Source organism: Flavonifractor sp. DFI.6.63, from assembly GCF_024462255.1.
Taxonomy (GTDB): domain Bacteria; phylum Bacillota; class Clostridia; order Oscillospirales; family Oscillospiraceae; genus Lawsonibacter_A; species Lawsonibacter_A hominis.
In genome coordinates this window covers 1-57671 of the sequence record NZ_JANGBE010000009.1, presented here as the reverse complement: position 1 = coordinate 57671, position 57671 = coordinate 1, and the positions used below count along the sequence as shown (strand labels likewise).

Here is a 57671-nt window from a genome sequence, read left to right as displayed (position 1 = left end):
GGGGATCGTGGATTTTCTCAGCGCCTACCGGGATCAATTCAAGCCCGGCACGCTGGTATGGGACGTATGCGGCGTCAAAAGCGCAGTCATGCAGGCGGCCCAGGTCCTGCCGGCGTCGGTGGACTTCATCGGATGCCATCCCATGGCGGGCACCGAGTTTTCCGGGATCGAGCATGCCTTTGCGGAGATGTTCCGGGACTCCCACTTCATCCTGTGCCGCCGCCCGGACAGCACCCCGGAACACGTGGCCCTGCTGGAACGCATGGCCGCCCATATGGGCTTTCGGGACGTATACCAGACCACGCCGGAGGCCCACGACGCTCTGATCGCCTACACCAGCCAGGTGATGCACATCATCGCCGTCTCGGTCTGCGACGACCCGATGCTCTTTGACTGTAAGGGCTTTGAGGGCAGCTCCTTCCGGGGCTGCACCCGGGTGGCCGCGCTGGACGTGGGACTGTGGACCCAGCTTTTCTCCCTCAACGCCCCCGCCCTGCTGGAGGTGCTGGACCGGCTGCTGGCCAACCTTCGGTCCTACCGGGATACCCTGGCCTGCGGAGATCAGGGCCGGCTGTCGGAGAAGCTGGCCTTCTCCGCCGCCCGCAAGCGGCAGATGAGCCTGCCCGGCCCCGACCTGCTGGGTCCGCTGTAGCATGGATACGGCATCCCGTTCCGCACGGGGCGGCCGTTGGCGGCCGTTCGCCTTGCCCGCCCGCCCCGGAAAAATGCCCGGCTTAGCGCCAGGCATTTTTTCGGGACAGCACCGCAGCCTTTGCCAAGAGCGAGCCGCAAAGAACCTGTGCGGCGGCGCCCGGTGGTACCGTCACATTCTCGCCCGTGCGATAAGCGTCTTTGCTTCTTCCTTTCGGAGCACCCTGCCACAGGACACTACTTTTCCATCGACCACCAGCGCCGGGGTCGTCATGACGCCATAGGACGCGATCTGCACGAAGTCCGTCACATGCTCGACGGCGGTTTCCATGCCCAGTTCTGCCAAGGCGGCCCGAACCGCCTGCTCCAGCGCGTTGCATTTCGCGCAGCCGGAGCCCAATACCTTCACCCCCGTGACGGCTTCCGGCGCCCCGGTCCGCTCCGCGCCGCCGGTCCCTGCGCAGCAGCCGGGCCGCAGCTTCTCTTTTTTGGTTCCAAACAGTCCCATAACAATACCTCCATTAAATCAGTAAGCCCTGAACCGCATTGAACAAATATCCTACAATCGTGATCCCAACGACACAAATACCGATGAACAGTCCCAGCAGCTTCGGCTTCACCGCCTTGCGGAGCAGAATGACGGACGGCAGGCTCAATGTGGTAACCGCCATCATAAAGGCCAGGATGGTGCCAAGCTGCGCACCTTTGTAGAGCAATGCCTCCGCAACGGGGATCGTACCGAAAATATCCGCGTACATGGGAGCGCCGGCCAGTACCGCAAGAAGCACGCCGAACGGGTTGCCGCCGCCTAAAACAGCTTCGATCCAGCGTTCCGGAATCCAGTTATGGACGACCGCGCCGATCCCCACTCCAATCAGGATATAGGGGAACACCTTTCGGAAGGTGGACGCGGTCTGCTCGTTCGCGTACTGCAAACGCTCCCGTTTTGTCAGTGCGGGGCAATCCGCCTCCACGCTTCCCGCCTTGCGGATGAAGTCCACCACATAGGCCTCCATGTGCAGTTTTTCAATCATTGTTCCGCCGGCCACTGCAATCACCAGCCCTATGATGACATAGACAACGGCAACCTTCGCGCCGAAAACGCTCATAAGCAGCATAAGGCTCCCCAGGTCCACCATCGGAGAGGAGATCAAAAACGAGAACGTTACCCCAAGCGGCAGTCCCGCGCCGGTAAAACCGATAAAGAGCGGGATGGAGGAGCATGCGCAAAAGGGCGTCACAGTCCCCAGCAGGGCGGATACGACATTCGCCCCCACGCCATGAAAACGGCCTAAGATCTTCTTGCTGCGCTCAGGCGGAAAATAGCTCTGGAGATACGATATCGCAAAAATCAGTCCGCACAGCAGTACCGTGATCTTGATGCCGTCGTAAAGGAAAAATTGAACGCTTCCCACCCAACGTGCGCCCGTGTCCAGTCCCAGGGCAGTCAAGAGAGCTCCCACCAGCCTGTTCAGCCAGTTCATTCCAAGGACCTCATTCTGAATCAACTGCCACAGAGCCCGTAAAACCTGCAAGCATATCCCTCCGTTTCGCTATTCATATCAATTTTTTTGATGTGTTTTCGAAAAAAATTTTCCCGTTCCGCCGCCCCTCCTATCGGCAGCAGTCCTCTTCGCCGCTTGGTCCCAGGTCCGGCGTGGTAAGCTTCATCAGCAGTTCCGCCGCGGCGCCGCGCCCGGTGTCGCTCAGGCGGTAATGGGTCCATTTCCCCTCCTGCCGGCTCGCGACGATCCCCGATTCACATAGAATCTTCATATGGTAGGAGACGGCGGACTGCCCCATCTCCAGCCGGTCCATCAGCACACAGGCACATTTTTCACCGCTGCGGAGCAGTTCCAGAATCGCAAGGCGTTTGGGATCGCACAGTGCCCGGAACACCTTTGCATGTTTCTGATGATCGGTCACCATGTCCTCCCCCTTACATCAAAAATATTTGATGTAATTCATCTTATGCCAACGCCGCCCGTTTGTCAACCGCTTTTGGGCATACCGGCCCGTCCCGGCTGGTCTCGGCCCGATCAGGCCTACCTCCTTCCCTTCCGGTCATCACCCGCCGGCGGCTCCGCCCCGCCTGACGGCCCCTTTTGCCGCAGGGGAACGCCCGCGCCGGTAACGGCGCGGGCGTTCCCCTGCGATGGCGCTAGTTCTTTGTCCGGCTGTAAGGCGTATTTTCCAGCGGCAGGGTGGTGCGGAAGTTCCCGTCCCAGCGGTAATAGGCGTTCTGGACGGCGGGGGCGGTGGGGATGGAGGTGATCTCTCCGATGCCCACGGCCCCATAGGCCAGCGGCTCCGGGTTGGCCTCCACGATGATGGAGCGCACGTCCGGCGTCTTGTCCGCTCGGAACAGGCCCAGGGTGCCGAATTTGGCGGCAGGCCGTCCTTCCTCCAGGGGGAACGCCTCCGTCAGGGCGTAGCCCAGACTCATGACCACGCCGCCCTCGATCTGTCCCTCCACGCTCAGGGGATTGATGGCCCGGCCCACGTCGTGGGCGGCCACCACCTGCTCGATGGTGCCGTCCTCCCGCAGGCACACCACCTGGGTGGCGTACCCGTAGGCCACATGGGAGACCGGATTTGGCTTGTCGGCGCCCATGGGATCGGTTTTGGCCAGATACTCCCCCAAAAATTCCCGCCCCTCCAGCTCTTCCAGGGTCTTTCCCCCGTCCAGCTCGGCCTTGATCTGCACGCAGGCCCGGCGGCAGGCCTCGCCGGTGATGAGGGTCTGGCGGGAGCCCGAGGTGGTGCCCGCGTCGGGGGCGTTGTTGGTCTCCGCATTGGGGTAGACGATGCGCTCCCGGCCCACGCCCAGGGTCTCGCAGGCGATCTGCTCCAGCACGGTGCCCAGTCCCTGTCCGATGCAGGAGGCTCCGGAGCGCAGATAGAGCTTTCCGTCCTCCACGGTAATGCGGCAGCGGCCCCAGTCGGGCAGGCCTACGCCCACCCCGGCGTTTTTCATGGCACAGGCGATGCCCGCGTAGGGATGGCTGTCGTAGAGGGGCTTTACCGCCTCCAGCGTCTGCACCAGGGCGGTCCCGGGGCAGGCGATCTGGCCGTTGGGCAGCACCTGGCCCGGGCGAATGGCGTTGCGGTAGCGGATCTCCCAGGGGGAGATGCCCACCGCCTCGGCCAGCAGGTTCAGGTTGCACTCGGCGGCAAAGCAGCTCTGGGTAACGCCGAAGCCCCGGAAGGCCCCGGCGGGGGGGTTGTTGGTGTAGACGGCGGTACCGTCGATATCGATCACCTGATAGTTGTACGGCCCGGCGGCATGGGTGCAAAGGCGCTGGAGCACCGGCCCGCCCAGGCTGGCGTAGGCCCCCGTGTCGGTGACCACCACCGCCTTCATGGCGGTGAGCCGGCCGTCCGCGCCGCACCCGGTGGTAACCTCCATCCAGGCCGGGTGGCGCTTGGGGTGGACCAGGATGCTCTCGTCCCGGGTGAGCTTCACCTTCACCGGCCGGCGGGTGTGGTAGGCCAGCAGCAGGGCATGATGCTGGACGCTCACATCCTCCTTGCCGCCGAAACCGCCGCCCACCAGCGCGTTGACCACGTGGATGCGCTCCGGCTCCCAGCCCATCATCAGGGCGCACTCGTGCTGGGTATCGTAGGTGCCCTGATCGCTGGAGTAGATAAGAGCGCTCTCCCCGTCCGGGTCCATCAGGGCCACGGCGCACTCCGGCTCCAGAAAGGCGTGCTCGGTAAAGGGGGTGAAATACGTCCGGGTGACCACATGGGCGGAGCGGCGCAGCGCCTCCTCCGCGTCGCCCCGGACCAGATGTTCATGGGCCAGCACGTTGGACGTGCCGCTCTCATGCACCAGGGGCGCCCCCTCCGCCAATGCCTGCTGGGGGGAAAACACCCCGGGCAGCACCTCGTATTCCACCCGGATGAGGGCCTTGGCCTGTTCGGCGATCGCCCGGGTCTCGGCGGCCACCAGGGCGACCGCGTCCCCCAGATAGTGGGTCAGGCGGCCCACGGGCACCAGCGCGTCCCAGTCGTGCTTCAGGTGGCCCACCTTGGAGGAGCCGGGGATATCCGCCGCAGTGAGCACCGCGTGGACGCCGCTCAGGGCCTTTGCCGCGCTGGTGTCGATGGAGAGCACCCGGGCCCGGGGATACGCCGCGCGCAGGGCGGAGCCGTAGAGCATGCCCTCCATCTGGATATCGTCGGCGTATTTGCCCCAGCCCTGTACCTTCTCCGGCACGTCCAGGCGGTGGGCCCGCTGGCCCACGCCGGTGACCGCCGGAGCGGACAAATGCTCCGCCCCCTCCCGGAAGAGCCGGGCGGCCAGAAGGATGGCGTCGATGATTTTTTTATACCCGGTGCAGCGGCAGATATTGTTGCGGATGGCAACGGCCGCCTCGTCCCGGGTGGGATCCGGGTTCCGATCGATGAGGCCCTTGGCGCACAGCACCATCCCCGGGATGCAGAAACCGCACTGCACCGCGCCCGCCGCGCCGAAGGCGTAAGTGTAGACCTCCTTCTCCCGCGGGCTGAGGCCCTCCACGGTGACGATGGCCCTTCCCTGGAACTTGGATATCTTCTGCACGCACGCTTTCACCGGCTTCCCATCCGCCAGGACGGTACAGGTGCCGCAGGCGCCCTGACCGCACCCGTCCTTTACCGAAGTCAGCCCCATGCCCCGCAGCAGCTCCATCAGAGAGCCGTCCTGCTCCGTCTGTACCTGCGCGCCGTTGACCGTGAGGGTAAACATGGCCATGTCTCCTTTTCTTTGATCTTATGGCTCTAGCTTAACACCGAAAATGTACAAAGGCAACCATTCCTGCACCGTCAATTTTAACAAAAATCTAAAAAACTTTTTTGTTGCACAAAAATTTTTTTGGAAACCTATTGACTTGCAGATTTCCCGTGCTATGATGGGGACAGAACATAGAAATCGGAGGCGCAGTCGCAATGAAAGACCGGATCAAATGGGCCGTCAACCACATGCCCAAAAGCGACGACGGGCAGCTGCCCGTCATGTCCCTGACCAATGTGGCCAAGGCCCGCTTTTTTCACAGCAGCTTTCCCCAGTACTCCATCACTCCGCTGGCCCGGCTGGACGGTATGGCCGCTTATCTGGGCCTGGCGGGCCTGTTCGTAAAGGATGAGAGCTTCCGTTTCGGTCTGAACGCCTTCAAGGTGCTGGGCGGCTCCTTTGCCATGGCGCGGTACATCGCCAAGGAGATGGGCCGCGACGTGTCGGAGATGACCTATGACTATCTGACCAGCGAGGCCCTGCGCCGGGACTTCGGCCAGGCCACCTTCTTCACTGCCACCGACGGCAATCACGGCCGCGGCGTGGCCTGGGCGGCCCACAAGCTGGGCCAGAAGGCGGTGGTCCATATGCCCAAGGGCAGCTCGCAGGCGCGGTACGACAACATCGCCAAGGAGGGCGCCGCCGTCACCATCGAGGACGTGAACTACGACGACTGCGTGCGCATGGCTGCCGCCGAGGCGGAGGCCACTCCCCACGGCGTCATCGTACAGGACACCGCCTGGGACGGCTACGAGGAGATCCCCGCCTGGATCATGCAGGGCTACGGCACCATGGCCAGCGAAAGCGCCGACCAGCTGCGTCAGATGGGCATAAACCGTCCCACGCATGTGTTCGTCCAGGCGGGCGTGGGCAGTCTGGCGGGCGCGGTCATCGGGTACTACGCCAACCTCTTCCCCAACGACCCGCCCAAGTTCATCGTCATGGAGGCCCAGGCGGCCGACTGTCTCTACCGGGGCGCCCTGGCCGGGGACGGCGCGCCCCGCATGGTGGACGGAGACCTGACCACCATCATGGCGGGGCTGGCCTGCGGCGAACCCAACACCATCTCCTGGGACATCCTGCGCAACCACGTCAGCGCTTTCGTCTCCTGCCCCGACTGGGTCAGCGCCCGGGGCATGCGGATGCTCGGGGTACCCGTCAAGGGCGACCCGGTGGTCATCTCCGGCGAGTCCGGAGCGGTGGGCATGGGTCTCATTGCCGCGCTGATGGAGAACGACGAATACCAGGACCTGCGTCAGGCCATCGGCCTGGACCGCTTCTCCCAGGTGCTTCTTTTCTCCACTGAGGGCAACACCGACCCCATGAAGTTCCGCAAGGTGCTCTGGGACGGCGAATATCCCACGGTTTAGCAGCGTTAAATCATGGGGCCCCGGGTTCCCTTACCGGCCCGGGGCGAGCGGACCGCCCCTGCGCCAAGCGGTTTGCCCGTTGGGCAAACCGCTTGTACGCGCCGCCCGGCGCCTCGCTGCGCGGGGGCTTTCCATGGCAATCAATCACGATATGGATGAATGATGGAGGGAAACAATCATGGATTACGAGCAGATCAAGAAAGCAGCCCAGGGCTATCAGGCCGACATGACCCGCTTTTTGCGGGCCATGATCTCCCACCCCAGCGAAAGCTGTGCGGAAAAAGACGTCGTGGCCTGCATCCGCTCTGAGATGGAACAGCTGGGGTATGACCAGGTGGAGGTGGACGGCCTGGGCAATGTGATCGGCTGGATGGGCGACGGTGACAAAATCATTGCCATCGACTCTCACATCGACACCGTGGGCGTCGGCAACCGGGACAACTGGACGGACGACCCCTACGAGGGCTGGGAGGACGACGCGGTGATCTACGGCCGCGGCGGCTCCGACCAGGAGGGCGGCATGGCTTCCGCGGTCTACGGTGCCAAGATCATGAAGGAGCTGGGACTGATCCCCGCAGGCTACAAGATCATGGTGGTCGGCTCCGTGCAGGAGGAGGACTGCGACGGTATGTGCTGGCAGTATATCGTCAACAAGTTCTTCCCCGCCAAGGGCATCCGGAAGGAGCAGGTGGAGTTCGTCATCTCCACCGAGCCCACCGACGGCGGCATCTACCGGGGCCACCGGGGCCGCATGGAGATCCGCGTGGACGTGAAGGGCGTCTCCTGCCACGGCTCCGCTCCCGAGCGGGGCGACAACGCCATCTACAAGATGGCCGACATCCTCCAGGACGTGCGCGCCCTCAACGAGAACCCCGCCGATGACGGCGCTGCGATCAAGGGCCTGGTGAAGATGCTCGACCCCAAGTACAACCCCGAGCACTATGAGGACGCCCGCTTCCTGGGCCGGGGCACCTGCACCACCTCACAGATCTTCTACACCTCCCCCAGCCGCTGCGCCGTGGCCGACTCCTGCTCCATCTCCATCGACCGCCGCATGACCGCCGGCGAGACCTGGGACTCCTGCCTGCAGGAGATCCGGGACCTGCCCAGCGTGAAGAAGTACGGCGAGGATGTAACAGTATCCATGTACATGTACGACCGCCCTTCCTGGACCGGCGAGGTCTACGAGACCGAGTGCTACTTCCCCACCTGGATCAATAAGGAGCGCGCGGCCCACGTCCAGGCTCTTGCGGACGCCCACCACGCCCTGTGGGGGGAAACGCGCATCGGCCACGCCGACGCCGACCCCAAACGGGACGCCATGCACCTGCGTGAGGGCCGCCCGCTCACCGACAAATGGACCTTCTCCACCAACGGCGTGGCCATTCAGGGCCGATACGGTATCCCCTGCGTGGGCTTCGGTCCCGGCGCGGAGAGCCAGGCCCACGCCCCCAACGAGATCACCTGGAAGCAGGACCTCGTCACCTGCGCCGCCCTGTACGCCGCCGTTCCCGGCCTGTACCGGGAGGAGAACAAGACCGCCGACGTGACCCAGTTCCGGGCCGGCAAGACGAACAACGACATCAAATAATTCACAAAGTTTTTTTCCTAAGTTTAGCATCCTTCCCACCAATCCATCATTTACAATAGAAAAGGAGAATATGATCATGGATGCCACGCTTCACAGCTATATCGACAAGCTGAACCAGCTCAACTTCAAGGAGATGTATGAGAACGACTTCTTCCTGACCTGGGAGAAATCCGACGATGAGATCGAGGCCGTCTTCACCGTGGCCGACGCTCTGCGCTACATGCGGGAGCACAACATCTCCACCAAGATCTTTGAGTCCGGCCTTGGCATCTCCCTGTTCCGGGACAACTCCACCCGCACCCGCTTCTCCTTTGCCAGCGCCTGCAACCTGCTGGGCCTGGAGGTCCAGGACCTGGACGAGGGCAAGAGCCAGATCGCCCACGGCGAGACCGTCCGTGAGACCGCCAACATGATCTCCTTCATGGCCGACGTGATCGGCATCCGGGACGACATGTACATCGGCAAAGGCAACAAATACATGCACGACGTGGTGGACGCCGTCACCCAGGGCCACAAGGACGGTGTGCTGGAGCAGAAGCCGACCCTGGTCAACCTGCAGTGCGACATCGACCACCCCACCCAGTGCATGGCCGACATGCTGCACATCATCCACGAATTCGGCGGTGTGGAGAACCTGAAGGGCAAGAAGGTCGCTATGACCTGGGCCTATTCTCCCAGCTACGGCAAGCCCCTCTCCGTGCCTCAGGGCGTCATCGGCCTGATGACCCGCTTCGGCATGGACGTGGTGCTGGCCCATCCCGAGGGCTACGAGGTCATGCCCGAGGTGGAGACTGTGGCCGCTGCAAACGCGGAAAAGTCCGGCGGCACGTTCCGGCGCGTGAATTCCATGGCCGAGGCCTTCCGGGACGCGGACATCGTGTATCCCAAGAGCTGGGCTCCCTTTGCCGCCATGGAGAAGCGCACCGACCTATACGCCCAGGGCGACAGCGAAGGCATCAAGGCCCTGGAAAAGGAGCTGCTGGCGCAAAACGCCCAGCACAAGGACTGGTGCTGCACCGAGGAACGGATGAAGACCACCCGGGACGGCAAGGCGCTGTACCTGCACTGCCTGCCCGCCGACATCAACGGCGTATCCTGCGTGGACGGCGAGGTGGAGGAGAGCGTCTTCGACCGCTACCGCGAGGCGCTGTACAAAGAGGCCTCTTACAAGCCCTACATCATCGCCGCCATGATCTTCCTGGCCAAATGCAGAAATCCCCAGGCCGTGCTGAAGGCCCTGGAGGAGCGCGGCACCCAGCGTTGGTTCAACAAGTAACGCGTCCGGCGTTGCTTTTGGATACCTGTTCCCCTTTCTCTGGCCCGTCCGCATCCATTTTGTGGGCGGGCCGTCCCTTTCACCTTCAAGCGACCAAAGGAGGTTGTCTCTGTCATGGGCAAGCGCATCGTGATCGCTCTGGGCGGCAACGCCCTGGGCAACAATCTGCCGGAGCAGATGACGGCGGTACGCCAGACCGCCAAGGCCATCGCGGATCTGATCCAGGAAGGCCACGAGGTCATCCTCTCCCACGGCAACGGCCCCCAGGTGGGTATGATCCAGAAGGCCATGCAGGAGCTGACCCGCTCCGACCCCGAGAAGTACATCCCCTGCCCCCTGTCGGTCTGCGTGGCCATGAGCCAGGGCTACATCGGCTACGACCTGCAAAATGCTCTGCGGGAGGAGCTGCTGGACCGTGATATCCAAAAGGGAGTGGCCACGGTGCTCACCCAGGTGGAGGTGGATCGCTCCGACCCGGCGTTCCAGAACCCCACCAAGCCCATCGGCGCCTTTATGACCAAGGAGGAGGCCGACCGGATGGTGGCCGAGCGGGGCTACACCGTCATGGAGGACGCCGGCCGGGGCTATCGCCGGGTGGTCGCCTCCCCCAAGCCCAAGTCCATCGTGGAGATCCAGTCCATCCGGGACATGGCGGCGGCCGGTCTGGTGGTCGTGGCCTGCGGCGGCGGCGGTATTCCCGTTTACGCCACGCAGGGGCATCATCTCAAGGGCGCGCCGGCCGTCATTGACAAGGACTTTGCCTCCTGTGTGCTGGCCCAGCAGGTGCAGGCCGACACCCTGATCATCCTCACCGCCGTGGAAAAGGTGGCGATCAACTTCGGCAAGCCTGATCAGAAATGGCTGGATACGCTCACCCCGGAAGAGGCCGAGGTCTATATGGGCCAGGGCCACTTCGCCCCCGGCTCCATGCTGCCCAAGGTCCAGGCGGCGGTGGAGTTCGCCCGTTCCGCCCCCGGCCGCTCCGCGCTCATTACCCTGCTGGAAAAGGCGAAGGACGGCGTGGCAGGCAAGACCGGCACCGTGATCCGGCAGTAATTCAAACGATGGTCCTTCCATTTGGCCGCCCGGCGAAACGGGAGAACCATCGTTCAACGCCTGCCGTAAGCCCGCCCTTTCGGGGCGGGCTCATTTTCTACACCGGCAAATGTTGAATCCGCCCCCCTTTTCGTGGTATACTCTCCCTTGAGTGAAATTGTCGAATGGAAGGGAGGGCAGCACGTTGGAGCTGAACATGTCGCAGAAGCAGACCCAGTCTCTCTCCCCGCAGATGATGCAGTCCATGGAGGTCCTCCAGATGGGCTCTCAGGAGCTGCTGGAGTACATCGAGGAGGCAGTCCAGGAGAATCCCGTGCTGGAACCGGAGGAGAACTATGACAAGCAGGATGAGTTCTCCATACTGCGTCGAAAGTTGGAGTGGCTGGAGTCCACAGACCCTCAGAATCGTTACTATCATCAGCAGGATACGGAGGAAGAAGACAGCCCCCTGCACAACTACGGCACCACGGAAGATTCCGACGAGAATCTCTATTATTACGTTCTTTCCCAGCTCCGGGTGCTGGAGCTGGATGCGCCCGTCATGGCCTGTGCGGAATTTCTGGTGGAAAATCTGAACCAGAGCGGCTGGCTGGACGAGGACCTGGCCTCCCTGGCCGCGGATCTGGGCCAGCCGGAGGCATTGCTGGAGCAGGCGCTGCGGGTGGTGCAGACCCTGGAACCCGCCGGCGTGGGCGCGCGGGACCTATCCGAGTGTCTGCGTCTCCAGCTGGAGCGGCGCGCGCCGGTAAACGCCCTGGCGGTGCAGATCGCCCAGAGCCAGCTGGAGGCGCTCTCCAAGAGCCGCTACGGCCTCATCGCCCGGGAACTGAAGGCGGGACCGGAGGAAGTCCGCGAGGCCTGCGAGCTGATCCGATCCCTGAATCCCCGCCCCGGCACCGGCTTTGCCGCCCGGGAGAATCTGACCTACATCAATCCCGACATCATCGTGGTCAGCTTTCCCGATCACTTTGAGCTTTTGACCAACGACTACTTTTTCCCCACGCTGAACATCAGCAGTTACTATACCCGTCTGATGAAGGAGAGCGACGAGAACGAGGTCAAGGAATACCTGAGCGGCAAGGTCCGGCAGGCCAAGTGGATGGTGCGTGCCATCGAGCAGCGGCGCAGCACCCTCATGTCCTGTGCCGAGTGCATCCTGGATCTTCAGGAGGCCTTTTTCCGCAAGGGTCCGGGCCATCTGGTCCCCCTGTCCCTGGCCGATGTGGCCGAGCGCATCGGCGTGCACGAGTCCACGGTGAGCCGCGCGGTAAAGGACAAGTATATCCAGTGCTCCATGGGCGTGTATCCCCTGAGCTACTTTTTCTCCCGCAGCCTGGGCCCCACTCTCCACGGCGGCGACGCCGCTTCCCCGGATGCGGCCAAGGCGCTGCTGAAAAAGCTCATCGCGGAGGAGGATAAACGCAAGCCCCTCTCAGATCAAAAGCTGTGCGAACGGATGAGCGCGCAGGGCTGCGCTCTGTCCCGCCGTACCGTGGCCAAATACCGGGATGAACTGCACATCCCCAGCACGACCGGGAGGAAGCAGTATGAGTAGCTGGGACGATATGCTTTCCGGAAAACCCTTTTCCTGCGCGGACCCGGAGATCGAGGCCGCGGCCGACCGCTGCCGGGAGGTCCTGTTCGACTTCAACCACACCCGTGACCGGGAGGCGGCCGTAGCGCAGCTGCGCTCGCTCTTTGGGCGAACCGGCCAGTCCTTTTGGGTCGAAACGGGGTTTCACTGCGACTATGGCTGCAACATCTCCGTGGGAGAGCGCTTTTACGCCAACGCGGGCTGCGTCATCCTGGATGAGTGCCCCGTGACCTTCGGCCGGGACTGCATGCTGGGCCCCCACGTGGGCATCTATACCGCCACCCACCCCATCGAGGGCGCCCAGCGCCGACTGGGGCTGGAGTACGGCAGGCCCGTCACCATCGGGGACGATGTATGGATCGGCGGTCACGCGGTCATCAATCCCGGCGTGACCATCGGCAGCAACGTGGTGGTGGCCTCCGGAGCGGTGGTCACCCGCGACGTACCGGATCACTGCGTGGTGGCGGGCAATCCCGCCAAAATCATCAGACGATTGGATGGAGCTCATGAAATTTCAAGCGGTACTTTTTGATTTTGATTATACGCTCGGGGACGCCACCGAGGCGATCGTGACCGGCTTCCAGTATGCCTTTGCCCGGATGGGACTGGCCGAACCGGACCGGGAGTCGGTCCGGACAACGGTGGGCTATATTCTGGAAGACGGCTACACCCTTCTCACCGGAGACGGCGACCCCGGCCAACGGGCCCTGTTCCGCCGGTATTACGTGGAAAAGGCCAACCCGCTCCAAATCTCCACCACGCAGCTTTTCCCCGGCGCACGGGCGCTGCTGGAAGCCCTGCGGGAACGGGGCATCCCCGCCGGCGTGGTCAGCAGCAAAAAAGGCTCCACGCTGCGCAGAGTGCTGGAGCACCTGGACGTGGTCCGTCTGCTCTGCTCCGTTACCGGCGGCGACCAGGTCGCCCGGCCCAAGCCCGACCCGGAGGGGATCCTGGCCGCCGTGGCCGCTCTGAACCTGACGCCGGATCAGGTGCTCTATTGCGGAGACACCATTCTCGACGCACAGGCCGCCCAGCGCTCCGGAGCCCATTTCTGCGCGGTTCTCAACGGCACCACGCCCGCTTCCGCCTTCGCGCCTTATCCCTGCGATCATATTGCCCCCGACCTTATGGACCTGAAGGATTGGCTTGGTCTGTGAGGCGATCCCAGGCTGGAAACGCGCCGCAGCGTTTGCGCCCATGCCCGAGCCTGCAGAGCAGGCGCGGAAATGCCCTTGGGGTACAGACGCGGATCAAGCATAATCCTGTTTTCCCCGGCGGCATGTGCGTCGGTGAAAACACGGCTCAGCCCGTAAGTATGCGAGCTGCCCGCCTATGACGGGCAGCGAGTGCGCACAGCAGGCCGCAGCTGCTTCAAACAAGCGGCAAAGCCACTTGTTCGGCCGCCGGAAACGCCCATCCCGCTTTACAAAGCGGGATGGGCGTTTTTTTCGGCGCAAAACCGGCAATCCTACTACCGCGGCGCTTTACACACACTTTACAAATCCTTGCGCGACAACTTTACAATGGGCGGATATACTGATCATTGTTCCCGAGAAATCAATAAAACATGCATGATTGGAGATCGAAAAAATGAAAAAGAAGACCCTTGCTCTGCTGCTCTCCGCAGCTCTTTGCGTCGGTATGCTCGCCGGCTGCGGCGGCAGCGGCGGCGGCTCCGCCGGCACCCCCGCTCCCGAGACCAGCGCCCCTGAGACCAGTGCTCCCGAGACTCAGGCGCCCGCCGCGCTGTCCGGCACTGTGAACACCAACGGCTCCACCTCTATGGAAAAGGTGATGGGCGCCCTGATCGAATCCTTCGGCTCCGTCCAGAGCGGCGTGACCGTCAGCTACAGCGGCACCGGTTCCAGCAGCGGCATCCAGAGCATCCTGGACGGCACCTGCGACATCGGCCTTTCCAGCCGCGCGCTGAAGGACGAGGAAGTTTCCAATGGCGCTGTGGCCCATATCGTCGCCCTGGACGGCGTGGCCATCATTGTCAACCCCGCCAACACGGTGGAGGACCTGACCGTCGAAGACATCGCCAAGCTGGCCACCGGCGCGATCAGCAACTGGTCTGAACTGGGCGGCGCCGACGGCCCCGTGGCTTTCATCGGCCGTGAAGCCGGCTCCGGCACCCGCGGCGCTTTTGAAGAGATCGTGGGCGTGGCCGACCAGTGCGTCTACACCAACGAGCTCACCTCCACCGGCGATGTGATCGCCAACGTAGCCTCCAACCCCAACGCCATCGGCTATGCCTCTCTCTCCGCCGTGGACGACACCGTCAAGGCCGTGAAGGTCAACGGCGTGGAGGCCAGCGAGGCCACCGTGCAGGACGGCAGCTACGCCATCCAGCGTCCCTTCGTGATGGTCACCAAGGACGGCGCCGCCCCCTCGGACGCCACCCAGGCCTTCCTGGACTACGCCATGAGCGGCGATGTGGCCGACATCATCCGCGCCGCCGGCGCTGTGCCCCCTGTGAAGTAACCCATCCAATCCCTCTCCCCCGAACACGCCCCCGCCTTGTGCGGTCGGCGTGTTCGGGGCTGTCCACGGCTTCTGATACATTCTAAAACCCGGAAAGGCGGATCTGCCATGAAAACGAAGGGCGCGCGCAATGCGCTGGAAGTCGCGATGAACATCGTCTTCCTGATCTGCGGCCTGATCGCCGTCGCCTTTGTCCTGTTCATCAGCGTATACCTTGTCCTCACGGGCCTGCCCGCCATCCGGGAGATCGGCCTTGTCGAGTTCCTGTTCGGTCGGGAGTGGGCCTCCACCGCCGCCGAGCCCAAGTTCGGCATCCTCCCCTTCATCCTCACCTCCGTCTACGGCACGGCGGGCGCTATCCTTATCGGCGTTCCCATCGGGCTTTTCTGCGCGATCTTTCTGGCCAAGGTGGCCCCGCCCAGGCTCACCGCCGTCGTTCGCCCGGCGGTGGACCTGCTGGCGGGCATTCCCTCGGTGGTCTACGGTCTGGTCGGTATGATCGTGCTGGTCCCCGCGGTGCGGGAGTGGTTCCATCTGCCCGACGGCGCCAGTCTCTTCGCCGCCATCCTCGTGCTGGCCGTCATGATCCTCCCTTCCATCATCAGCGTGTCGGAAACCGCGCTCAAGGCGGTGCCCCCCGAGTATGAGGAGGCCAGCCTGGGCCTGGGCGCCACCTGGATCGAAACGGTGTTCCGGGTCTCCGTCCCGGCCGCCTCCAGCGGAATTGCCGCTTCGGTGGTGCTGGGCATCGGCCGCGCCATTGGAGAGGCCATGGCCATCCTCATGGTCGCCGGAAACGTGGCCAATATGCCCTCTCTGTTCAAAAGCGTCAAGTTCCTCACCACCGCCGTGGCCAGCGAGATGTCCTATTCCGCCGGACTCCAGCGCCAGGCCCTCTTCTCCATCGCGCTGGTGCTGTTTCTCTTCATTATGCTGATCAACGTCATTCTGAATACACTTCTCAAAGGGAAGAAGGGGTGATATACTGATGGAAAGGAAGCCGCTGTCCGGCAGGCGCCGCCTGTATGACCGCGCCCTGCGCCTGCTGCTCTACCTCAGCGCAGGGCTCACCTGCGCGCTGCTGGTCTTCATGATCGGCTATATCTTCTACCGCGGCCTGCCCCATATCACCTGGAACCTGCTCTCCACCCAGAGCAGCTACCTGAAGGATACCATCGGTATCCTGCCCAATATTCTCAACACGGTCTATATCGTGGTCCTCACCCTGATCTTCATCCTCCCCCTGGGCGTGGGCGCCGCCATCTACCTGACGGAATACGCCAAAAACCGCCGTCTGGTCTCGGCCATCGAATTTGCCACCGAGACGCTTACCGGCATCCCCTCCATTATTTACGGCCTGGTGGGCATGCTTTTCTTCTGTCAGTTCCTGGGGCTTCAATCCTCTCTGCTGGCCGGCGCGCTCACCTTGGTCATTATGACGCTGCCCACCATCGTGCGCACCACCCAGGAGAGCCTGAAGACCGTCCCCCAGTCCTACCGGGAAGGCGCGCTGGGCCTTGGCGCCGGCAAGTGGCATATGATCCGCACCATCGTGCTCCCCTCCTCGGTGGACGGCATCGTCACCGGCTGCATCCTGGCGGTGGGCCGTATCGTGGGGGAATCCGCCGCTCTTCTGTTTACCGCCGGTATGGGCATGTCCCTGAACCATTTCTTCGCCTCCTGGGGCAACTTCCTCCACAGCTCCGGCGCTACCCTGACGGTGGCACTGTATGTGTACGCCAAAGAGCGCGCGGAATTTGACGTGGCTTTCGCCATCGCCGCCATTTTGATGCTGCTCACCCTGGTCATCAATCTGACCGCCAAACTGGTGGGCAAGAAGCTAAAGAAAAAGTAAGGAGGCCGCCATGGACGATACCATTCTCTCCGCCCAGGGGCTCAATCTCTATTACGGTCCTACCCACGCCTTGAAGGACGTATCCATCGATATCCCGGAAAAAAAGGTCACCTCCCTCATCGGTCCTTCCGGCTGCGGCAAATCCACCTTTCTGAAAACGCTGGACCGGATGAACGACCTGGTGCCCGGCGTGCGCATCACCGGCAGCGTCAAGTACCGCGGCCGGGAGGTCTATGACTCCAGCCTGGATGTGACCTGGCTGCGCAAGCAGATCGGCATGGTCTTCCAAAAGCCCAATCCTTTTCCCATGAGCATCTACGACAATATCGCCTACGGCCCCCGCACCCACGGCGTCAAGAACAAAAGCAAGCTGGACGATATCGTGGAAAACTCGCTCCGCGGCGCCGCCATCTGGGACGAGGTGAAGGACCGTCTGAAAAAGTCCGCACTGGGCCTCTCCGGCGGCCAGCAGCAGCGCATCTGCATTGCCCGCGCGCTGGCCGTGGAACCCGATATCCTGCTGATGGACGAGGCCACCAGCGCTCTGGACCCCATCTCCACCTCCAAAATCGAGGACCTGATCGCGGACCTGAAACAGGACTATACCATCGTCATCGTCACCCACAATATGCAGCAGGCCACCCGTATCTCCGATCAATGCGCGTTTTTCCTGCTGGGTGAGCTGATCGAGTTCGGCGAGACCACCCAACTGTTCTCCATGCCCAAAGACAAGCGCACGGAGGATTATATTACCGGGCGGTTCGGATAAGGAGGCAACCATGAGAAAGACCTTTGACGCGGAGCTCCAGGAGCTCAACTACGAAATGATCAACATGTCCGCCGCCGCCGAGGACGCCATCGACGTGGTGACGGAGTCGCTCTCTTCCAGCGACGACGCCGCCGCCAAGGCGGCGATCGAGATGACCAGGAGTATGGATCAGATGGAGCGGGACATCGAAAACCGCTGTCTGCGGCTGCTTTTGCAGCAGCAGCCGGTGGCCCGGGATCTGCGCACGATCTCGGCGGCCCTGAAAATGGTCACCGACCTGCAGCGCATCGGCGACCAGTGCGCCAACATCGCGGAGATCTCCCTGCTGCTTCAGCAGCAGAAGCAGGACCGTACCCTTCTGGATATCCGCACCATGAGCCAGAAGGCCTCCGTCATGGTCAAGCGCTCCATTTTTGCCTACGTCAACCGGGACGATGAAGCCGCCCGCGCGGTCATCGCCCTGGACGATGAGATCGACGAGCTCTTCCGCACCATCAAGGGAGAGCTGGTGGAGCTGATCGTGGAAAACCGCGAGGCGGCCGACCAGGCCATTGATCTCATTATCATCGCCAAGTATCTGGAGCGCATTGCGGACCACGCGGTAAACATTGCCCAGTGGGCCATTTTCTGCGTCACCGGCGCGCTGGTCGGATAACGCAGGGGCGCCGCCCCTGCACAAGCAAACAAAACGGAAGGTGATCACATGCCCAAAGCCATCGTGGTGGTGGAGGATGACGAGAGCATCCGCGAGATGCTGCGCTACTATTTCCAGTCGGTGGGCTATGCCGTGCGCTCCTATGAGTCGGGGGAGGCCCTCTTCCAGGAGGAAGAGGGCGAAAGCCTGCCCGCCCTGTACATCCTGGATATCATGCTTCCCGGCATGGACGGTCTGGAGATCCTGCGCCGCCTGCGCTCAGGCCGGGACACCGGCGACATCCCGGTCATCATGCTCACCGCCCGCACCGCTGAGATGGACCGTGTCTCCGGCCTCGAGGCGGGCGCGGACGACTATGTGGTCAAGCCCTTCGGCATCATGGAGCTTCAGGCACGGGTCAAAGCGGTGCTTCGCCGCACCCAGCGGAAGGGCGATCAAATCCTGACCTGCGGCGACCTGGAGATCGATCCTGCCGCCCGCGAGGTGCGCAAGAGCGGCGTTTTGGTGGAACTGACCTTTAAGGAATTCGAGCTTCTGCGCCTGCTGTGCACCCGCCAGGGCGTGGCCCTCACCCGGGACGAGATCCTTCAGGCCGTCTGGGACTACGATTACACCGGCGAGACCCGCACCGTGGATATGCACGTCAAAGCCCTGCGCCAAAAGCTGGGGGAGGACGTGATCACCACCGTCCGGGGCGTGGGCTATAAAATGAGCTGAGAACGCCCTTTCCCATCCCCTCACAGGGCCGGCCCGCCCAGCCCGCCGTCCCCCACTCCTATTTCCGGAGGTCCTGCCAATGAAAAAACGTATCATCGGGGCTACGCTGCTTACCGTGGTGTGCGCCCTGCTCATCTCCAATCTCGTGGGGGTGCTCATGTTCCGCAGCCGGGAGGTGGAGGCCGCCCGGGAAAATCTCCGGGAACTGCTGATCCTCATGGACGCCCAAAGCGCCATCACCGACCCGGAGGGTGTGGTCGCCCAGTTCCTGCAGGCCGCCCCGGAAAAACGCCTGACCATCATCGACACGGACGGTACGGTACTGGCCGATACGGAGGCCGACCCGGCGCTGTTGGACGACCACGGTACGCGGCCCGAGGTGGAACTGGCCTCCTCCACCGGCTGGGGGGAGGCTACCCGCCGCTCGGACACGCTGGGCACCGACATGTTCTATGTGGCCAAGCGTTTTGCCGACGGTATGGTGGGCCGTGCCTCCATGCCCCTGTCCTCCATCAACAGCCTGGCCCTGAGCAGCGTATGGGGCTTTCTGCTGGCCTCCGCGGCGGGCGTGCTGCTGACCCTGATCCTGTCCCGGCGCACGGCCAACAAGGTCCTGGAGCCCCTCAACGCCGTGGGCGGCGCCCTGCAGGGCGTTCTGGACGGCACCCAGACCCCGGTCCTGGAGGAATTCCAGGCCGACGACGAGCTGCGGCCCATCCTGCGCTATATCGACAAGCTCATGGAGCGGCTGGGCGGTTACATTCAGTCCATCACCGCCGAGCGGGACAAGGTGGGACTCATCCTGGACTGCATGGGCGAGGGTCTGATCCTGCTGGACGAGGGCGGCAGCGTATTGGCCATCAACCGCGCGGCCCGTTCCCTGTTCGGCATTCCGGAGGGGGAAGAGGACGGCGCTCTGCTGCTCACCCGTTCCCGCCGCCTGCGGGAAGCCATTGCCGAATCCAAGCAGCGGCACAGCGGCGTGGTGCTGGATGTGGACGCCCTCACCGAACAGGCCCGCAGCCTGCGCATGTTCATCTCACCCGTCTCCGGCCGCCAGTATGAGGGCCAGCGGGTGGGCACGTCCATCCTGATCTCCGACGTGACCGAGCTGAAAAAAGCGGAAGGCATCCGCAGCGAATTTACCGCCAACGTCTCTCATGAGCTCAAAACTCCGTTGACCTCCATCAAAGGCTTTACCGACATGCTCTCCACCGGTATGGTGGCCTCTCCGGAGGATCAAAAGCGTTTTATCACCATGATCGGTGTGGAGGTCGACCGGCTGATCGATCTGATCAACGACATTCTCAAGCTCTCCGAGCTGGAGTCGGTCGCCATTGCCCAATGCGAGGAGCATTCCGACGTTCTGAGCGTAGCCCGGGAGACCGCCGCGCTTCTCGCCCCCGCCGCGCAAAAGGCCGGCGTAACGCTGAACGTATCCGGCAGCGCCGCCTCTGTGGCCGTGCCGCAGGGCCGTTTGAAGGAGCTGCTGCTCAACCTGATGGAAAACGGCCTCAAGTACAACGAGCCCGGCGGCCGGGTAGAGGTGAACGCCGCCGCCCGGGACGGCCAGGCTGTGATCTGTGTGTCCGATACCGGCATCGGCATTCCCGATGAGGCCAAAAATCGCGTCTTTGAGCGTTTTTACCGGGTCGATAAGGGCCGCGCCCGCAAAAACGGCGGTACCGGCCTGGGGCTGGCCATCGTCAAGCATATCGTCCAGCTCTATGGCGGCCGGGTCACGCTCTCCAGCACCGTCGGCAAGGGCTCTGTGTTCACCATTACCCTACCGCTTGCAGAATAGACCACACGTCACCGCAGACAGAACGGGACCCCGCGCCGCACCCCCGAAGGGATACGGCGCGGGGTCCCGCTTGTCAAAACAGGATCGTCATCGCCCGCCTGGCAGCGTTCAGCCGCTTTTTCGACAGTTTCGCGGGGGGTTCAGGACTCCGGCGTAGGGGTCCCGTTCAGTAACGCGTATTCGGCTTCTCTCAGCGGCGCGCCGGTCTCATCCACCCAGAACAGGCTGCCCAGCACGGCCCCGTCCCGGATCTCCACCTCCACGTCCGCAATGCGGTCTGTCCCCTGCGGCAGCTGTTCTACCGCCAGCAGCCGCCCATCGGAAGCATACTGTGCGAAATAGCGGGTGGAGACATCGCTCCATGCCGCATAATAGGTCTTGTCCCCCACACAGCCGGCCGGGAGCTCCCCAACAGGCGTACCGGAAGCGTCCTCCGTCTCGTACCAGCCCAAAAAGCGGTACCCCGGCCGGACCGGCTCCGGCAGGGGGATATCCTCCGGCCCCAGGGCATACGCCCGGGGAACCTGCGCGCCCGGCGCAAACGCCGCATCCTCCGCGCCCAGGCGATAGGTGACGGAATAGCTTCGGTCCAGCGCCCCGGCGAAGGCTGCGATGTCCGCCAGTCCAAAACCATAGTACAGGTCGTAGCCCGCCTCGCCCAGATCGACAGCGCTGCCGCAGAGCAGCGCTGCAAACGTCTCCGGGGCGATCGCCCGGCTGCGCTGCTTGGCCATGGCGGCCATGGCCGTGACCACCGGCGCGGCAAAGGAAGTGCCCTGTTTGGTCGCCGTACCCCCATCCAGATAGAGAGACTGTACGCCCGTACCCGGCGCGGCCACCGTGACCCTGTCGTTAAAGTAGGAGTAGCTGGAATCAAAGCTCACCGTTTCCCCGTCCTGCTTGCAGGCGGACACGCTCACTACGCCGTCGTAGGAGGCGGGGTACATGTAACAGGCGCTGCTCTTTGTCTCGCCGGACTTATAATTTCCCGCGGCGGCGATGACGAGAATTCCGGCATCCACCGCATCCTGACAGGCCTTTTTCAGGCTTTCGTTTCCGTACTTCCCCCCGATGCTGAGGTTGATCACATCCACGCCCTGTTTGACGGCGTAATCGATGGCCTGGATCAGCAGGGCGGTATCCGAACCCCCGTTTTTCGTCACACAAATAGGCAGAATCGTCACATCCGGGGCTACCCCGTCCACCCCCAGGGCGTTGTTCACCTGGGCCGCGATAACGCCTGCCACAAAGGTGCCGTGCCAGACGTCCACCCCGTCGTCGGTGCCCGCAAGATCGTAGTAATCCAGGATATGCTCCTGCTTGAAATCCGGATGTTCCCGGTACACTCCGGAGTCGATCACCGCCACCGTGACTCCCGTACCGCGCATATCGTACGCGCCCTGCCCGTCGGTATGCTCCCAGGCGGTCTGGGCATGGACCGTGAGCAGGTTCCACTGAGCGGGCATATAGCTTCCGCTCTCCAGCAGCTCCAGGCGGTAATTGGGCTCGTAGTACTCCGCCATGCCCAGCTGGTCCATTGCCTGGGCCGTCTCCAGATCCTCCACCCGATACAGTCCGTCGCTTACTTCTTCACAGGTGCCTGCGCTCAGAAGCACAGGGCCGTTCCATTCCCTCGGATCGCTCAGGCGCACCAGGTATCCGTCGAACTCCGTCTCCGGCTGCTCCGCCGCCCGTCCGGGGGACAGCAGCAGGACGGACGCTACCGTCAGGAGCGCAAGCGCCCGATAGCCCAGCCGTCTCATCCGCCATGTGCCTCCTTTCCATTTTGCGTCCGGAACGCGCCTGCGGGGACCGCAAGGCGGTCCCCGCAGTTCTTATTCTCTCATACGCCGCAGTATTTTTCAACCAGTTTTGTCACAAAGCGGGTCAGCAGCGTGCTCACCTCCATGCGGCTTGCGCTCTGCTTCGGTGCAAAGGCGTTCCCGCCGACGCCCTGGACCAGGCCGGCCCGGGTGCAGATATCCACGCAGTCCGCCGCCCAGGTGCTGATGCCCGCGCCATCGGCGAACGCCGCGCCGGAGAACTCCCGGTCCAGCGTCCAGCCCAGGTGCTCCAGGAAACGGCACAGGAACACGCACATCTGCTCCCGGCTGACCGGGTCGTCCGGTCCGAAGCGCTCGGCGCTGTAGCCGTCCGCGATACCGTTTGCAACGGCCCACCGTACCGCCTGGCGGTACCACTCGCCCTTCAGATCGGTGAAGGTCAGCCCGCCCTCCGCCGCCGGGCTGCCCGCCATGCGCCAGAGCACGGTAACGAACATGGCCCGGGTCATGGGCAGGTTGGGAGAGAACAGACCCTCGCCCGTACCTGTGAACAGCTCCCTGCGGGCGGTAAAGCCGATGGACTCAGCGCCCCAAAGCCAATCGGTATCCTTGAAATCGGCGCTGCCCATCACCAGCTCGTAGTCTCCCGCGCCCGCGGTGATATACTGCGCGGCGCCGTCCGAAACCAGGCACCACGGCAGGATGACCGCCGTGCCGCCCAGGTCGGTATACTGCACCACCATGCCGCTTTTTGCCTCATCCGGCTTTACGATCAGGCGGTTCACGTCGAAGCCTTCCTCCAGCGTGCCCCTGGGGATATAAACGGCCAGGCCGCCGCCCTTGAGCACCACATTGCTGGTCTGGTTAGCCTCCACGATGCTTTGGCTGTCCGCACGGGTCAGGTCCGCTTTGGACGACTTGATGGTATACACCGCCGAGCCGTTGCCGTCCGCGCTGACCCCGCGCAGGTTGCTGCGGCTGCCCGCGCTGGAGGAGCCGCCGAAGATGCTGTTGTCAACGACGGTCACCACGATCACGTCCGCCCCGTCCCAATAGCCGCCCGCGCCTTCGTAAGCCGCCGCCGAAGCATTCTGGACCGTCTGTACCGCGCCGTCATATCCGGCCTGTGCGGCTTCTACGGCGGCCTTCAGCCGTTCCAGCTCCTCCGCAGCCGGGTTCTTCGCCTCTGCCAGCGCCTGTTTGGCGTCGTTCAGCGTCTTCCGGTCGGCAACCAGCGTCGCGAGCTGTGCCTGCGTGGCGCCATAGACGCCGCGCACCGCCACCAGATACTGCCCCGCCTTGAGGCCTGTAAAGGTCTTGGCCCGCTGATTGACCGCCGGGTCGTCGGCCAGGCTCCAGACGATGTCATCCTGGGTGCTCTGCGCTGTGTCCAGCGCGAGGAAGTCTGCGATGCCGGGCGTGCTGCCCTTGTAGCCGGGTGCGGCCAGGATGGCAAACTCAAAGCTTTCCGTGTTGCCGCCTGCCGCGGTGGCCAGCACCTGTCCGTCCGATGCGGAGCTGCTGGATGCATTCAGGGTGGCAGCCCGCACCGTAATGGCGTCGTCCGCCACGCTCACCGGCAGACTGCTCACATTTGCCGGGTCTGCCGCGTCCCGTACCACCAGCAGGTACGCGCCGGGGGTCAGGCCTTCGTAGACGCACCGGAACGCGTTGCCCTTGTTCACCGGCGTCCAGACCAGTTCCGTGTCCTCCGCCAGTCCGTTCAGGTCATAGCCGCCGGGGACCAGCGCCGTCTGGTAGCGGGCATGATAGTCGTTTTGTGCCTCGTTGGAATCCTCCCCGTGATAGGAGGCGCCGACGGCCCCGCTCAAGTCTGCTTCCACTCTGCCGTTGTTCCGGGCCTGGTTCCAGGCGCCGGTGGAGGCGGCGGAGCACCCGGCAAGGTCCAGCTTGAGGGCGTCTACGGTATATCCAATGCTGTTCCGGTTTCCGCCCGCATCCTCCGCCGTGATGGTGTAGGTACCGTTGTACGCGATCTCCAGCGTCCCGTAGAGGTTCTTGCCCGGCTGCGCGTTCACCTTATAGCCGTTGACGGCCACATCCGTGATCTGCGCAGCTGCGCTTCCGGTCTTGTAGGCGCTCCACTCCAGCGCTCCGCCGGCCTGGTTGAAGGCCAGCGTCACCTGCGGCAGATTTGCGTCCACCTGGCCCATGTACAGCACTTGCGCGCTCCAGGTCTTATCACTGTTTACGGTGCGGGTCCAGTAGATGCCGTTTCCGCTGACCTTGAACATCGCCGCGTTCGAGGCCTCGGCGGTCATCGGCGCAAAACTGCTGCCGTCGAAGCAATAGACTTCATGCGTGTTTCCAGTGGCCTTTTCATTTCCGCTCTGCTCGGTAAAGGTGATGTTCAGTTTCTCGATGGCCCCCGTACCGACGGGAGTCCCACCCCACTTGGCCGCATCCAGATAGAAGTCCGCACCGTACCGCGGTACGGCCACGGTGGTCTCGTCGCCCGAAGCCGCCGTGTTGAACCAATCCACGATCAGGGTGGTGCTGACGGTGTTTCCGGAGATATCCACCGCCGTGATGTCGTAGTTCCCGTTGGCGGCCAGGGCTCCGAAATCATACCGCCAGAGCAGGCCGTCCCCACCCAGCTCCGTTACCGCGCCGCTGGCGGCGTTGCAGCGGGTGCCGTTTATGCTGATATAGTCCAGCCCGTTGTTGTCCAGCACGTAAAGGGACAGGGGGATCGCCGCGCCCCCGCCCGTGATGGAAGCCGTGGCGGGGAAGCTGCGGCTCCAGATGAAGAGCGGGTTGGTCCCGTCATAGTCCGGCGTAGGCACCACGCCGCCGGAATAGTGCTCCACCAGCCGGTCAAAGCTTGCGGTGGTGCTGGTGATCTTGACGGTCACGGTATACGCCGTGTTGTCGTCGTTCGAGCCGAGCGTGATCTTCGTGGGCGTCGATCCGCCGGTGGCGTTGGTACAGGCGTCGCCCTGATAGTTGGGATAGTCCTTGCTGCTCACCTCGATCGAGCCCTGGAAATAAAGGTCGATGGACTCGGCCACGGTACGGAAGGTGAAGGATGCGCCCTGCTCGCCGATAGACAGGTTGCTGCGCAGGGGGATCTCCGCGCTCCCGCCCGTGCCCCAGCCGGGGGCGCTGTTGAACGCCCAGGACTGGTTCCCGACCGCTTCCGCATCGTAGGGCGTACCGTCGGCGTTGTAGAAGGTGAACGCGCCGTTGTCGTTGAAGATATCGATGCCCTCGGCAGCCTCCGTGACGGTAAAGGCCACGGCGACCCGGCTTTCCGTATCCGCGTCATAGAGATGGATGACGCCGGTGCCCGGCCTGGAGGGCGTGATGGACAACACGCCGGAGACGCTTCCGCCTGCGGCCGTGCTCTGCCGGAAATTGAGTATGCCGATGTTTGGTCCGTCTGTGGCATCGTCAATCTCCGTGACGCTGAGGGCGGGCCGGGTCCCCCGGGCGCTAACCGCGGTCACGGGCACCAGCGTGGTGGTCCCCATGGGGATGACCACGGAAGGAGCCGCGGTATAGCGGGTAACTGCCTGCAGGTCGACCGTCTGCGCGTTATTGGCGGCGTAGTACTCGTCGTGTACGGCGTTGACCACGCCCGCGTCCAGGCCGGTAATCCGGTCGGAACCGGTGAACAGCTCGATCTTCAGCTTCAGGTAGCCGGACTCTCCCGCCGCGAAGGCCTTGGAAGGCACTGTGATGGTGCCGCTGACCCGCCTGCCGTATCCGGCCTCCAGGTCGTTGTTGCCGTCCGCGGCGTTGTAGAGATAAAGGATCCCCTGCGCCAGATTGGCGTCCCCGTTTTCGTCCGCCGCCAGGGTCTCCAGCCTTCTGGCCTGGTCGACGGTCAGGTCGCTGCCCGTGAGGGGGAGCACCGCGTAGGTGGCCTCGCCGTTTTCATCCGTTGCGTCGGCATAGGTAAACTGGGCATAGACGCCCTCCGCCTTGCCGGAACCCCGGTTGGCAGCCACGAACTCCACGTTCAGCGTGGTCGTGCTGCCGTCTGCCGAAACATTTGCGACTGTGACCGTCAGATCCTCCACGCCCAGGTCCGGGTATTGCTCCACCGTGAACAGGTCGACGGATACGCTGGCGGGGTCTTCGTAGCCCGCCCCCTCGTACTCCTGCAGGGTAAGGGTGAACGTTGTCCCCTCCGGCAGGTCGCGTTCCAGCGCGGCGCAGTCGCCGTCCAGGACCAGGGTCTGTCCCGAGCGGATGTTGCTTTCGATCTTCCAGCTGGCCAACGCCTGACCATCGGCGGTCAGGGTGGCGGTGATGGGCTGCGCCGGGCTGCCCCGGAAGGCCGTGTCACCGGTGTTGACCGCACTCAGGCTCACATAGAGCCGGCTGCCCACGCTGAAGTCCGTGTGGCCGAACGCAAGCTTCCCCTCGCCCAGATTCTGGCTGCCTTTTCCGTAGCTCACGGCATACATGCCCAGGGAGCTGCTCATGCCGCCGTCTGCATACTCCGGCATGACCATGTACGCGGTCTCGGCGCCGTTTGTATAGGAGACGACGCCCAATTCGGCCAGCGTCCCCTGCGTGAGCACCAGCAGCTCGCCCGCAGCGCCCTGCACGGCCTGTACGTTGGAGAAGGTCAGGTTGTTCTTGTCGCCCAGATCGTCGGGGTAGGCCTTCAGATTGGCCAGCACGTTGTCCGCGTCCTCACCGTAGAGGCTGCGCACGTCCGCGTCGGTCAGCAGGCCTCCGCCTTCTCCCGCAAGGCCCAGATAGGCCGCCTGAGCGGTAAGGCTGCCCCAGTCGTACCGGAGGGACGCCTCATAGGTGTCCATGTTGCGCATGGCCAGCATGACCCCGTCGCCCCAGGTATTGGTGGCCGGATCATATGCGGACAGATACAGGGCGTTGTTGGTGGTGTTGGGCACGCTCCCCACATAGACGGCAAACAGGTTGCCCTTGGCATCCGCGCCAATGGTGACCTCCAGCTTGCCGGAGGCCTCCTGCGCCCCGTCCGCGTGCTTCGCGCCGGTAAAGAAGGGGTGGATGGCGCCCGTCTGGGATGCGGTGATGCTCTTCAGGCTGTCATCCAAAATGAGATAGGTGGCCCCGTTCATTTCAAAGAGCAGGAAGGTATGCTCCTGCACCGCCATCGTGGAGAAGGATTCTTCCGTTCCGGTCAGCATATCGCTGTCGACCGCCGCGGTCAGGAAGCTCAGGTTGGAGAAATAGGGACTCTCATAGGCGGTAAAGGCCCCGGCGGCGGTATAGATTCCGTCCTTACCGCTGTCTTGGTCGTAATCCCGCGTCATGCGCAGCAGGTACGGCGTGCCCCACTCGACCGTATCGCCGGAGGCCGTGACCTTGCGCAGGAAGAGCCGCTCCACCGTAAGATGATCCGCGTTTTTGCCGCTGCCCTCGTAGGCGTCCTGCCGGGTGGTGTAGGCCAGGTAGTACGCGCCGTCGTCCAGCTGGGTGAACTCCACGTTGCCCAGCGTCTGTCCCTCGGCCAGCGCCATGGAGGATACCTTCCATACGCCGCCGCTCTGGCAGGCCAGGTTCAGGTTGGACCGGGTACCCAGCACGTCCAGCGTGGATTTTTTTGTGCTCTTCAGGTAGTCGGCGTAGTCGGTGTCCGCCATCCCGCTGTCCGTCAGGAACTGGACGTACCGATCGTACGCCTCGCCGGACGCATCCTGCGTCAGCGTGCTGCCGAAGAACACCGCGCTGCCGCTGCCGTTGGAGGCGGGTGCGAACACATAGCCCACGCTGCCTCCCGCGCCGTCGCCCCCCAGGATCTCGGCCGGATGGAAGGCCGCGTCATTTCGGATCTCCGGCGCGCCCTCGCCCTCACCGGAATAGGGCGTGCTGGTATAGCTCCATTCGGCGGCCTTGAGGACGGTGTTCTGCGCCGCGCTCTTCAGCCGGTCCTGGAGGTAGGCGTTGTAGCTGTCCAGGGACAGGTAGTAGGCATGCCATGCCTGATAGGAGTCCCGGTCCGCCGCATAGGCGCTCTGCGCGGCCTGATAGGCGCTCTCCGCCGCCGCAAGCGTGGCATAGCCCTCCGCGAGGGTATATTTCGTCCAGGTGCCCGAACCGGTTTCCTTGCACAGCGCCTGTTCCTCCTGGGGCAGCTGGCCGTACTCCTCCGTAGTATAGGTCACGCCGGTCGCCGTGTAGTAGGCGCTCTCTGCGGGCGCGGACGGCGCCGGTATGGTCTTATAGTTGTCCGCGTTCATACCGCCGTAAGGGGTCGAGCCGGGCTTAGTGGGCTCCGTCTGCGCGGCGGAGGCATAGCTCACCCATGTGCTGTGGATGGTGTAGGCGGCGGCGCCGCTCGTGCCGTCGCTCCCTTCCTCTACCCAGACGTCGAAGTCCAGGTCGCCGGTGCCGTCAGGGTCCAGCACGAGATACAGCGGCACGCCCGCTCCGGATGCTCCAGTCGGGTTGGCCAAGCCGTATTTGTATGTGGGCGTCTGGCCGTCCGCCGCCGTGTTGACCCGCTTGAGCTCGCTCATGACCAGCTGCGGGACATCCTCCCCGGCGATACCGGCTTCGCTCCGGGAGACGGTATAGACGATAAAGTCCCGCTCGCCCGCGCGGATCACCTTGTAATCCCCGCCGGGGAGCACAGCGGTGCTCAGGTTGGCCGCGTCCACGCTGCTGCCGTAGCCGGAAAGCTGGAACGGCACGGTCTCGTCGGTTGGGTCGTAAGCCAGGGTGCCCAGTTCGGGCTCAGCGTTGTCCTCCGGCGCGTAAAGCTTCTGTTCGGTGCTCTGGGGCGGGCGGATGGTGACCCCCAGGAAGCCGTCCTCCGATGCGTCCTGTACCCAGTCATTGAGGAAATGCCAGCCGGTCTCCCAGTCCGCTCCGTCATAATCCACACAGTAGGTGGCCGCGTCCAGCTCAAAGGTAAAGGCCAACAGCACCACCCGCAGTCCAATCCCGATGGAGAATCCAAAGCTCTCCACCGAGGCGGGCGCATACTTTTCATCGTTGCCCGCGTCCATGTCATAAGGGTCGTAATTGGTGTTGTATACCCCCAGCAGGAACGTGGCCTCCAGGCCCAGTTTGGCGTAAAGCTCCACCTTCAGCAGTTCCACGCCCACGCCCGCGCCCACCTCCAGGCCGATGGAGGGCGAGATGCTGATGCCCTTCCAGTACACCTCGTTGCGGATGTCCTGGATCTGGGCGATGTAAGAGATGGTGGTCTTGTCGAGGGTGGTCTGCGTATCGTAGTCCAGCGGCCGCAGCACCACCTTGACCGTCTCGGCCAGGGTCATGCCGTCCTGCTTTTTCAGCACCACCTGGGTGTCCGCCTTCCCGTCGGAGCTGATAAAGCCGCTGATATAGCCGGAGCCCTCCGGGGCGGGTTTCCAGGCGCCGTCCTGCTTGGTGTAAACGTCCACCGCCAATTTGCCGGAGAAGCGGACGTTGAACGCCTTGTACCCCGTTTCAAAGGAGTATGCGGCGGCCGCGTTGTAGGCCTCCAGCGCCGCGCTGTAGCTGCGGTAATGGCTCTTGTTGTATGCGCCGCTGACGGTCCACTCGTAATTCTCCTTTTCCGTGTCGGTAAGCACGCCGTACTGCTCGCCCGTCAGGAAGTAATCCCCCGTCTCCAGATAGACCGCCTTGGCGTCCGCAAACGCCGGATAGGCGGCGCTGTAGTAGTAGCCTGCCAGATCGGCCGCCTTGTAGAGCAGCTTTCCCGCCGCCGTCAGTTTCTCGTAGGCCGCCTGCGTGATGACCGCTCCGGCAGAGGGCCGCGCCATATAGGTCAGGCTGATCTGTTTTTCATAGTTGGCGGCCGATTTGGCGTCCAGCACCGCCGGAGTTATCTCCACAGAATCCCGGATGACCCCCAGCCCGGTGGCGATCTCGATGGAGCCGTCGAACTGGAAGTAGAAATAGACGATGGGGCACACCGTCAGCCGCGCCTGGATGCGGAAGGTGAGCGAAACGCTGAAGGATACGGTCATCCCCTCAAAATAATATCCGTTGTCCAGCGGATTGTATTCAAACAGGAAGGCCAGGCCCACCGCAAAGCCCACGCTGAAGCTCTTGGACTTGAACTGGGTCTTGTCGTACGGGTTGGGCTGCGGCGGGGACGAGGGATTGGGAGAGGCTGCCGCCGCCGCCGCGTCCGCATTTTTCTTCCGGGTATGCTCCGTAGCGGCTTTTTTATAACTCTCGTCCCCGCCGAAGTTCCCCTTCTTGAAGAAGTCGCCGAACTGCGTCCAGTTGTCCTTATTCTTATCCGCAAAGCCCTTGCTCTCGTCCCCTGTTTCGCCCAGGGGCAGCCCCACGGCAAAGCCCACCTTGTTTTCATCCAGCAGGATGGTCACATAGTCGGTGACCGCCAGCTCCATGGAGCCCAGATTGATGCCCAGGTCCACGTTGAACTCGCTCATTTCGCTGCCGGAGTCGTCCATATCCACGTCGGAGTTGGGCGAGGATTCATCCTGCATCTGCTTGAGGTACTCTGCGTCGGGTGTGGTGGAGTACCCGCCCAGGGTAACGCTGTCCGGCCGGACGGAATAGTCCGCGGCATCCTGCACGTACAGGGTGTCGTCATCCGTGCCGGCCGCCCCTCCGCCCAGCTTTACGCCGGACTGCACGCCCGCCAGGATATCCGCCGTGGAATAGCGCTGCTCCTGGGTGACCAGGGCGAACGTGGTGGTCCCGGTAAAGGAGCTCAGGTAGCCGTTCATGCGCTTGAGCCCTTCCTCCGTGTAGGCATAGCCGGTAATGATCCCCTCCTCGTCCCGCTCAATGGTATACTGCTGCGTCACCGGGGTAGGCCCGGCGATGCTGTTTTCCACGGTGATGGGCTCCGGAGCGGCAAAGGGATAGAGCATGTTCCCCCGGAAGACCGGATTCCAGGTATACGCCGCAGCGCCCTCCGCCAGGGTGGCAGGCGAAACGTCGCCGCCCAGAGGAATGTCCAGGGTGCTCCGGGCGTTGGCCGCCGCTCCATACTTGAGGTGTCCGTCGGCGGAGCGGGTCTCGGCTGCGCTGGAATTCTGCCGGGTCAGGCCGCTGACCAGATAGCGGTAAGCCCGCTGCTCCGGCGTCAGCCGGGAATAGGCGGCGCTGTCCGGGTTGACCGCCGTCACGAGGGCGGGCAGGATCTGGGCCCGCTCGCTCTCGCTGGCTCCCTCCGGCACCACCAGGCTGCGGGGCGTCATGGTATAGCAGGCCTTGATAAAATACTGGCAGTAATCCCCGTTGGCGTTTTTCTTGGGCGCAAACTGGGTCTCGTTGGCCGAACCCCCGGTGACGTAGGCGCAGAATTCATCCCGGACGCCGTCCACCGCAGTCAGGACGAAACTGGAGTTGGTCTCGTTGTAATAGCCGTCGATCTTGCCGTTTCCGTTGGCGTCCCAGTAGACCGCCATCCAGGAGATGGCCGTCTTCATGGCGCTCTGGGCCGTCCGGTAGTCCTCGTGGTAATACAATACGCTCAATCCGCCCGCGAAATCGGCTTCCTGCAAATAGATCTTGGCGTTGCCCGCGTAGGCGGTGCCGTTGATGAGCAGCAGATCCCTGGAGGACAGATTGAAGCAGACCCACTGGATGTTGGTGGCGTCAAAGGACCACTCCGCAGCCCCCGACAGCGCGGTAGGCTTGGCCAGCGTCGTCTCCGTGCAGGCGGTGCCGAAATCCCCCGTGCTGCTGTTGAAGGTGCTGTAGCCATAAGTGATCGCAGCCGATACGCCATAGGTAAAGCCGTGGTCGCTGCCGTAAGTACTGCCGTCGTAGTAGCCGTTGAGGGGATAGTTGATCTTGTCGGTGTCGATCTGGGTCAGGCTGTTTTCCCTGCGGGGCACCGACTTCTCAAAGTCCACCGTAATGGTGCTGCTGCGGGAGTAACACACCCGGAACTTGTACTGGGCCCTGAGATCGCCGTCATTCAGCGGCGCGCTGGCGGAGCCCGCCAGCTTGAAGGTGTAGGATTTTTCGGCCGCGTCGTAGCTGCCGGCGCCGAACTTGCCGAAGGTCTTCCAGGTGCTTCCGCCGTCTGTGCTCTGATAGACCACCACATTGGAGACATAGTACCCCGCGGGGGCGGTCCCGGCGGTGATCTTGACGGTGGAGCCCACATAAAGCTGGTTGGAGCCGTTCACGCCGCCCTTGCCGCCGACGATCTCCACCTTGGGCTGGAAGCCGCTGTAATTGGACTCGGTGAGCACGGCGCAGTTTGCCGGCGCGGTATTGCTGTCGTTGGGCGTGGACACCTCGGTCTTGAAGGCGTCGCCCGCAAAAACGCGGCGGGTCAGGCTCATGCTTTTCAACCAGACCATACTCGCGTCGTTCAGCTCGTCGTGCTGGTGGCTGTCGTAAGAGGCATACCACAGGGACATGCCCAGGCTCAGGCTTCCCGTAAAGCCCATGCCGCCGCTGTAGGTACCGGAAAAGGGATTATAGTAATTGCTGCCGTCGTCCGAAGCCCGGATCGTCCAGCTCTTGTTCAGCGGCCCCGAGCCGAAGCGCTTGACATAGCGCGGATTGTCCACCAGACTTGTGCTGCCCTGCATGAGCCAGAGGCGGGGCTCCGTATAGGAATATTTATAGGTAAACCCGTCCAAATAAGAGGTGTCATGGCCCATCCGGGTCAGGATCTCGGCGCGGTAGCCGCTGAACAGCTGTCCCGCGATCTCCCGCGCGCCGCCCAGGGCCTCCCACCCGGCCGACTTCAAAACCGCGTCGGCGTCCTTCCGGCTGGCCAGGGCGACGCCCTTGTCGATGGTTACATCTACCGATCCGTCATAATCCTTGCCGATCTTCTTGGCCGTATCCCCGGCGCCGTAGAGTACGGCGGCGCCGTCGGTATTGGTTCCAATGCCCCAATAGCTCTTCTGCGCCGCTTCCGCCGTGCCCGTCCAGGCGCTCTGCGGGTTTGCGAAGACGATCTTCTTCAGGGAGGGGGCATAGGCCTGGAGGGAGATATCCCCCTGGGCGCCGTCGTCTACCAGGGTGGAATAGACCGGCTCCGGCTCTTCCGCCGCCACCTGCGCCCCGGTGACGCGCCCGCTTCCGGCGTTGGCCGCGCCGTCGCGTTCGGCCACGGCGCCGGACACATCCACGGCCTCCGGGTCATAGAGCTGGGTGGCCAGATTGGCCGCGCCGCCCCGGCCGGAGTTGATCAGCTCCACCCGCACCGTATCCTGGGCGAATCGGCAGCTGTCGTCGCCCAGCAGCTCGGAAAGCACGATTTCAAACGACACCGGCTCCATGGACGCCGCGCCGTCGTCGATGAGTTCCACCGTTACCGGCAGACGCGTTACCCCGGCATAGAACATCAGCTTACCGCTGGTCTGGGCGTAATCCCGTCCGGCCAGGGCGGTCGCGTCCACCGTGGTATACTCCACAGACACCGGGCGCTGTGCGCCGCCCACCCGCTCGATCATGACCTGGGCGGTCCCGTCCGCCTGGTCTACGGTGACCTCGGAGACGGTAAAGCCAAGCGTGCTGGGCTCGGGATCGTTGGCGTCCTCAATGCGGAACAGAAGGGTATTGGCGCTTTCCAGCACCTGTCCGCCCTCACAGTCCCGGATGGTGAAGGCCGCCGCCTCCTGGGCCTCCGGCAGCTGGTCGGTCAGCGCGTCCAGATGGATCTCCTTGACCCACTCGCCGTCGGCAAAGATCAGCTCGAAGGCCCAGCCGTTATAGGGGTCCTCCCCCTCGCCCAGCAGATCCAGCGGGGTATAGACCGGCTCGGCGTTGAGCTCCAGGCCCTCCGGGCGCTGCGCCAGCACTTCCTCCTCCGGCTTTTCATAGACCGTCCCGCGCAGGGACACCGAGCAGTATTCCACCCCGCCCAGCGTGTAGATGCAGCGGTAATCGTAGCTGCCGCTGTCGATGAACTCCGCGTCCGCCGGGACCTCCGCCCCGGCGGCGTCCTGGATGTCCTTCCACGCGCCGTCTGAGAGGATCTGCCACTGATAGCTCTGCGCCGTCTCGGACAGCCGGAGGGAATACCCCAGCTCGTCGGGCACCGCCCGCACCGCCGCGTCCCCCGTCTCCGGCGCGGGCGGCATCCCCACCGCGTCATACCGGGCGCGGGGCAGCGGCTCCTCCACTTGGATGGCCACATCGTTGGCGCTGACGGCATAGTCGTACACCGCCCCGCCGTTCTCATCCTGGAGCAAAACGGGCTCATAGGTGAGATAGGCCGTCGCCCGGCCCGTGGTCCCGCCCAGGCGGTAGACCTTGATGACGCCGCTCTCCCCCTCCGAAAGGGCCAGTCCGGACGTCTCAAAGGCAAACGCGCCATAGGGGAACGTTTCCTCCCAGCTCTCGTCCACCGGCTGGGTGTTCCCGTTCGTATCCGTGTAGACAACGGACGTGGGTGCGCTCCCCTCCCCCGTCACCAGATAGGCCAGCGCGGAGCCGGATGCCTCAAAGAGCATCAGCACCGTCAGCGCCGCACAGAGCAGACGCCTGCACACACCGCTTCCTTTTTTCCCGCTCATTGTGTTCCTCCTTCCAATCCTTTCCTCACAACATCATGGAATCCAGCAGTTCGCTGATCGTCGCATGGATCGACTCGCCGCCCCGCTTCCAGATTACGGCGTCCCCCTGCGCCTGCGCCGTCTCAAACAAGCCGGGGTCCGCCAGCTTATGGAAGCGAATCGCCTGGATGCGCCGCTCCATATTCACGATGGCCTCGCTCCCGTTGCAGAAACAGACGCGCAGCCGGTATTCCGGGAGTGCCTGAACGGATGCCACCGATGCCCCCACGGTAAAAACCCTCCTTTCCGGTCGATGCCCCCTTGCCTATAACACGCGGGAGCGTATCCTATCTCTGCAAGTATAGGACACGCTCCCGGTTTTTGCATCCCCCGTTCGGGGGATTTATCCAATTTTTCGGTTATTTTAAAAGCTCCACCAGACGGCTGCGCCGATCGATGTTCAGCTTTTGAAAAATGGTCTTGAGATGGGCCTTCACCGTCTCCTCCGAGATATGCAGCTGCCCGGCGATCTCCCGGTTGCGCATCCCACGGGCCGCCAGCCGGGCCACGTCCATCTCCCGTCCGCTCAGGCCGGAAATCCCCTCCTGCGCCTGCTCCAGCATCGCGAAGATCCGGCTCTCCTCGGCCTTGGTATAATGGATGTCCATCTTCCGGATCTCCCGGATGGCCTCCCCATGCCGGGCAGCAATGGACGGGAGCAGGAACAGAACGGAAAGATACTTCCGAAAGCTGGCCAGGAAGGTAAAGTTCCGGTCCCGCTCGGCCAGGGTAAGCGCATAATCCAGATGCTCGGCCGCCTTTTTGGGCTTCCCGATGGCCAGGTAGCACAGGGCCAGCCCCACATGCATGAAGTTTCGGGTCGCCACGGAGATCATCTTCGGCTCCAGCGCCAGGGATGCCTCCACCCCCGCGATGGCCCGCTTGTATTCCTTGTTCAGGATCAGGTCGGTAATGCGGGTGGTCTTTACGATAAAGTTGGTAAAGGTCAAATCGCCCAGCCGGTCCGCCTCGCCCTGGGTCCACTTGGCGGAGCGGTCGGTCTCCATCATCAGCGCCAACAGATAGCCGCGCACCGTCTCCACCATACAGCGGTTGATGGCCGTGCCCTGCAAAAACGGGTAGCCCTGCGCCTTTTCCTCCAGATACTCGACGGCCTTTTGCAACGTGAGCATGTCCGTTTGGTAGATGGCGTTGATGCCCAGCAGCAGGGCCGCGCCGTAAGTGACGCTGGCGTTTTGCCCCTGCTCGGACAAAAGCGCCGCCCGGTGGGCAAAGATCTCCGCCTCGTCGTAACGTCCCTGTACGCACAGGGCTTCCCCCCGGTACAGCTCCGCCGCGCCCGCGCCGTGATTTCCGGTAATGCGGTTGTACACCGCCATCATATGCTCCAGCCGGTCGGCGATCTCCATCATCTCGCCCGGCTTGCTGTAAAATAAGTACCACATGGAGGTACAGCCGAACAGGAAGGGCTCCCGGCAGGTAAACACCCGGGAGACGCCCTGGAGCAGCCCCTCCGCCTGCCGGTAATGCGCCTCCATCCGCGCCACATCGGGGAAATCGCCGAACGCCGCCACCATGTGCCACTCCCCCAGCAGCGCCTTCTCTCCCCGCGCCTCGATCCGGCGGCGGGATCGCTCCAGCATCGTTTCAAACGCCGCAAAATCCGCCCCCGCAAACAAGGCGTAGCACAGGCGCAGCACCGAGATGGGGTATCGCTCCTGCACCGGTTCCGGGCATTCCCGCAGCACCGTACGGGCCGCTTCCGTATACGATACGCCGCAGATAGGTTCCATCAGCAATCCCGTCAGCTCGCAGGACAAGACCCCCTCATAATCCTGCACGGCGTAAAACGCGCTTACCGCCTTCCTGGTCTGGCCATGGTCACGATACCACCTTCCCGCCGCCTGATAACAATCCCGGCGAAACGGCTCATCCGTCTGCTCCAGCTGTCGGCGCAGAAAGGCCAGCAGGATCTCATGAGGAAAATACTGCCGCCGCTGGGAAAAATAGGTCAGCAGCGGCACGCTCTCCCAAAAATTATAAGTCAGCGTCTGCCTCCGGTCCGCCGGGATGGCGAGCACCTGCTCGATCTGCTCCATGCTCAGCCGCTCAAACAGGCACAGACGCAGCATGGTCTCGCGCCGCTCGCCGGACGCCTTCTTCCAGAACAATTCATAGATCAGCGTATCCGTATCGCAGACGGCAGTCACGTCGTTTCCGCTTTTCAGGTTCTGCAGGTAGAGGGCGACCGCTACCGCCCATCCCTCGGTCTTGGCATGGATCGCCTGCGCCTGCCCCTCGGAGATCGTCAGTCCCAGTTCCGCCGCAAAGTCCCGGACGTCCCCCACTCCCAGCAGCAGGTCCCGGGCCGCAACGCGGCCGATGGTATGGGCCTCCCCCAGCAGGACGCGGAGCCGGCCGAAGCTTTGGGAAATAAAAATCACATGCAGATTTCGGTCCCGCAGCTCCGCCAGGGAGCTGAAAATCTGCGGCTGCCAGTTGCCCAGCACGAACTGGAAGTTGTCGATCACCAGATACAGCGGCTGCGCCGCGCGCAGCTCCGCAAGGAGTTCCGCCGCCCGGTTGGCGTTGCTGCGGTTGAGAAACCCCAACGCCTGCAGTCCCTCCGCCGCGGTCCGGTCCACACGCTCCAGCTGCCGGCACAGCCATCGGAAGCTGCCGTCCTGCGCGCTCTCGATGGCCGTATACCAGCATACCTGCCCCTGGTCCATCCCCTCCAGTGCCGAACGGATCGCCGTCGTCTTCCCATAGCCCGCCGGCGCCTCCACGATGGTCAGCGGCACGTCGGAAATATGAGAGAGCTTTTCCCGCAGCGCTTTGGAAAAATACCGTGGTTCCATACACTCACCTGCTCATTTCTGCAAACGCCGGACGCTTCCACCCCGTGTTTTGTCCGGGCGTCGTCATCTGTCTTCCTTACGTTCGTCAACCCTTCGATGCCGCTCTTGGTCTGAAAGCGCGTAAAGTGTACGCCTACAACCAAAACCGCGACAAGCACAACGGGGGTTACCGGGGGAAGCAAGACCCGTTTGATAATCTTTCATACCCTACCTCCCTGTTCCGCTTTCACATCGTCCAGGGAAAATTCAAAGTGCATGGCCAGCATTCGGAACAGCTCCTGCATGACTTGCTCGGAAATCTTACGGATGTCCAGCCCCGCAATGAATTCCAGCACCTTTTGCTGCTCATCCCCCGGCACGCTGTAGGCGCTCATGCTCATCACGAGGAAGCGCCTGAGCTTTCGTTCCAATGGGAAGTACATGTCGCACCTGCGTGCCATATAGCCCCGCATAATACCCGCCGATCCGATCTCCAATTCATAAAAATCGCTCTCAGTATAGCCCGGCAGGCGGGAGCCAAAGATGCTCGCCAGCTCCAATGCGGTGTGCTGATGGATATACTCCACCGCTTCGCTCTGGGTGTACGCCTCCAGATAAATATCCCTGAGGTTCTCGTTCAGTTCTGTCAGCGTCAACTGGATGGCAGTCTCCACCGCATAGACGTAAACGGGCGGGATGCGCTCCCCGACAATCTTTCTTGCCGCGCCAAACTGATTCCCGAACATGAATTCTATCAGTTCGATGAGTACGCCGTCCTTGGCACGGAAAATGTTCTGGAAGGTGCTGACCGACACATCGGCATCCCTTACAATTTCTGCCACCGTAGTGCGGTTGTAACCCTTTTCCAGGAACAGGCGGACGCAGGCGGTCAGAATTCTTTTCTTTGCGGCGAGGCTTGCGCTTGTAATCGCCACACCAATTACTCCTTTCATTTTAAATTGGTTTATATACCATATATAGCTTACAATTAAAGCAATTGCAAGCGGTTTTAAAAATTTCTCCGGCAAATTGTAGGTTTTTGCAGAATTTGCAACTCCATTAACAGGGTACTATAATCGAGGCGCCCTCAGACAACAACAGAAAACGTCCTCACCATCTGTCGGTATCGGCAAACAGCTTTCCAAATCAGGATTGTGCTTTCACGAGTGCAAAGACATGCTCTCATCTTGTTCGAACGGGTCATTTTTCGTGTTATCTGCACTTGAGTCGTATGCGTGATCTGAGAGATTGCTTTTGACCCAGGAGGGATGGGAATCGAGTTTATAGCGGATACGCTTGTCTAACGGTTCTTTGTGTAACGGCATCTCCCGCTTTTCGGCTCTAAGATCGCCACTATCGCCAAATACGGCCGCTTCTCCTTCCGTCAGCAACCGGAAAGACATCGTGGCGTCTGGAACATTTGCATCCGTTCCCTTGCTTGCGTGGACGATCCGGCTGTCTTTTTCTGCATTGGCATGCTTTTCATTACGCAAATTCCATGTACTCCCTTATTTCCGGATGGAACCTTAGCGCGCGCTGCCCGGCCTGCCTTGGGGCCGTGGGCGGCGCGGCAATGATGGTTTCGACAGCGTCGTGCATCCGGCTCAACTCGCAAGGCAGTTTTCCCCGCACCGCAGCACGGCCGGACCATAGATATTCATTTCCCCAACGCCTTTTGCGTCCGCACCATTGACAATTCGCCGTTCCGGCTGGACAGGCCCGTTTGTTCCTTTATGCCCCTATTTTACGGCGCACAGCCGCTTTCCCGTGTGGTATTGCCTGCGCTTATCAAATCTTTTAAAAATTGCGATAACAAAAACGGCATGGACCCGGACGCCGGCCCCGTTCCGCAGCCTATGCCGCCCCGCCCCCTTACGGAATCAAACGATAATGTGTTTTCGCCTCTTGCTATTTTCGCAAAAATCGCGTATACTGACCTTACAATTCAATCAAAACTATCCAAGTGCCGCTCCGCGCAGGAGCGGGTAATAGGGAATCGGGTGCAAATCCCGAACGATCCGGTCACTGTGAACGGGGAGTCTGCCGCACAACGCCATTGTCCATCAGGATGAGAAGGCGCGGCCGATGCCGATCCGCAAGTCAGGAAACCTGCTTGGATGGAACGATGAGGTATCTTCCGCAGAGAGCAGCTCATCTGAAACAGCGCCGGGACCGGTGTGCCAACAGGGCCGCCGCGTCCGCTTGCCGCCGTACTCAGGGCCCCGCTTTCCAAGAAGCTTGGAAAGCGGGGCCTTTTGTTGCAGAGAGGCGTTCTTTTTGCGGTGATATGATTTTAAACCGGAAGGAGACCCCTTTATGAAACGTGCGAAATCCCTCTTGTGCCTGCTCCTGCTCCTGCTGCTGACCGTGTCTGCCTGTGCCGCACCCAGCGGGGGCGCTTCCTCCGCCCGTACCCCCGCCCCTTCCCCCAGCGCCGGACCCGCGGCGGAGCCCACCCCAGAGCCGGTGTCTGAGACCTATACCTTTACCGACGGCCGCAGCAAGGAGGTCACCGTCGACCGCAATCCGCAGCGGGTAGTCTGCACCTATGGCTCCTACTGCCCTTTGTGGTACGAGTGCGGCGGGACTCTGGTCTACCGCAAGGATATCTATTCCTCCTATTCTCCTCTGCCCGCGGAACTGGAGGCGGTCCCCATCCTGGCCGACGGCGAGACCATCAGCGCCGAGGTGGTGCTGGAGGCCGAGCCCGACCTGGTCATCATGAACAACAGCAAGAGCGATCTGGAGATGGCCGAACTGCTGGAGGCCGCCGGAGTCCCCTGCCTGGTCTACGGCTATAAGACCTTCGAGCAGTATCTGGACCTGGTCAAGATCTTCACCGAGCTGACCGTGCGCCCCGACCTGTACGAGACCTATGCCACCGACGTAAAAGCCCGCGTGGACGCCGTGCGGGAAACGGTGGCGGGCCACTCGGCGGAGGCGGTGCTCATTATGCCCTCTACCAGCGGTCCCAGCTTCACCAGCGCGGACACCATGTGCGGCAGCATGCTGTTGGATCTGAACTGTAAGCTGCTGTCCTACCCCGACGGCGACGTTACCCGGGAGAAGTATGAGTTCAGCATGGAGAAGCTGCTGGAGCTGGACCCCCAGTATATCCTTACCGCCGGCGGCGGGGACGATCAGCAGGCCGCCGCCCGGCGAGTCCTTGAGCTGCCCGGCTTCACCGACCTGACCGCCTACAAGGAGGGCCGCTACCGCCACCTGGACGTGAGCATGTACATGTACAAGCCCAACGGCCGTTATGCCGATGCCTATGAGCAGCTGGCCGCCTTCCTCTATCCCGAGCTCTTCGCGTAAGCGGCGCGCCCATGGAACGCACACACGCGCGCCCGGAGCGGCCCTGCGGCCTGACCCGCCGGAGGCGGCTTGCCAAACTGCTGCTGCTGGCCGTGCTGCTGGCCGCGGTCTTCCTGGCCGGAACGATGTTCGGCGCGGTGGACGTAAGCGCCCCGGACATCCTGCGGATCCTTCTGTTCGGACAGGACAGCGGCGTCTATACCACCATCATCCGGGAGGTGCGTTTTCCCCGGAACCTCCTGGCCTGCATGGTGGGGGCGTGCCTGGCCCTGTCCGGCGCGATCATGCAGGGCATGATGCGCAACCCCATGGCCTCGCCCAGTATTCTGGGCGTCACCAGCGGCGCGTCGGTCACCACCTACATCATGTATCTCTTTTTCCCCGCCGCCTCGTCCCTGATCCCGCTCGGGGCGTTCTGCGGAGCCCTGGCGACCACGTTTCTCATCTTCGTGTTCGCCTGGAAGGGCGGGCTGAATCCGGTACGCTTTATTCTCTCCGGCGTGGCCCTCTCCGCCATCCTTTCGGCGGTAAACAACATCCTCACCATCCGCTTTCCCGACGCGCTGCAGGGGATGGCCGGCTTCATGGTGGGCGGCCTGTCCGCCCGGAGCTGGCCCCATGTGCGGATGATCCTTCCCTACTTTCTGGCGGGCCTGGCGCTGGCCCTGCTGTATGCCGGCAAGCTCAACGTGCTTCTGCTGGGGGACGAGCTGGCGGTCGGCCTGGGCGTCAACGTGGACCGCACCCGGATCGCCCTGATCGCGGTCTCCTCCCTGCTGGCGGCTTCCGCTGTGTCGGTGGCCGGGATGATCAGCTTTGTGGGCCTGTGCGTGCCCCATATCATGCGGATGTTCATCGGCTCGGATTACCGTTATCTCATCCCGGCCTCCGCCCTGGGCGGGGCCGTCACCCTGACCTTCTGCGATATGGTGGGCCGGGTGGTGCTGCGCCCTTCGGAGATCCCCGTGGGGATCATCCTGGCCCTGCTGGGGGCCCCCTTCTTCCTGTGGATGCTGCGGGAGCGGGAGGTGTAGCCATGCAGCCATATCTGATGCACGCCCAGGACCTGCGGGTGGAACTGGGCCATACTCTGATCGTCCGGGACGTGACCCTGGGCATACGGGATCGGGAGATCCTGACCATCATCGGCCCCAACGGCTCGGGCAAGAGCACCCTGGTCCGCGGCATGTGCCGTCTGCTGAAGCCCTCCGGCGGCCGGGTACTGCTGGAAGGCCGGGATCTGCAGGAACTGAAGCGCACCCAGATCGCCCGGCGCATCGCCGTCCTGCCCCAGAAAAAGAGCATCCCGGCCGACATTACCGTGGAGCGGCTGGTCCAGTACGGCCGGGTTCCCTACGCCCGCTTCGGCGGACGGCTGACCCGGGAAGACAACGCCGTGGTGGACCGGATGCTGGCCCTGACCGGGACGGAACGCTTCCGCTTCCGCAGCGTGGCCACCCTCTCCGGCGGCGAGGCCCAGATGGCCTGGATCGCCATGGCCCTGGCCCAGCAGCCCGACATCCTCTTTTTAGACGAACCCACCACGTTTCTGGACATCTCTTATCAGCTGGCTGTGCTGTCGCTGGTCCGACAGCTTCAGGCCGAAGCGCGCATCAGCGTCGTCATGGTGCTCCACGACCTGAACCAGGCCGCCCTGAATTCCGACCGTCTGGCCATCCTTCAGGCGGGGCGTCTGAAGGCCGTTGGGACGCCGGAGGAGCTTTGCCGGCCGGAGATGTTCCGGGATATCTTCCGGGTAGAGACGGAGCGGGTGTCCTTCGACCGGGGCAAGAACTACTATATTCCCCTCAAAATGACACCGGAGGAGCGATGAAATGTTAAAGGTCGCCGTTTATGGAAAGGGCGGGATCGGCAAATCCACCACTGTTTCCAATCTGGCCGCCGCCCTGGCCGGGCGTGGCCTGCGGGTGATGCAGGTGGGCTGCGATCCCAAGGCCGATTCCACCCGTACGCTCATGGGCGGGCGCCGCATCCCCACCATTCTGGACGCCCTGCGCTCCGGCGCCGCTCCCGCGCTGGAGGACATCGTCTTTCCCGGGGAGGGCGGCGTGCTGTGCGCTGAGGCCGGAGGGCCCGCCCCCGGCCGCGGCTGTGCCGGGAAGGGCATCGTCACCGCCTTTGAGCAGTTGGCCGCCCTGCGGGCCTATGAGATCTGCCGGCCCGACGTGGTTTTGTACGATGTGCTGGGCGACGTGGTCTGCGGGGGCTTTGCCATGCCCCTGCGGGGCGGCTATGCCGACGTGGTGCTGGTGGTGACCAGCGGGGAGCTCATGTCCTTATATGCCGCTGGAAACATCTGCTCTGCGGTGCGGGAGTTTTCGCAATACTCCGGCCTGATCCTGGGCGGTCTGGTGATCAACGAGCGGAATATCCCGCATGAGGCGGAGCGCATCCGGGCCTTCGCAGAGGAAAACCAGCTCCCCATCGTGGCCCGCATCCCCCGGTGCGGTCTGGTGCAGGAGGCGGAGGAGGCCGGAAGCACCGTTGTGGCCCGCTTTCCGGACAGCGGACAGGCGCTTGTTTATCAGGCTCTTGCAGACCGGCTGATCGGGGCCTGGGGCGGCGGGATCGGAGGGCGGACGGATGCGCCTGCGTGAGTATACCGCCGCCAGGGCGGTCCCGCGGTACAGCTGCGCCATCTCGCCGGGGAAGCATTGCCCCCTCTTCGGCGCGGGTGCGGTCCTGCAGGGGATCGGCGGCATTACGCTTTTGTACCTGGGGACCCAGGACTGTGTCTATTACGCCCAGAAGGCCGCCCTGGAGCACCGGCTTTCCGCCCCGAGCGGGGCGGAAAGCTCCCGGGTGCTGGCGCTCCAGCTGTCCGATGCGGATCTGATCTTCGGCATCCGGCCCCAGCTGGAGCAGCTCCTGGAGCGCGAAGCCCGGCGCGCGGGGACCCGGGGCGTATTTCTGGTGACCTCCTGCAGCGTGGAACTTCTGTCTGAAGACCTGCAAAGCGTAGTGGACGCCGTCGGCAGGCGCACCGGCAAGACGCTTGCGCTCATCCCCACGGAGCATTTCAGAACCTTCAGCTATTTCGAGGGGATGGAGGCCGCCCTGTCCGCCCTGGTCCGAGGGCTGAAGCCCAGGCCGCCGCAGGCAAGGGCCTTTGCCGTCCTGGGCGTGCGCCATCGGGGCGCAGAGCGGGCCGAGCCGGTACGCTTCCTGCAGGAGCGCGGCTACACCCTCCAGAGCATCCTTCCCTATGAGGCCAGCCTGGATCAGATCGAAGCGCTGCCCGGCGTCTCCTTTACGCTGGTTCTGGACGGGACGGGACTGGGAGTCGCCCGGTCCCTCCAGTCGGAGTTCGGTATTCCCTTCGTACGTTTCGACCAAAAGCTGGACCTGGACCGGATCACGGAAGCTTGGCGCCAGCTGGCCCGGCTGACCGGCGAACCTCTGGCATCCTGGATCGGCGCCCAGCGCCGGGAGGCCGCCGCCCGGTCGGAGGCGCTGCGTCCCCTGGTGGGCGGCAAGACCTTTTTTTACAGCCAGGTCATCCTCTATCCTTTTGAGACCTGCCTGTTCCTGTCCCGCCTGGGGATGATCCCCACCTGCATTTTTCTGGGCAGCGTGCTGGACCACACGGACGAGTCCCGTCTGGCGCTGGCCGGGCAGGCCGATCCGCTGCTGCTGCAAAACGCCAGTTCGGACGCCGTGGAGGCCATGCTGGCCGAACAGACGCCGGATTACTTCATCGGCGCCGCAGGCCAGGCGATCCGGCGCTATCCTGTGCGCCACGTAAACTTCCGCACCATCCCGGTGGAGGCCGGCTTTTCCTTCTACCGCAGCTGCCTGTCTCAGCTTGGGGACGCCGCCGGGGCCGCAGGAGAGGAGTACGCGCGATGAACGTGTTTGAGACCCTGCCTCCCATATCGCCCCGGATGGGCTTTCTGCGGACCGTATCCGGCTGGCTGGACGCCGCCCTGGTGGAGTTCGGCCCGGAAGGGACTATGCACTACGCCCAGTCCGCTCTCCAGGGCGGGGCGGAAAACCTCTTTACCTCCGGCATGGAGGAACGTCAGGTCATTTTCGGGGACACCCGGCCGCTGGAAGACGCGCTCCGGGCGGTAGATGCGGCCCGTGCCCCCGGTCTGCTTTTTCTTACCTCTTCTCCGGTCAGCGAGATCATCGGCGCTGATCTGGAACAAGTCCGCCGCCAGCTGCAGCCCGGTCTTCGGGCCCGCTTGTCCGTGTGGGACCGGGTGCCGGTGCAGGGCACGGAGCAGGACGGGCAGCGCAGCGCCTATGCCGCAGGGGCCGATTACCTGCGCACCCTGCCGCCCAAAGCGGACCGCGGCGCGGCCGGCGGCGTCGTGGTGCTGGGGCTGGACCAGACCGATTGGAACGGCCGTTCCGATCTGAACGAACTGCGCCGCATGTTCGCGGACTATTTCGGCCTGGCCTGCCGCAACGACCCGCAGGGCCGCTACCGCCTGGAGGAACTTCGATCCGCCCGGCTGCTGCTGGCCGCTTCTCCCGCTGCGCTGCCGTTGGCGGAAGCCGCGCAGGCGCTGTGGGGCGTTCCCGTTTGCCGGGGGCTTCCTTACGGGGTACGGGGCAGCGCCCGGCTGGTGGAATCCGTATCCCGCCTTTTGGAACAGGCGCCCTCCCCGGCCTGGTCAGCCGACCGCCGGGAGGCGGAGCAGGCCGTGCGGGAATTCCAATTTGCCCTCCGCCCCTGGCCAAAACGGGAGCTCCGGCTCTGTGTGCGGCCGGAACGCGCAGCTTGTTTGGCTTCCTTTCTTTCCGGCGAACTGAAGCTTTCCGTCTCGACGCCGCCGGAGCACGCGTTTCTGACGCAGCCTCCAGCCGGGGCGGTCCTGCTGGGCAGCGGCATTTTGTGCCGCCTGTATCCGCAGCACCCTTCCCTGTGCCTGGATACGCCCGTCCTTCACCAGCAATTGTTCAGCACCCATCTTCCGTTCGCAGGGATCCGGGGTACGGCGAATCTGCTGTCCGCCCTATACCCCCTCCTGACGGAGGATGTCTGATCGCGGACACTCGCCGCGTCTGTCTGCGCTTCGTGAGTCCCACGAAGTGACTCATTTCCATTCTGGCCGGCAGGACCTCCGGAGCGCGTCGTCCGCGCGTTCCGGAGGTCCTGCCCGTTTCTGCCGTTCAACCGGGCCAAACGGGTCCGCATCCGTTTAATACGCTTTCCCAGAAGCGGGCCCCCGATGAACGCATCCCGTGCAGGATGCAGAAGAAGGCTCATACCCCCGCCGAAACGCCTTTTCCATTCCGATGCCGAACAAATGGAACGGTTGACCCCATAAGGAAGCTGGTCACCTAACAAAAAATCCATATTGATTCTCTCCGCATGGTAGAATGGAGTTCCTACACGGCGCCTGCCAAGGGAGGGCGATCACTATGGACTGCCAAGATTCGATCACAGAAGGCGCAGAACGCAGGAAGGGACAGCATCTTGGACGTGAAGAAAGAGGAGCCATCCAGCATCGCAAGCGTCAGGTCCGGGCCGGCAATCTTGATTTGGCTGTGACGGAGCTGCCGGAGGCGGTAAAGCAAACGCGACACAAAACGTTGAAGCCCCGCGTGGACAAAAAGAACTACGGCAGCAGCATCTCTGTGCAGTCTGTAATTGCAGCGCTTCGCATCAGGGAAGACCACGGGGAAGGCGATAGCGTGGTGGACAGGAAGTCTGGCAAGAAGGCCGTTAGCCTCTCTCTGTTGGAGAAGAAAACGGAAAGCTACGTCGCCCTCCATCTTCTCGGCAAGAACCTGGATTCCGTGCTGAACGCCACGCAGCTGCGCAAAGAGGCGTTTGGGGAAACGTTCTCACAGGTCTTTAAGAGCATTACCGGGGACAACGGCCCGGAGTTCTCCGGTTTTGCCCAGGTTGAAAACTGGGGCAGCCAGGTCTCCTCCGCCCCCCTCCCCCTCTTGGGAACGTCCTCAGAATGCGCGCCATAACGGCCTGCTTCGGACTTTCGTCCCAAAAGGCGTATCCATAGAATCATTCTACCCTGCGTACATTCTGTCTGCTGCTGATGAGCTGAACGGGAGGCCCCGCAAGAAGCGGGGCTGCCGTCCCCGGAAGAACGGTTTGAACGGTTCCTCGCCTCTGTTTACGCAGCCGCGTAACCGTCTGTTGGCGTTTTACAGGTCGCGCCGCGCTTCCATACGGGCCTTTGGCCGGAGCGTATTCCATTGGCACCGGGGAAGGCATGCCGCTGTTCCAGCCCGGCAAAACCAAACAGGCCCGCAAACCTGTCCCTGACGCGCCAAAAGAAGGTACCGTCTCTGAAATCCTGAGACGGTACCTTCTTTGGTTGCGGGGGAAGGATTTGAGCCTTCGGCCTCCGCGTGATTGTGCGCCAAATTTGAACGGGAGCCCGCCTGGCCGTAAATCTGAGCAGGCCTGGATGGTCGTCTTGCCCCCCTTTGGTACGCTGACCTGGCGCATATCATAAGAGGGTTTGATATAGTGTCCTTTGGGTCTGTACGTTTTAGGGGCATCTGCAATCCCGTACTCCGTTTACAGCCCTCGCCGCTTCTGACGGCCATACTCTATTTGATACTGTTTGATTTTCCGGCAGACCGTAGACGCATGCAGATTCAGCTTCTTCCCTGCTTCCTGCAGTGTGGAAGAACCGCGCAAGGCGTATTCTAACAGCTGTTTTTCATAGGCGCATACAGCGGCATTGAAGTCAATTTCTTCTTCCAGGCCCGGGACGGCAGGTACCATGGGCTTACGCGGCTCTTCGGCCAGGAGCACCCCTTTGTCAAGATTCAAAAGCCCCGCCAGCATCTCGTCTCCCACTTGTCCGATCCCGGAGCTGCATAGAACTAAGTATTCGATCAGATTCTCCAGTTCCCGGATATTGCCCGGCCATGAGTATTCCTTCATATAGTCCAACTGACGCTGCGTCAGGTGAAAACTTCGGCTGTATTTCCGGCTGAAGCGGTCGATAAAATGATCACAGAGGGCCTCCAAGTCCTGCTGCCGCTCCCGCAGGGGCGGTACACGGATCGGGATCACATTTAGGCGATAATACAGATCCTGGCGGAATCCCCCTTCCGCCACCTTCTTTTTGAGATCCGCATTGGTCAGCGCCAGGAAGCGGATGTTCAGCCGGATTGGCTTGGTGCCGCCAATCCGGGTGATCTCTTGGGATTGGATTGCGCGCAGGAGTTTCACCTGGAGATCCATCGACATATCGCCGATCTCATCCAGCATGAGCGTACCGTTGTTGGCATACTCGAACAGGCCGATCTTTCCCTTGGTATTGGCTCCGGTAAACGCGCCTTTCTCATAACCGAACAGCTCCGATTCCAACAAGTGAGCCGGAATGGAAGCACAGTTGATCTTTACATATGGTTTGTCGTTGCGCAGGCTCCTGCGGTAGATCTCATCTGCGATGACCTCTTTCCCCACGCCCGACTCCCCGGTAATCAGAATGGACGCATCTGTGGGGGCGACATGATCGATCAGGACACCAATCTGCTCCAGGGAGCCATAGCGCCCAACCATCCCCTCGGACAGCTCCTTGGCGGATTCCTTATTGATCGACTTCGGCTTTAGAGAATTCACCTCGTGGACAAACGTTTCAAAATCATCCTGAAGGGAACGCAGAGAGGGGATCGGGCGGCTGCACGCTACCACCTGCCGTAAGCTTCCGTCGGGACGAAACAGCGGCGTGCCCACGACGTATCCCATAAGGGGCTGCTCCGTCTTGTAAGTTGTAGAGAGACGAAACACCTGCTTTTTCCCCTCCAGCACGCTGCAGACCGCTCCTCCGGTAAACAGCTTGTCCGTCCCAATCAGCTGGTGGATATCTTTCCCCAGCACGTCCTCCTCTGTAATGCCGGTATTTTTAGTGTAGGCAAGATTAATATATAGAACGATCCCGTCGGCATCTGTAATCAGAAGGCTGTCGTCCAGGTGATCCGTCACTTCTTTAAAGTCGATCCCCCGGTCATGGAACACCGCCAAGGCTCGGTCGATTCCATTGAGCGCGGTCACAAGGTGCTGGTCCTGTACCGAGGCGATCAACTTCTGCAGTGCAATGCGTGTATCGCGGATTGCGACATATTGGTCCATATCATTTTCCTTTCCTGGAGAGGCTGGCGTTAAATTTTATTATATAGTATATCATAATTTCCGTTTTGCAACAAGAAAAGAAAAGCGCATTGCACATTTGCAATCTGCAACAAGGAATCCGATAAAAAATCGGCGTTTTTTGTCGCATACAGGGAAATAACGCTGTAACAGGGGCACGTTCCCACTACGGCCATTTTTCAGCGAACATTCCGGAAAGTTGGCATGATGCTTGCAGGCATTATATATAGTCCTCCCGCAAAGGTATATCGATCCTGTCAAATCAAAAAAGAAGGAGAAATTACATTATGGGAAAGCAAGTGCTCGTAGACCTGTCCCACCCCTTTGGCCGCGGTAATCCGCTGTGGCCGTCCAACGGCGATTTCCACATCGACCGGGTGCAGCATATGCCTATGCATTATCGGCTGCTCCAGACCTTTAACGACTTCCACATGCACAACTCGACCCATGCCGACTCTCCCTCCCACGTGATCCCGGAATCCCCGTATACCCATGAGCTCCCGCTGGAGAATTATTACGGGGAAGCGGTCTGTCTGGACATCCCCAAAAAGCACTGGGAGCTGATCACCGTAGCGGATATCGAGAATGCGGCGGCCAGAGTGGAGGGCGGCATCAAAGAAGGCGACTGGGTGCTGATCTGTACCGGCATGAATCAGCGCTGGGGCGAAAATGACGACTATTTTGCGTACAGTCCCGGCCTTTCTATTGAAGGCGCACACTGGTTCGTCGACCACAAGGTGAAGGGCGTCGGCTTCGACCTGCAGGCGCTGGATCACATCCTGTATACGTATGCGGCCGAACACGGCCCCGGCCCCTATGTCCCCCGGATCGTTGAGCAGTATATCAAGGAGTTTGGCCACTCGCCCCTGGAAGATTTCCCGGAATGGGAGCCGGTGCATGAGATCCTGCTGGGCAACAACGTCATGGGCATCGAAAACCTGGGCGGCGATATTGAAAAGGTCAAGGGCCAGAGATTTATGTTCTGCGCATTCCCCCTGCGGTGGTATATGGGCGACGGCACGATCGTGCGCGCCGTCGCGTTTATTGATGAGGACAAGCTCAACAAGGACGTCCCCGACCGCGTCTACAAGTACGGCGTGTATTGACCGTTCAGTTGGCAACAACAAAAATGAAGAAATGAAGAGAGGATATCTAACATGAGAAAAATTATCTGTACCGCATTAAGCACGGCTCTCTTGCTTGGAATACTGGCTGGTTGCGGAGGACAGGAAACCACCCCTCCTGCGGTAAACACGCCCAGCGGTGCGGTGCCCGCGACTTCGCAGCCCGGCGGAGATGTGACCTATCCCACTATGAAATTGAGCGTAGCGGCGTTGGACTCCGCGGATAAGGCAAAGGCCCATGATATTCAGCTTTTTACAGATCTAGTAACCGAGCGCTCCGGCGGCGCAATTACCTTCGAGGTGTACTACAACGCTCAATTGGGCAAGGCGACGGACAACCTGACCACAATCGGGAGTGGGATCGCAGACCTGGGTACGGTATGTACGCTGTACACGCCCAGTAATCTGCCCTTGTCCCAAATTACATACTGTATCCCATTTGCCCCCAGCGACCCCAATTTAGCTGCACAGCTGATGTACCGAGTCAGCCAGGAACATCCAGAGTTTTATGGAGAATATGAAAAGAATGGCGTCGTCTGCCTTGCCTGGAAGGGGAACGAACCCTATAAACTGTACTCCAAAAATTCCATCACATCAACCTCCCAGCTCAACGGCATGAAGCTCACCCTGGGCGGCGTATATTACATCCCCTGGTTTGAATCCATCGGCGCAGTGCCGGTCAGCGCCCCTGCGGCAGATTTGTATCAGACCATCAAAACGGGTGTGGCCACCGGCTCTTTCGTATACGACAGCATCTATTGCGATTATAAGCTCTATGAGGTAGAGGACTATTGCCTGGAGGTTGGTCTGGGCGCCCGCAACAACGATACGATCTGCATTAATAAGGCGGTATGGGATTCCCTGGACGACGCCACGAAAACCCTGTTTCAAGCGTGCGCGGACGAAGCCATGGCGGAGTTCCAACAGTGGGAGCAGGAACAGATGGACGGTTGGGTCGAAGAGATGAAGAGCAACGGTGTGACGATCTCTCCTCTGTCAGATGAAGAAAAGGCTTCTTGGGCCGAGACCGCACTGACCTATCAGGATACCCTGCAGACCTGGATCGACGACGTTACCGCGCTGGGATATGATGGCGCGGCAATCATGTCCACCTATATCAAGGCCGGAGAAGAGCTGGGCTATACATGGGCATTTGATACTGCCCCGTATATCCAGTGACGTGCGGAGGGACCGGCCTGGAATACTCCGGGCCGGTCCGCCAAAGGAGAGGAGGATAACTATGCCAAGGGCCAAAAAGCATCGACTGTTTTATGAAAAACCGGAAATGCTGATGCAGTTTTTCGCTTGGATATCAGCCGGCGTAATGCTGTTCAATATGGTATTAATCTGTCTGGATGTATTGATGCGTTATCTGTTTAATTCCCCCATTAAGGGTGCGACGGAAGTTGTCACCATGCTTATGGCATGGGTGGCTTATGCAGGCATGTCCTATACGCTGCTCAAGGGCCAGCACATGCAACTGGGTGCAATTTATGACAAGTTCCACGGACGCGTCAAGCACGTGGCCAGTTTTCTGATTTATCTGTTGGCCACTATCCTGTTTATCGTAATGATCAAAGCCTCCTGGGGCGTGTTCTGGGCTTCCTGGCTCATTAAGGAGAAGTCGGTGGCTTCCGTTACGGTTTATGTCTTTATCGGAAAATTTGGGGCCTTTTTAGGCTGGGTACTCCTCGCGGTACAGGGAGCGTTTATGACGATCTACTGCGCCATGGGTATCGCGCGGCCCGACCGCGTCGCGCCGATCCTCATTAAGTCCGACCTTCCCAGCGCGGAGGAGCTTGGCGTGTTCAATACGGACGCCGCGGGACAAGCAGATGCGTCCGGAAAGGATGGAGAAGCACAATGAACGCAAGTATCATCATTGCCATCATCGGTATTATTGCGCTGATCACGCTGGTTCTGATGGGAGTACATATTGCCGTTGCACTGGGCAGCGTTGGATTTTTTGGCTTAGTCGCATGTATGGGTGTTGACCGGGCGATTTCTATGGTTGGTATGCAGGCGTATACAGGTATTGCTACATTTGACTATGCCGTGATTCCCCTGTTTATCCTGATGGGAATGCTGGCCACCGGAATTGGAATCAGCACAGAGTGCTATGACACATTGGCCAAATGGCTGGGAAAAATTCCGGGCGGACTAGGCGTGGCGACCACCCTGGGATGTACTGCTTTCGGTACGCTGAATGGGTCTGCGCTAGTCACCGGCTCCGTTTTCGCTAAGATCGCCGCCCCTGAGATGAAGCGTTACGGATATGACCAGAATCTAACCTATGGCTTGATTGCGGCATCCGGAAACATCGGGCAGTTTATTCCGCCCAGCATCATGATCGTCATTTTCGGCGCCCTGTCCGGGGATTCCATCGGGCGGCTTCTGATGGCGGCGATTTCGCCCGGACTAGCTCTGGCCATCGGCTTCTCGCTGTTTACCGTGGGGACGGCGATCGTACGCCCCAAGCTCTTTCCCCGCGTGACGCAGAACTATACCTGGAAGGAGAAGTTTATCTCCCTGAAGGATCTGATCCCCATTGCCATTGTAGCGGTGGTCATCATCGGCGGCATCTTTTTCGGAATCTGCAGTTCGGCGGAAGCCGGGGCCATCGGATGCCTGGTATTCTTTATCATGGGCTTGATCAAGCGCACTCCCTTCAAAAAAATTTGGCGGGCTATTATGGATACAGTGGAAAATATGACCATGCTGTTTTTAATTCTGGCTTGCTCTGGTATGTTTGCCAAGTTCATGACTGTCTCCGGATTGGCCCAAGCCCTGACCAACCTCGTGACCAAGGCAAACTTGAGTCCCATTGTGTTCCTTTTTGCGGCCGTGGTGGTCTTCGTTATTTTGGGCTGCTTTATTGATGCGTACTCCAGCATTGCGCTGACGATCCCCGTGTTCTACCCAGCGGCCGTGGCGCTGGGGATTGATCCGATCCAGTTTGATATGGTGGCAATCTTGGCGCTCCACATGGGCGGCCTGACCCCGCCTGTGGGCCTTTGTGTATACTCTGTGAAGGCGGTCGCCCCCAAAGATGTCGATGTGATGGGGATCTTTAAAGGGTCCATGCCATATCTGGTAATCATGATTATTATTACGGCTCTATTTATCTTTATCCCAGGCTTGTCTACATTTATTCCAAACGCTATGTTCAACTGATAACAAAACGGTTCAACTCGAAAGGAAGCAATCCATCATGGGAAAGCAAGTGCTCGTAGACCTGTCCCACCCCTTTGGCCGCGGTAATCCGCTGTGGCCGTCCAACGGCGATTTCCACATCGACCGGGTGCAGCATATGCCTATGCATTATCGGCTGCTTCAGACCTTTAACGACTTCCACATGCACAACTCAACCCATGCCGACTCCCCCTCCCACGTGATCCCGGAATCCCCGTATACCCATGAGCTCCCGCTGGAGAATTATTACGGGGAAGCGGTCTGTCTGGACATCCCCAAAAAGCACTGGGAGCTGATCACCGTAGCGGATATCGAGAATGCGGCGGCCAGAGTGGAGGGCGGCATCAAAGAAGGCGACTGGGTGCTGATCTGTACCGGCATGAATCAGCGCTGGGGCGAAAATGACGACTATTTTGCGTACAGTCCCGGCCTTTCTATTGAAGGCGCACACTGGTTCGTCGACCACAAGGTGAAGGGCGTCGGCTTCGACCTGCAGGCGCTGGATCACATCCTGTATACGTATGCGGCCGAACACGGCCCCGGCCCCTATGTCCCCCGGATCGTTGAGCAGTATATCAAGGAGTTTGGCCACTCGCCCCTGGAAGATTTCCCGGAATGGGAGCCGGTGCATGAGATCCTGCTGGGCAACAACGTCATGGGCATCGAAAACCTGGGCGGCGATATTGAAAAGGTCAAGGGCCAGAGATTTATGTTCTGCGCATTCCCCCTGCGGTGGTATATGGGCGACGGCACGATCGTGCGCGCCGTCGCGTTTATTGATGAGGACAAGCTCAACAAGGACGTCCCCGACCGCGTCTACAAGTACGGCGTGTATTGATTCCAGAGAAAGACGGCGAACAACACTTATGGCTGAAAAGAAAAAAATTGCGATTCTGGGGGCCGGAACCATGGGCGTCGGGATTGCTCAGATGTTTGCGGCTGCCGGACACGATGTAAAGCTTATTTACGTATATGACGATAAAACGCGCAGCCGCCCTGTGGAGACCATGACGGCCAACCTGGCAATTTTGACGGAAGAGGGTGTTCTTCCCCAGGCGTGCATGGAACAGGTTCTCTCCCGCGTCTCATTCACTGAGAGCCTGGAGGAAGCAGCCGATTTTGCACAGGTCATAATCGAATGTATTGTGGAGAATCTGGCGGTTAAGCAGGATTATTTTCAAAAACTGGATCAATTGTGCCCCCCCTCTACCATCTTGACAACCAACACGTCGGCAATCAGCGTGACCGAGATTGCGGAAAAGTCGGTTCATAAGGAGCGCATTATTGGCACGCACTTCTGGAATCCGGCCTATTTGATTCCGTTGGTGGAGGTGATCAACACCAAGTACGCCGATCCAGCGGTCCTTTCTGAAATGTGTGAAGTCCTGAAGGGCGCCCATAAAATGCCCGTGGTTGTCAAAAAAGATGTGCCGGGCTTTCTGGCCAACCGGATGCAGCACGCCCTCTTCCGGGAAGCAATCTCCATTGTGGAAAATGAAATTGCCGACCCAGCGGACGTAGACAACGCCATCAAGTATGGCTTCGGTATGCGCTTGGGCGTGTCTGGGCCTATGGAGGTCATCGACCGCGGCGGCACCGACCTGACCTATTCCATCCACAAGTATCTGTTCCCACACATCGAAAGCTCCACCCAGCCCTCCCGGATGCTCACCAATCTGATGGAACACGGAAAATTGGGCTTCAAGAGCGGCGAAGGCTTTCAGCCGTGGAGTGAGGAACGGATTAAAGAGAGCAACGAAAACTTGACACGGGGTCTCATCACGGTGACCCGTGCTTTGGGGCGGCTTTGACGAACGTGGTCGGGATACCCTGCTGTCCGGGAAAGAATCGGCTCGTTGTCCCGGAATACAAGGAAGGATACCACCGGCCAAGGGCCCCAAAAGAAACAGAACCTCCAATGCGGGGCGGCATCGGAAGTCAGGCTGCACCGCCCCGCATTTGGACCTTGGGAAAGCGTCGAGCCGACCTATGCAGGCGGCAATCGGCCTTTTCTCAGAAAGGAAAAGAAACAATGAGCAACGTCGTAATTACAGCGGGGTGCCGTACCGCGATTGGAACGATCAATGGTCAGTATAAGGATTTGACCGCTCTGGATCTGAGTATTCCGGTCATGCAGGCACTCGTGCACCGGTCAAAAATCGATCCTGTGCTCCTGGACGATGTGATTTGGGGGTGCAACTACCAGCGTACATACCTGGAGAATAACCTGGCACGAGTCGCACTGATCAAGGCCGGAATCCCTGAAACGGTACCCGGTATCACAGTCCACCGCAACTGTACTTCTTCCATGTCCTCCATTCAAATGGCCTATTACCAGATCAAGGCGGGCGAAGCGTCCTGCATCATGGCGGGCGGCGCAGACAGCATGACCAATGCCCCGCATATGGCGTTTGGCATCCGCGGCGGGAAGAAATACGGGCACCTGGAGTTACGGGATTCCATGTGGGATTCACTGACCAATCTGGGTGTTGGGCCCGCCATGGGAGTGACAGCGGAAAATGTGGCCGCGCGCTACGGCATTACCCGTGAAGCGATGGACCGCTACGCCCTGCAGAGTCAACAACGGGCGGCAACGGCAATTAACGCCAACCGCTTCCGAGAGGAAATCGTCCCGGTGACGGTGAAAACCCGCAATGGAGAGCAGCAAATCGACACCGACGAGTATCCCCGTCAGACCAGTCTGGAACAGTTGGCGGCGCTCAAGGCAACATTCCAGGAAAACGGCTCTGTGACCGCCGGAAACGCTTCCGGCATGAATGACGCCGCTTCCGGCGTCATCGTAATGAGCGAAGAGAAGGCCCAGCAGCTGGGCTGTCCCACCCTGTGCCGGATCGTATCTGTAGGCACGACCGGCGTGGATCCCGCGCTGATGGGGATTGGCCCCATCAGCGCCAGTCGGAAGGCTTTGGTGAAGGCGGGGCTGACCATGGAGGAGGTTGATCTGGTGGAGATCAACGAGGCATTTGCCGCCCAGACTTTGGCATGCGCCCAGGAACTGGGCATTGATCAAAACAAGCTGAACGTCAATGGCGGCGGTATTTCCTTGGGGCACCCAGTGGGAGCCACCGGCTCCAGAATCGTTATTACGCTGATGAATGAGCTGGCAAAGCGCCATGGCCGCTATGGACTGGCCACCCTGTGCGCGGGCGGCGGCATGGGAACGGCGGTCGTGATCGAAAACTTGGTTCCCTAAAGGAGATCCGGCAGGGAAAAGTATCAGTTATTCCTATGCTATTAAATTAAGGAGCTACTGCGTATGTACCAAACAAAACGGCTGAACCGTACCGATAAAGTTATCATTACCGCAGCTCTGACCGGTGCGGTCACCACAAAGCAGGACAATCCCGCCTTACCCACCCAGCCGGAAGAAATCGCAAAAGCCGCCATTCGTTGTTGGGAAGCCGGGGCGGCCGTGGTGCATATCCATGTCCGGGACGATAACGATCAGGGCAGTATGCGCTTTGATAAATTTCAAGATACTGTGGGGCTTATTCGGCAAGCCAAGTGTCCGGTGGTACTCAATCTGACCTCCTCCGGCGGACAAGGCTTCTCTTGGGAAGATCGAATCAAGCCTTTTCGGGAGTTAAAGCCTGAACTGGCATCCTTTGACGCAGGTACGATGAACTGGCTCAATAAGGTGGTTTTTATGAATGAGCCGGAGTTTCTGGAACGGTGCGGCAACGCAATGATCGCAGCGGGAGTTAAGCCGGAGATCGAGGTCTTTGACATTGGGATGCTAAACACCGCAAAATATTACCTAAAAAAGGGGATCATTCAGGCTCCGGCCCACTTTCAGTTGTGTCTGGGCGCTCCAGGCGGTATGGAGGCCACGGTGGAAAACCTGCTGTACCTCGTTAATCATCTGCCGGAAAATTGTACTTGGGGCGCCTTTGGCATCGGGCGAGGTGCCAACGAGGTGCTTCTTGCAGCGCTGGCACTGGGGGGAAACATTCGCGTGGGCCTGGAGGATAACGTATATTACAACCATGGCCAGTTGGCTCGCTCAAACGAGCAATTCGTAGAGAGAGTCAAGCGGGTGGCGAATGAGTTTGGACGTCAGGCCGCCACTTCAGACGAGGCGCGTGAGATACTCGGCATCACAAAAAACAGACAGGAGTGATTGCAATGTCACTGATGACGGGCGAGGAGTACATTGAGAGCATCCGGAAGCGGAAGATGCAGGTATATCTGTTTGGGAAAAAGGTGGAGGACCCGGTGGACGACCCCATTCTGCGGCCCTCGCTGAACAGCG

The 57671-nt window shown here is 61.4% G+C and carries 42 protein-coding genes and 1 riboswitch (1 of these 43 running past the window's edge); of the genes, 31 read left to right on the top strand and 11 right to left on the bottom strand.

All coding sequences use genetic code 11. From position 1 onward, the window contains the following. A protein-coding gene (locus NE547_RS06765; RefSeq protein ID WP_256175122.1) for a prephenate dehydrogenase/arogenate dehydrogenase family protein crosses the window boundary here: on the top strand, positions 1-652 show its 3' portion. 215 nt of this gene lie to the left of the window's left edge; 652 of the gene's 867 nt are visible here — the last part of the coding sequence; its start codon lies off the left edge, out of view; it ends in the stop codon at positions 650-652. Positions 653-823: 171 nt separating this feature from the next. Here NE547_RS06765 and NE547_RS06760 read toward each other — a convergent pair whose 3' ends face one another. The 4 genes from NE547_RS06760 to xdh all read right to left on the bottom strand — a co-directional run bounded on the left by NE547_RS06760 (position 824) and on the right by xdh (position 5383). Beyond that, on the bottom strand, positions 824-1159 hold the full coding sequence (locus NE547_RS06760; RefSeq protein WP_186906919.1) for a thioredoxin family protein: 336 nt from the start codon (positions 1157-1159) through the stop codon (positions 824-826). Positions 1160-1172: 13 nt separating this feature from the next. Continuing rightward, entirely contained in the window at positions 1173-2135 is a 963-nt protein-coding gene (locus NE547_RS06755) for a permease (RefSeq protein WP_256175120.1), read from the bottom strand. Positions 2136-2265: 130 nt separating this feature from the next. Next, positions 2266-2580, bottom strand: a complete 315-nt coding sequence (locus NE547_RS06750) for a helix-turn-helix transcriptional regulator (RefSeq protein WP_186906921.1) — start codon at positions 2578-2580, stop codon at positions 2266-2268. Between the two features lie 232 nt (positions 2581-2812). Then, on the bottom strand, positions 2813-5383 hold the full coding sequence (gene xdh, locus NE547_RS06745; protein ID WP_256175118.1) for a selenium-dependent xanthine dehydrogenase: 2571 nt from the start codon (positions 5381-5383) through the stop codon (positions 2813-2815). A gap of 200 nt (positions 5384-5583) precedes the next feature. On the opposite strand from xdh, the gene dpaL reads away from it, so the two are divergent. The 14 genes from dpaL to NE547_RS06675 all read left to right on the top strand — a co-directional run bounded on the left by dpaL (position 5584) and on the right by NE547_RS06675 (position 20599). Continuing rightward, positions 5584-6798 carry a diaminopropionate ammonia-lyase gene (dpaL, locus tag NE547_RS06740; RefSeq protein ID WP_186906923.1) on the top strand — a complete coding sequence of 405 codons (1215 nt, stop codon included), beginning with the start codon at positions 5584-5586 and terminating at the stop codon, positions 6796-6798. 178 nt (positions 6799-6976) lie between these two features. Continuing rightward, complete coding sequence (locus tag NE547_RS06735; protein WP_256175116.1) at positions 6977-8389, top strand: YgeY family selenium metabolism-linked hydrolase; 1413 nt, start codon at positions 6977-6979, stop codon at positions 8387-8389. A gap of 76 nt (positions 8390-8465) precedes the next feature. Further along, on the top strand, positions 8466-9665 hold the full coding sequence (ygeW, locus tag NE547_RS06730; RefSeq protein ID WP_256175114.1) for a knotted carbamoyltransferase YgeW: 1200 nt from the start codon (positions 8466-8468) through the stop codon (positions 9663-9665). 114 nt (positions 9666-9779) lie between these two features. Further along, complete coding sequence (gene arcC / locus NE547_RS06725) at positions 9780-10721, top strand: carbamate kinase (RefSeq protein WP_256175112.1); 942 nt, start codon at positions 9780-9782, stop codon at positions 10719-10721. A gap of 184 nt (positions 10722-10905) precedes the next feature. Continuing rightward, positions 10906-12276: an RNA polymerase factor sigma-54 gene (gene rpoN, locus NE547_RS06720; RefSeq protein WP_186906927.1), complete on the top strand. Its 1371-nt coding sequence runs from the start codon at positions 10906-10908 to the stop codon at positions 12274-12276. Further along, entirely contained in the window at positions 12269-12847 is a 579-nt protein-coding gene (locus tag NE547_RS06715; protein ID WP_256175109.1) for a sugar O-acetyltransferase, read from the top strand. Before rpoN ends, NE547_RS06715 begins: the two co-directional genes overlap by 8 nt. Beyond that, the gene (locus NE547_RS06710) at positions 12822-13472 is read left to right on the top strand and encodes an HAD-IA family hydrolase (protein WP_256175107.1); all 651 of its coding nucleotides are present in this window, start codon (positions 12822-12824) and stop codon (positions 13470-13472) included. Before NE547_RS06715 ends, NE547_RS06710 begins: the two co-directional genes overlap by 26 nt. A 433-nt stretch (positions 13473-13905) precedes the next feature. After that, positions 13906-14799: a phosphate ABC transporter substrate-binding protein gene (locus tag NE547_RS06705; RefSeq protein WP_186906930.1), complete on the top strand. Its 894-nt coding sequence runs from the start codon at positions 13906-13908 to the stop codon at positions 14797-14799. Between the two features lie 108 nt (positions 14800-14907). Further along, positions 14908-15780, top strand: coding sequence for a phosphate ABC transporter permease subunit PstC (gene pstC, locus NE547_RS06700; protein ID WP_186906931.1), 873 nt, complete (start codon positions 14908-14910; stop codon positions 15778-15780). A 7-nt stretch (positions 15781-15787) separates the two neighbouring features. Further along, entirely contained in the window at positions 15788-16654 is an 867-nt protein-coding gene (pstA, locus tag NE547_RS06695) for a phosphate ABC transporter permease PstA (protein ID WP_186906932.1), read from the top strand. Between the two features lie 10 nt (positions 16655-16664). Further along, complete coding sequence (gene pstB, locus NE547_RS06690; protein ID WP_186906933.1) at positions 16665-17423, top strand: phosphate ABC transporter ATP-binding protein PstB; 759 nt, start codon at positions 16665-16667, stop codon at positions 17421-17423. A 10-nt stretch (positions 17424-17433) separates the two neighbouring features. After that, entirely contained in the window at positions 17434-18078 is a 645-nt protein-coding gene (gene phoU / locus NE547_RS06685; protein ID WP_256175103.1) for a phosphate signaling complex protein PhoU, read from the top strand. 48 nt (positions 18079-18126) lie between these two features. Continuing rightward, positions 18127-18795: a response regulator transcription factor gene (locus tag NE547_RS06680; RefSeq protein ID WP_186906935.1), complete on the top strand. Its 669-nt coding sequence runs from the start codon at positions 18127-18129 to the stop codon at positions 18793-18795. A gap of 79 nt (positions 18796-18874) precedes the next feature. Continuing rightward, a complete protein-coding gene (locus tag NE547_RS06675) occupies positions 18875-20599 on the top strand; it encodes an ATP-binding protein (protein ID WP_256175100.1) in 1725 nt (574 codons plus the stop codon). Positions 20600-20739: 140 nt separating this feature from the next. On the opposite strand, the gene NE547_RS06670 is transcribed toward NE547_RS06675, so the two are convergent. The 6 genes from NE547_RS06670 to NE547_RS06645 form a co-directional block, all read right to left on the bottom strand. After that, complete coding sequence (locus NE547_RS06670) at positions 20740-22362, bottom strand: S8 family serine peptidase (RefSeq protein ID WP_256175098.1); 1623 nt, start codon at positions 22360-22362, stop codon at positions 20740-20742. A gap of 80 nt (positions 22363-22442) precedes the next feature. After that, on the bottom strand, positions 22443-34820 hold the full coding sequence (locus NE547_RS06665) for an S-layer homology domain-containing protein (protein WP_256175096.1): 12378 nt from the start codon (positions 34818-34820) through the stop codon (positions 22443-22445). A 25-nt stretch (positions 34821-34845) separates the two neighbouring features. Then, a complete protein-coding gene (locus tag NE547_RS06660) occupies positions 34846-35088 on the bottom strand; it encodes a DUF2442 domain-containing protein (RefSeq protein WP_186906939.1) in 243 nt (80 codons plus the stop codon). Positions 35089-35218: 130 nt separating this feature from the next. Further along, on the bottom strand, positions 35219-37681 hold the full coding sequence (locus tag NE547_RS06655) for a LuxR C-terminal-related transcriptional regulator (protein WP_256175094.1): 2463 nt from the start codon (positions 37679-37681) through the stop codon (positions 35219-35221). A 200-nt stretch (positions 37682-37881) separates the two neighbouring features. After that, the gene (locus NE547_RS06650; RefSeq protein WP_256175092.1) at positions 37882-38595 is read right to left on the bottom strand and encodes a TetR/AcrR family transcriptional regulator; all 714 of its coding nucleotides are present in this window, start codon (positions 38593-38595) and stop codon (positions 37882-37884) included. Between the two features lie 225 nt (positions 38596-38820). Further along, positions 38821-39153: a hypothetical protein gene (locus tag NE547_RS06645; RefSeq protein ID WP_256175090.1), complete on the bottom strand. Its 333-nt coding sequence runs from the start codon at positions 39151-39153 to the stop codon at positions 38821-38823. 451 nt (positions 39154-39604) lie between these two features. After that, positions 39605-39792: riboswitch (cobalamin riboswitch) on the top strand. A 184-nt stretch (positions 39793-39976) separates the two neighbouring features. On the opposite strand from NE547_RS06645, the gene NE547_RS06640 reads away from it, so the two are divergent. From NE547_RS06640 to NE547_RS06610, 7 genes are all read left to right on the top strand, one after another. After that, a complete protein-coding gene (locus NE547_RS06640) occupies positions 39977-40978 on the top strand; it encodes an ABC transporter substrate-binding protein (RefSeq protein WP_256175088.1) in 1002 nt (333 codons plus the stop codon). A gap of 11 nt (positions 40979-40989) precedes the next feature. After that, positions 40990-42012, top strand: a complete 1023-nt coding sequence (locus NE547_RS06635) for an iron ABC transporter permease (protein ID WP_186906942.1) — start codon at positions 40990-40992, stop codon at positions 42010-42012. Between the two features lie 2 nt (positions 42013-42014). Continuing rightward, entirely contained in the window at positions 42015-42812 is a 798-nt protein-coding gene (locus NE547_RS06630; protein ID WP_186906943.1) for an ABC transporter ATP-binding protein, read from the top strand. Position 42813: 1 nt separating this feature from the next. After that, the gene (locus tag NE547_RS06625; protein WP_186906944.1) at positions 42814-43596 is read left to right on the top strand and encodes an AAA family ATPase; all 783 of its coding nucleotides are present in this window, start codon (positions 42814-42816) and stop codon (positions 43594-43596) included. Further along, a complete protein-coding gene (locus NE547_RS06620; RefSeq protein ID WP_256175085.1) occupies positions 43583-44848 on the top strand; it encodes a nitrogenase component 1 in 1266 nt (421 codons plus the stop codon). The genes NE547_RS06625 and NE547_RS06620 overlap by 14 nt, the downstream gene beginning before the upstream one ends. Then, positions 44845-45993, top strand: a complete 1149-nt coding sequence (locus NE547_RS06615) for a nitrogenase component 1 (RefSeq protein WP_186906946.1) — start codon at positions 44845-44847, stop codon at positions 45991-45993. The genes NE547_RS06620 and NE547_RS06615 overlap by 4 nt, the downstream gene beginning before the upstream one ends. Before the next feature lie 379 nt (positions 45994-46372). Further along, a complete protein-coding gene (locus tag NE547_RS06610; protein WP_186906947.1) occupies positions 46373-46933 on the top strand; it encodes a hypothetical protein in 561 nt (186 codons plus the stop codon). Positions 46934-47498: 565 nt separating this feature from the next. On the opposite strand, the gene NE547_RS06605 is transcribed toward NE547_RS06610, so the two are convergent. Beyond that, positions 47499-49064: a sigma-54-dependent Fis family transcriptional regulator gene (locus tag NE547_RS06605; protein ID WP_186906948.1), complete on the bottom strand. Its 1566-nt coding sequence runs from the start codon at positions 49062-49064 to the stop codon at positions 47499-47501. Positions 49065-49369: 305 nt separating this feature from the next. Here NE547_RS06605 and NE547_RS06600 point away from each other — a divergent pair, with 305 nt between their 5' ends. The 9 genes from NE547_RS06600 to NE547_RS18375 all read left to right on the top strand — a co-directional run. Continuing rightward, positions 49370-50188: a cyclase family protein gene (locus NE547_RS06600; protein WP_256175076.1), complete on the top strand. Its 819-nt coding sequence runs from the start codon at positions 49370-49372 to the stop codon at positions 50186-50188. 207 nt (positions 50189-50395) lie between these two features. Beyond that, a complete protein-coding gene (locus NE547_RS06595; RefSeq protein WP_256175082.1) occupies positions 50396-51385 on the top strand; it encodes a TRAP transporter substrate-binding protein DctP in 990 nt (329 codons plus the stop codon). 61 nt (positions 51386-51446) lie between these two features. Then, entirely contained in the window at positions 51447-52073 is a 627-nt protein-coding gene (locus NE547_RS06590) for a TRAP transporter small permease subunit (protein ID WP_256175080.1), read from the top strand. Then, a complete protein-coding gene (locus tag NE547_RS06585; RefSeq protein ID WP_256175078.1) occupies positions 52070-53380 on the top strand; it encodes a TRAP transporter large permease in 1311 nt (436 codons plus the stop codon). Before NE547_RS06590 ends, NE547_RS06585 begins: the two co-directional genes overlap by 4 nt. Positions 53381-53417: 37 nt before the next feature. Next, a complete protein-coding gene (locus NE547_RS06580; RefSeq protein ID WP_256175076.1) occupies positions 53418-54236 on the top strand; it encodes a cyclase family protein in 819 nt (272 codons plus the stop codon). A gap of 28 nt (positions 54237-54264) precedes the next feature. Beyond that, positions 54265-55209, top strand: a complete 945-nt coding sequence (locus NE547_RS06575; RefSeq protein WP_256175074.1) for a 3-hydroxyacyl-CoA dehydrogenase family protein — start codon at positions 54265-54267, stop codon at positions 55207-55209. Between the two features lie 221 nt (positions 55210-55430). Continuing rightward, the gene (locus NE547_RS06570) at positions 55431-56612 is read left to right on the top strand and encodes an acetyl-CoA C-acyltransferase (protein WP_256175072.1); all 1182 of its coding nucleotides are present in this window, start codon (positions 55431-55433) and stop codon (positions 56610-56612) included. Positions 56613-56675: 63 nt separating this feature from the next. Further along, positions 56676-57539: a 3-keto-5-aminohexanoate cleavage protein gene (locus NE547_RS06565; RefSeq protein WP_256175070.1), complete on the top strand. Its 864-nt coding sequence runs from the start codon at positions 56676-56678 to the stop codon at positions 57537-57539. A 5-nt stretch (positions 57540-57544) separates the two neighbouring features. Further along, the coding region (locus tag NE547_RS18375) for a 4-hydroxyphenylacetate 3-hydroxylase N-terminal domain-containing protein (RefSeq protein WP_305148467.1) at positions 57545-57671 on the top strand (127 nt) is incomplete at its 3' end.

Coding starts and splice junctions, on each gene's coding strand:
- NE547_RS06655 (WP_256175094.1), bottom strand. CDS start 37,681: ATGGAACCACGGTATTTTTCCAAAGCGCTGCGGGAAAAGCTCTCTCAT.
- pstC (WP_186906931.1), top strand. CDS start 14,908: ATGAAAACGAAGGGCGCGCGCAATGCGCTGGAAGTCGCGATGAACATC.
- NE547_RS06710 (WP_256175107.1), top strand. CDS start 12,822: ATGAAATTTCAAGCGGTACTTTTTGATTTTGATTATACGCTCGGGGAC.
- NE547_RS06570 (WP_256175072.1), top strand. CDS start 55,431: ATGAGCAACGTCGTAATTACAGCGGGGTGCCGTACCGCGATTGGAACG.
- NE547_RS06605 (WP_186906948.1), bottom strand. CDS start 49,064: ATGGACCAATATGTCGCAATCCGCGATACACGCATTGCACTGCAGAAG.
- ygeW (WP_256175114.1), top strand. CDS start 8,466: ATGGATGCCACGCTTCACAGCTATATCGACAAGCTGAACCAGCTCAAC.
- NE547_RS06625 (WP_186906944.1), top strand. CDS start 42,814: ATGTTAAAGGTCGCCGTTTATGGAAAGGGCGGGATCGGCAAATCCACC.
- NE547_RS06715 (WP_256175109.1), top strand. CDS start 12,269: ATGAGTAGCTGGGACGATATGCTTTCCGGAAAACCCTTTTCCTGCGCG.
- NE547_RS06760 (WP_186906919.1), bottom strand. CDS start 1,159: ATGGGACTGTTTGGAACCAAAAAAGAGAAGCTGCGGCCCGGCTGCTGC.
- pstA (WP_186906932.1), top strand. CDS start 15,788: ATGGAAAGGAAGCCGCTGTCCGGCAGGCGCCGCCTGTATGACCGCGCC.
- NE547_RS06580 (WP_256175076.1), top strand. CDS start 53,418: ATGGGAAAGCAAGTGCTCGTAGACCTGTCCCACCCCTTTGGCCGCGGT.
- NE547_RS06665 (WP_256175096.1), bottom strand. CDS start 34,820: ATGAGCGGGAAAAAAGGAAGCGGTGTGTGCAGGCGTCTGCTCTGTGCG.
- NE547_RS06755 (WP_256175120.1), bottom strand. CDS start 2,135: ATGAACTGGCTGAACAGGCTGGTGGGAGCTCTCTTGACTGCCCTGGGA.
- NE547_RS06575 (WP_256175074.1), top strand. CDS start 54,265: ATGGCTGAAAAGAAAAAAATTGCGATTCTGGGGGCCGGAACCATGGGC.
- NE547_RS06615 (WP_186906946.1), top strand. CDS start 44,845: ATGAACGTGTTTGAGACCCTGCCTCCCATATCGCCCCGGATGGGCTTT.
- NE547_RS06675 (WP_256175100.1), top strand. CDS start 18,875: ATGAAAAAACGTATCATCGGGGCTACGCTGCTTACCGTGGTGTGCGCC.
- NE547_RS06680 (WP_186906935.1), top strand. CDS start 18,127: ATGCCCAAAGCCATCGTGGTGGTGGAGGATGACGAGAGCATCCGCGAG.
- NE547_RS06610 (WP_186906947.1), top strand. CDS start 46,373: ATGGACTGCCAAGATTCGATCACAGAAGGCGCAGAACGCAGGAAGGGA.
- NE547_RS06705 (WP_186906930.1), top strand. CDS start 13,906: ATGAAAAAGAAGACCCTTGCTCTGCTGCTCTCCGCAGCTCTTTGCGTC.
- NE547_RS06600 (WP_256175076.1), top strand. CDS start 49,370: ATGGGAAAGCAAGTGCTCGTAGACCTGTCCCACCCCTTTGGCCGCGGT.
- NE547_RS06750 (WP_186906921.1), bottom strand. CDS start 2,580: ATGGTGACCGATCATCAGAAACATGCAAAGGTGTTCCGGGCACTGTGC.
- phoU (WP_256175103.1), top strand. CDS start 17,434: ATGAGAAAGACCTTTGACGCGGAGCTCCAGGAGCTCAACTACGAAATG.
- NE547_RS06670 (WP_256175098.1), bottom strand. CDS start 22,362: ATGAGACGGCTGGGCTATCGGGCGCTTGCGCTCCTGACGGTAGCGTCC.
- dpaL (WP_186906923.1), top strand. CDS start 5,584: ATGAAAGACCGGATCAAATGGGCCGTCAACCACATGCCCAAAAGCGAC.
- NE547_RS06590 (WP_256175080.1), top strand. CDS start 51,447: ATGCCAAGGGCCAAAAAGCATCGACTGTTTTATGAAAAACCGGAAATG.
- NE547_RS06620 (WP_256175085.1), top strand. CDS start 43,583: ATGCGCCTGCGTGAGTATACCGCCGCCAGGGCGGTCCCGCGGTACAGC.
- NE547_RS06585 (WP_256175078.1), top strand. CDS start 52,070: ATGAACGCAAGTATCATCATTGCCATCATCGGTATTATTGCGCTGATC.
- NE547_RS06635 (WP_186906942.1), top strand. CDS start 40,990: ATGGAACGCACACACGCGCGCCCGGAGCGGCCCTGCGGCCTGACCCGC.
- NE547_RS06735 (WP_256175116.1), top strand. CDS start 6,977: ATGGATTACGAGCAGATCAAGAAAGCAGCCCAGGGCTATCAGGCCGAC.
- NE547_RS06595 (WP_256175082.1), top strand. CDS start 50,396: ATGAAATTGAGCGTAGCGGCGTTGGACTCCGCGGATAAGGCAAAGGCC.
- NE547_RS06640 (WP_256175088.1), top strand. CDS start 39,977: ATGAAACGTGCGAAATCCCTCTTGTGCCTGCTCCTGCTCCTGCTGCTG.
- pstB (WP_186906933.1), top strand. CDS start 16,665: ATGGACGATACCATTCTCTCCGCCCAGGGGCTCAATCTCTATTACGGT.
- NE547_RS06565 (WP_256175070.1), top strand. CDS start 56,676: ATGTACCAAACAAAACGGCTGAACCGTACCGATAAAGTTATCATTACC.
- arcC (WP_256175112.1), top strand. CDS start 9,780: ATGGGCAAGCGCATCGTGATCGCTCTGGGCGGCAACGCCCTGGGCAAC.
- NE547_RS06630 (WP_186906943.1), top strand. CDS start 42,015: ATGCAGCCATATCTGATGCACGCCCAGGACCTGCGGGTGGAACTGGGC.
- xdh (WP_256175118.1), bottom strand. CDS start 5,383: ATGTTTACCCTCACGGTCAACGGCGCGCAGGTACAGACGGAGCAGGAC.